This is a genomic window from Escherichia sp. 20412-1 (genome assembly GCF_003027595.1).
Classification (GTDB): Bacteria; Pseudomonadota; Gammaproteobacteria; order Enterobacterales; family Enterobacteriaceae; genus Escherichia; species Escherichia marmotae.
The window spans coordinates 1-57,671 of sequence record NZ_PYQM01000011.1 but is presented as its reverse complement, the minus strand read 5'-3'; the positions used below and the strand labels follow the sequence as shown (position 1 = coordinate 57,671).

Below are 57,671 nucleotides of genomic sequence, written 5' to 3'. Positions count from 1 at the left end.
TTAAAATTAATGAGGATATGTCAGGGATATTCAGATATAACGAACCCGCATCGCGAAATAAATTTCGCAATGAAATAAGGGGATTAATATCCCCCGCTATCGGTTAATTCTGTTCTTATTTATTTATCAACATACTAATAATATCCTGATATATTTCCTGCAGACGTTGTGGATCGCTTTTTTGCGGTGTTAAACGACGATAAACCGTACCTTCCATCATAGTGGCGAGCACCTCAACGCAACAACGAATGTGCTCATCGCTAAGATGGGGATGCATTCTTTTCATATGCGCACAACCGTTAGCGAACATTCTGGCGTCAGCTTCCTCGAGCATTGCCATCACCCGCGGGTTGCGTGTTGCTTCTGCAGCCACTTCCAGCATCAACGCGTCGTCGTCTTCATTTAAGGATTTCCGCAAGGCAAGGACTTCCGGGAAGCGATCGGTACGCGCGTCAATGTCCATCTGAGCAATACGAAAGTCGATGATACGGCGAACCATCTCTTCAATAATGGCGTCTTTATTGGCGAAGTAACGGTAGATCTGCCCGACGCTAAGCTGAGCTTCGCTGGCAATTTGCGACATACTGGCGGCATGAAAACCGCAGCGATGAAAACACCGACGGGCGGCGTTGATGATTTCATCCTGGCGCTGTTTGTGACGTATCTCCAGCTTGCTAGTCATTTCTGTCTCCTGGCCTTCCACTTAGTGAGAATGATCATTCTCATTTTGGCTAATTATACGTTTCTCCAAAGTAATGGAAAGTATTTTTATCTTATTCATGATGCATATTCTGATAATGAAGAGATTGTGGAGATTCTGTGAAGATAGTTGAAATATTACGTTGATGTCAGTTCATCAGAGAAAGGCAGCGACGTGTTGTCGCCAGATTCTATGAGATATTCCCATAACCTGCCCCTGAAGATGTCAGGATCAGATAGAACAAAATGTTCTGTACTGTAGCTTCTCCCCCGTACAGAAAGCGCAACTATAGCCACCCACAGCCAGGTTGATTATAATAACCGTTTATCTGTTCGTACTGTTTACTAAAACGACGAATCGCCTGATTTTCAGGCACAACAAGCATCAACAATAAGGATTAAAGCTATGGGTTTTCTTTCCGGTAAGCGCATTCTGGTAACCGGTGTTGCCAGTAAACTGTCCATCGCCTACGGTATCGCTCAGGCGATGCACCGCGAAGGAGCTGAACTGGCATTCACCTACCAGAACGATAAACTGAAAGGCCGCGTAGAAGAATTTGCCGCTCAATTAGGTTCCAGCATCGTTCTGCAGTGCGATGTTGCCGAAGATGCCAGCATCGACACCATGTTCGCAGAACTGGGTAAAGTCTGGCCGAAATTTGACGGTTTCGTACACTCTATTGGTTTTGCACCTGGCGATCAGCTGGATGGCGACTATGTTAACGCCGTGACTCGTGAAGGCTTCAAAATTGCCCACGACATCAGCTCTTACAGCTTCGTTGCAATGGCAAAAGCTTGCCGTTCTATGCTGAATCCGGGTTCTGCCCTGCTGACTCTTTCCTATCTGGGCGCTGAGCGCGCTATCCCGAACTACAACGTTATGGGTCTGGCGAAAGCGTCTCTGGAAGCGAACGTGCGCTATATGGCTAACGCGATGGGTCCGGAAGGTGTGCGCGTTAACGCCATCTCTGCTGGCCCGATCCGCACTCTGGCCGCTTCTGGCATCAAAGACTTCCGTAAAATGCTGGCACACTGCGAAGCGGTTACTCCGATTCGTCGTACGGTTACCATTGAGGATGTGGGTAACTCCGCAGCGTTCCTGTGTTCCGATCTCTCTGCCGGTATCTCCGGTGAAGTGGTTCACGTTGACGGCGGTTTCAGCATCGCTGCAATGAACGAGCTGGAACTGAAATAATCGTTCTGTGGGTAATGATGGGCGGCGTTGCGCCGCCCATTTCTCTGTTATACCTTTCTGATATTTGTTATCACCGATCCGTCTTTCTCCCCTCTCCGCCTTGCGTCAGGATAACGATTTCCGTTATGACCAAGGAACGCCCATGGAACAACGCCACAGTTCAGGCAAAAGCCACTGGTATCACGAAACGCAATCCAGCACTGCAGAACATGACGTTCTGCCTCTGGTTCCGGAAGCTGCACAGGTTACCGATCCTTTTCTGCTCGACGTGATCCTTGACGAAGAAACACTTGATCCCTTTCATTCGTGGCTGATCCCGGCGCGTACTCTTGCTGTAGAGCTATTTCCCAATCAGCTTGCGGCGACCCGTTTACAGACATTCACCGCCTATGAACGCCTGTCGACCGCTCTGACCGTTGCTCAGGTCTGCGGCGTCCAGCGTTTATGCAACTACTATTCCGCGCGTCTGACACCGCTTCCCGGACCAGACTCCTCCAGGGAAAGTAATCATCGTCTGGCACAAATCACGCAATATGCCCGTCAACTGGCCGGCTCTCCATCGATTATCGACAACCGATCGCGCCAGCATCTTCACGATGTCGGGCTTACCGCCTGGGACTGTGTAATTATCAATCAAATTATTGGTTTTGTTGGTTTTCAGGCGCGAGCAATTGCGACTTTTCAGGCTTATCTTGGACAACCTGTACGCTGGTTACCCGGTCTGGACGTGCAAAGCTACGCTGACAGCTCACTTTTTGCTGAAGTATCAACCGGCTGGCGTGCCTGCTACGATGGGGAAAAATTCTCTGGAGAGCAAGAGACGAATGCTCTCCTGTTGCCAGGCTCTGAACTTCGCCAACTGGCAGCAATCCTGAATCTGCATCCTGCCTCGTTTTCACTCTTTGTGGCGTTGTTATCCAGCCCGTTGGTAACAACAAAATCCAGCCATCAACTTGCTGCTTTACTCAGCGCACGAATTAACGGCAGTGCTGCCTGTTTCACCTCTCTCATACATTCAACATTTGAATATAAAGAAGCAATATCCATTCTGCGTCAGGGCGAAAACGAAATAAACCAGTGGGCTGACTGCCATTTTGTTGAGCGTGCTACGGTTCAGGCGATACAATGGCTGACACGAGCACCCGATCGCTTTAGCGCCGCCCAGTTTAGCCCGTTACTCGAACATGAAACATCATCAGCGCAGGTTATCAATCTGCTGGTATGGAGCGGGTTTTGTGGTTGGATAAATCGCTTAAAAATCGCGTTGGGTGAGACACATTAACCTTGCTGCGTCAGGCAGAATCGCGTAAAACTGTCAGCCGCTCTAATGGCCACCAAAATAGACAATTATGTTTCAGGACAACCCGCTGCTAGCGCAGCTTAAACAGCAACTGCACTCCCAGACGCCCCGCGCTGAAGGGGTGGTAAAAGCCACTGAAAAAGGCTTTGGCTTCCTGGAAGTCGACGCACAGAAAAGTTATTTCATTCCGCCGCCGCAGATGAAAAAAGTCATGCATGGCGACCGAATTATCGCGGTGATCCACAGTGAAAAAGATCGTGAATCCGCAGAGCCAGAAGAACTGGTTGAACCGTTTCTGACTCGTTTCGTGGGTAAAGTTCAGGGCAAGAATGACCGTCTGGCCATCGTGCCTGATCATCCACTCTTAAAAGACGCTATTCCTTGCCGCGCTGCCCGCGGGCTGAATCATGAGTTTAAAGAAGGCGACTGGGCGGTTGCCGAAATGCGCCGCCATCCGCTGAAAGGCGATCGTTCTTTCTATGCTGACCTGACTCAATACATCACTTTTGGTGATGACCACTTCGTGCCCTGGTGGGTAACCCTGGCGCGCCATAACCTGGAAAAAGAAGCACCAGATGGCGTCGCCACCGAAATGCTCGATGAGGGTTTGGTTCGTGAAGATCTCACCGCGCTGGACTTTGTCACCATCGACAGTGCCAGCACGGAAGATATGGATGATGCCCTCTTCGCGAAGGCGTTACCGGATGACAAACTGCAGTTAATTGTCGCAATTGCCGATCCAACCGCGTGGATTGCCGAAGGCAGCAAGCTGGACAAAGCAGCGAAAATTCGCGCATTCACCAACTATCTGCCGGGCTTCAACATCCCGATGCTGCCGCGCGAGCTTTCTGACGATCTCTGCTCACTGCGTGCCAATGAAGTGCGCCCGGTACTGGCATGTCGGATGACGTTGTCTGCTGATGGCACCATTGAAGACAACATCGAATTTTTTGCCGCTACCATCGAATCCAAAGCCAAACTGGTTTATGACCAGGTTTCCGACTGGCTGGAAAACACCGGCGACTGGCAGCCAGAAAGTGATGCGATTGCCGGACAAATCCGCCTGTTAGCGCAAATTTGCCAGCGTCGCGGCGAATGGCGTAATAACCATGCGTTGGTGTTTAAAGATCGCCCGGATTACCGTTTTATTCTCGGTGAAAAAGGTGAAGTGTTGGATATCGTCGCTGAACCACGCCGTATTGCTAACCGTATTGTCGAAGAAGCGATGATCGCCGCTAACATTTGTGCGGCCCGCGTGCTGCGCGATAAGCTCGGTTTCGGTATCTATAACGTGCATATGGGCTTTGATCCGGCAAATGCCGAGGCGCTGGCAGCATTGCTGAAAACGCATGGCCTGCATGTTGATGCCGAAGAAGTGCTCACACTGGACGGTTTCTGCAAACTGCGTCGTGAGCTGGATGCGCAACCGACTGGCTTCCTCGACAGCCGCATTCGCCGTTTTCAGTCTTTTGCGGAAATCAGCACCGAACCGGGTCCTCACTTTGGCCTCGGTCTGGAAGCGTATGCCACCTGGACTTCACCAATTCGCAAGTATGGCGACATGATCAACCATCGTTTGCTGAAAGCGATCATCAAAGGCGAAACGGCGACGCGTCCGCAGGATGAGATCACCACCCAAATGGCAGAGCGTCGTCGTCTCAACCGGATGGCAGAACGTGATGTCGGGGACTGGTTGTACGCGCGTTTCCTGAAAGACAAAGCGGGCACTGACACCCGTTTTGCGGCAGAAATCGTCGATATCAGCCGGGGCGGTATGCGTGTGCGTCTGGTCGATAACGGCGCTATCGCCTTTATCCCTGCACCGTTCTTACACGCCGTGCGCGATGAGCTGGTTTGCAGTCAGGAAAACGGCACCGTACAAATTAAAGGTGAAACAGTTTACAAAGTAACCGACGTTATCGACGTCACCATTGCCGAAGTACGCATGGAAACCCGCAGCATTATTGCGCGCCCTGTCGCGTAATCTCTTTTTACGGCCCATTCATTACGGATGGGCCGTTTGCCTTTCCCTTCCCCCATATTCGTTTATCTCAGCAGATTTTTTTTAATGACATCCGTTTGAAAACTGGCGTTTTCCCAAAACTGGATTACAAATAAATATATAAAAAAAACAATACGTTTAACCGCCATTAATTTCATGTAAGCCATATGAACCGTTCATTTAACTGCGGGACTCCGCTGTTAACCGGAGGGTATGCATCATGAAAACCATTAGGGAGTCCACAACGTTGTACAACTTTCTCGGATCGCACAACCCATACTGGCGGTTGTCGGAAAACAGTGATGTTTTGCGTTTTTCCGCCACCGAAACAACGGAACCTGAACGTACTCTGCAGTTATCTGCCGAACAGGCTGCTCGTATCCGGGAAATGACGGTTATCACCTCCAGCCTGATGATGAGCCTGACAGTCGATGAGAGTGATCTTTCTGTTCATCTGGTGGGACGAAAAATCAATAAGCGTGAATGGGGTGGAAACGCGTCAGCATGGCATGACACACCGGCGGTAGCTCGTGATTTATCACACGGACTGTCCTTTGCAGAACAAGTGGTTTCTGAAGCCCACTCTGCAATAGTGATTCTGGACAGTCGGGGAAATATCCAGCGTTTTAACCGGTTATGTGAAGAGTACACGGGGCTGAAAGAACACGATGTCATCGGGCAAAGTGTGTTTAAACTGTTTATGAGTCGTCGTGAAGCTGCGGCATCCATGCGCAATAACCGTGGATTTTTTCGAAACGGCAATGCATATGAGGTAGAAATCTGGATACCCACGCGTAAAGGCCAGCGGCTGTTTCTGTTTCGCAACAAATTCGTGCATAGCGGCAGCGGCAAAAATGAGATCTATTTAATCTGCTCCGGCACCGATATCACCGAAGAACGCCACGCCCAGGAGCGCTTGCGAATTCTGGCTAACACCGACAGCATTACAGGGCTGCCGAATCGTAACGCTATGCAGGAATTAATCGATCACGCCATTAATCAGGTGGATGAAAGTAAAGTCGGCGTGGTTTATCTCGATTTAGACAATTTTAAAAAAGTGAACGATGCCTACGGGCATTTGTTTGGCGACCAGTTGTTACGCGAGGTTTCACTGGCCATTTTAAGCTGTCTTGAGCCGGATCAGGTACTGGCGCGCTCTGGCGGCGATGAATTTCTGGTACTCGCACCAAACACCTCACAAAGTGCCCTGGAAGCAATGGCATCGCGGATTTTGACCCGCCTGCGTCAGCCTTTTCGCATTGGTTTAATCGAAGTTTATACTGGCTGTTCGATCGGTATTTCACTTTCACCGCAACATGGCCCAGACAGTGCGGCAATTATTCGCCACGCCGATACGGCAATGTACAGTGCCAAAGAAGGCGGTCGAGGGCAATTTTGCGTTTTTTCACCGGAAATGAATCAACGGGTATTTGAATATCTGTGGTTGGATACCAACCTGCGTAAAGCACTGGAAAACGATCAGTTAGTTATTCACTATCAACCGAAAATCACCTGGCGCGGTGAAGTGCGCAGTCTGGAAGCTCTGGTGCGCTGGCAGTCGCCCGAACGCGGACTAATTCCCCCACTGGACTTTATTTCCTATGCGGAAGAGTCCGGTCTGATTGTGCCTCTGGGTCGTTGGGTTATTCTTGACGTCGTTCGCCAGGTGGCAAAATGGCGAGATAAAGGCATCAATCTTCGGGTGGCAGTCAATGTCTCAGCACGCCAACTCGCTGATCAAACTATTTTCACTGACCTGAAACAGGTACTCCAGGAACTTAAATTTGAGTATTGCCCTATTGATGTCGAGCTGACTGAAAGCTGCCTGATTGAAAACGACGAGCTGGCGCTTTCCGTTATTCAGCAATTCAGTCAATTAGGCGCACAGGTTCACCTGGATGATTTCGGCACTGGCTACTCTTCCCTTTCTCAACTGGCACGATTTCCTATCGATGCCATTAAACTCGACCAGGTTTTTGTCCGTGATATTCACAAACAACCTGTCTCACAGTCGCTGGTACGGGCAATTGTCGCCGTAGCTCAGGCCTTGAACCTGCAGGTTATTGCCGAAGGCGTAGAAAGCGCAAAAGAAGATGCTTTTTTAACCAAAAACGGCATCAATGAGAGACAAGGATTCTTGTTTGCCAAACCGATGCCCGCCGTAGCGTTTGAACGCTGGTATAAACGTTATCTGAAACGCGCATAAAGAGACGAATATATATATTTAACGGTATATAATTCCATTACATATCGTATTCGTAAATGATAATTAACCTTTGCCGTTAAGCACTTCTCTTTTAGCGGCAATTTTTGCATTATTTATTTTCACCTTTTTTGCCTTAAGGATACCCTTGATGTCTGAATTTGATGCCCAGCGCGTTGCCGAACGTATTGATATTGTGTTAGATATCCTTGTGGCAGGCGATTACCACTCTGCGATCCATAATCTTGAGATACTTAAAGCAGAACTCTTGCGCCAGGTTGCTGCATCTACGCCAGACATCCCGAAGGCACCATGGGAGATTTAACAATCGTGCTTTCAGTTTTCCCTATTTAAGGATGCCCGGCGCGTCAGCATTTTTTATTGAGTATTATAACGTTATAAGAATTACAGCGATGAATTCCCGACAACAAACTATTCTACAGATGGTCATTGACCAGGGTCAGGTTAGCGTAACCGATCTGGCGAAAGCCACTGGAGTTTCCGAAGTTACTATCCGCCAGGATCTCAACACCCTCGAAAAACTTAGCTATCTACGCCGTGCACATGGTTTTGCTGTTTCGCTTGATAGCGATGATGTCGAAACCCGTATGATGAATAATTATACGCTGAAACGTGAACTTGCTGAGTTTGCCGCCTCACTGGTTCAAGCGGGAGAAACCATCTTTATCGAGAATGGCAGCAGTAATGCCCTTCTGACCCGCACATTGGGTGAGCAAAAGAAAAATGTCACCATCATTACGGTCAGCAGCTATATAGCGCATTTATTGAAAGACGCCCCTTGTGAAGTCATTTTACTTGGCGGTGTGTACCAGAAAAAAAGCGAAAGTATGGTTGGTCCTCTGACACGTCAGTGTATCCAACAGGTGCATTTCAGTAAGGCATTTATTGGTATCGATGGCTGGCAACCTGAAACCGGGTTTACAGGTCGCGACATGATGCGTACCGATGTGGTCAATGCTGTACTGGAAAAAGAGTGCGAAACCATTGTCCTGACTGACAGTTCAAAGTTTGGTGCCGTACATTCTTACCCCATCGGCCCTGTTGAGAGAATCAAACGCGTTATAACCGATTCAAAGATTAGCGCCAGCGATCTGATGTCTTTGGAACACAGTAAATTAATCGTTCACGTCGTTGACATATAATCACTTTCCTTCCTTACGGATGATTTGCTCTAACGCAAATCATCCGCACTAAGATGATTCCTGGTTGATAATTAAGACTATTTACCTGTTATTAACACCCTAACGTTATAAACTTATTATCAGCGATATAACAGGAAGTCACTATCACCTGCGTGATATAACCCTGCGCGCGAGAGGATTTCACGGAATAATTTTACATGGCCTATTCTGAACTATTATAGTTATAGAGAGCTTACTTCCGTGAATCATAAATTCAGGAGAGAGTATTATGTTTGTAACGAGCAAAAAAATGACCGCGGCTGTTCTGGCAATTACACTGGCAATGTCTCTAAGTGCCTGTTCTAACTGGTCTAAACGGGACCGAAACACCGCAATCGGTGCAGGTGCAGGGGCTTTAGGCGGTGCAGTACTGACTGATGGCAGCACGCTGGGTACATTAGGTGGTGCAGCAGTTGGTGGTATTATCGGTCACCAGGTCGGTAAATAATCGTAAATAAATGTCGATTAGCAACTCGCTATTATAATACGCTTGACTCGGTTCAGTACGAAATAACTGAATAATACACACAGTGAAATAAACGAAAGCCACGAAAATATTTCCGTGGCTTTTTTTGTTAACCGCCTGCGAGTTTTACCTTCATCCCTTTCGCTTCAAGCAGTGATTTTAATAAATCACGCTTATCCCCCTGGATTTCGATAATTCCATCTTTTACTGCCCCGCCGCAGCCGCATTTTTTCTTCAGTTCAGCCGCCAGCTTTGTCAGTTCGGCATCATCGAGATCGACGCCGGTAATCAGGCATACGCCCTTACCTTTACGCCCACTGGTTTGCCGTTGGATGCGCACCACTCCGTCGCCTTTTGGTCGTACAGGGGTCGCTTTGGGTTCATCAATACGTCCAGTTTCCGTTGAGTAGACCAGACGGCTGTTAGAATCACTCATCATGCACTCCGTTGTAACGAGGTGTTGATCGCTTTCAGCGTTTGCGCCGGGGCCGCCGATTGCGTTACCGGGCGACCAATCACCATATAATCAACGCCTGCCGCCAGCGCCTGTTCCGGGGTCATGATGCGGCGCTGATCGCCAGCGTCGCTCCCCTGCGGGCGAATACCCGGCGTCACCAGTTTGAAATCCTGACCAAATGCTTGTTTAAACCGCACGGCTTCCTGGGCTGAACACACAACACCGTCAAGGCCGCATTTTTGCGTCAGCGCCGCCAGACGCTCTGCATAATCTGCCGGTGACAGTGTCACACCAAGATCGGCCAGATCGCTGGCTTCCATACTAGTGAGTACAGTCACAGCGATTAATAGCGGCGCATCTTTGCCAAACGGAACCAACGCCTCACGTGCTGCGGTCATCATACGTGCGCCGCCAGAGGCATGAACGTTTACCATCCACACGCCTAAGTCAGCCGCCGCTGCCACGGCGTGCGCTGCGGTATTGGGAATATCGTGGAATTTCAGGTCGAGGAAGATATCAAAACCACGTTGTTGCAGTTCACGAACAAACTGCGGCCCAAACAGGGTAAACATCTCCTTGCCTACTTTCAGACGGCAATCGCGTGGGTCGATCTTGTCGACAAACGCCAGCGCAGCGTCACGATTATTATAATCAAGGGCAACAACAACAGGAGAATGAGTAACAGCGCGGGAAGGAGATGAAGCAGTTAACGTCATGACCAGACCTTCTTGATGATGGGCACCGGAAGTGGCGCAAAACAGGTAAACGGCGTGCATTCTACCCGTGGAAATAAAAAATTAACAGTTACGATTTTCCCCCTGCCAGTCTTTTTCTGCTCAGGCGTTACCGAAGCTATTTGTAAAAATAACCATTAGTATGTTGTAACTAAAGATAGTTTTTTTTATAAATTACAGTCCATCCAGGCCACGAATCGGTTTAATGGTTGACCAGGCACGGCAGGACGGACAATGCCAGTAAAGCGTGTATGCAGTAAAACCACACTTCTGGCAGCGGTAACGCGGCTTACTACGCACCTTCTCGCCCACCATGTCACGCAACACCATCAGGCTCTCTTTGGCGCGCCCTTCTTCCGCTTCGTTAAGGTGGTAATCCATCAACTTGTGGAACACGCGCATCGTCGGATGGCGTTGTAGCTGGCGCGTAATATAGACCTGTGCGGCTTCGCTGCCATCGCGCGCTTCAATGATGTCGGCAAGCATCAGTTCAGCATCTGCCCCCGTATTCTCCTCCACCGCACGCTGGAGAAACTCTGCCCATTCGGCAGTTTTATCCAGTTGCTGATAGCAGGTTTGCAGCATTTCCAGCGTTTCGCTGACCAGCTCTCTGTCCTGGGAGATAACGCGTTGCAGGCTCTCGACCGCTTTTGCGTACTCCCCTTTTGCCATGAAAACACGTCCCATCATAATGGACACGCGGGCGCTGTTTTTGTCGGCTGCCGCCCCTTTTTTCAACAAGGCCATAGCGCGATCGAGATCGTCACTGGCCATGTGCTGAAGGGCTAATTCACAGTAGAAATGGGCGATTTCGACTCGCTGTTTATCTTTACCAAGCTTCACCAGGCGTTCTGCAACATCAATTGCTTTCTGCCATTCACTGGTGGACTGATAGATTTGCAACAGTTGTTGCAATGCGCCAACTCGGAAGTCGGTTTCATCAGTCAGTTGATTAAACATATCTTCCGCGCGATCGTATAAACCCGCCGCCATGTAATCACGCCCCAGTTGCTGAATTGCCAGCAGACGCTGCTCATAGGTCAACGAGGCACTTTCCATTAAGGTTTGATGAATACGAATAGCGCGATCGACTTCGCCACGCGAACGGAATAAGTTTCCGAGCGTAAGGTGGGCTTCAACGGTGCCTGTATCCTCTTTCAGCATATCGAGGAACAGATCCACCGCTTTGTCCTGTTGATTACTAAGCAGGAAGTTAACCCCTGCTACGTAATCACGTGACAGGCGGTTGGCTTCATCTTGCTTGTTTTGTTGCGCACTTCTGCGGCCCATATACCAGCCATAGGCAGCGGCTACAGGCAAGAGCAGAAACAACAACTCCAGCATAGAAAGTTATTCCTTCGCTACTGACGAATCAGGCGCTACCGCCACGCCAGTCGCAGGTGAAAGCTGGTTTTCCAGTCGCTTTATTTTACGTTCAGCGCGTGCCAGAGAAACACGAATTCGCAGCCAGAACAGGCCACAAATCAACCAACCGATAGCAAACCCCGCAGCAAACAATACCGCCAGCAAAGTAGAGATACGATACTCCCCTTGCGCTAACAGATAATTAAACGTTACCTGCTGATCATTCTGCGCACCTAACGTGATAGAAATCACAAAAATCGCTAACACCAGTAAGAAAATGAGTAAATATTTCACATTACTTCCCGTTATGTGGTTAGAGCGAATAAATTATGGTCAACTTACCGCAATAGCCCTTTAAAGTACCATTTTCACGACGTCTGCGAAATGGTAGCCACAATCATTGTTGATGATTTGAGGGTTAAATTCGGAAATTCAACCAGTTTTAACTTTCTTGTTCTCGCTGCGCTATCTCACGATTTTCTTCCGGCGGTGGTGTTAATGGCCCACAAATACGTTGCGCGAGCCAGGTTGCCACCGCCACCAGCGCCCACGAAATCAACGTAGCCACCACCAGATCGCGCGGCCAATGCATCCCCAGCAGCAAGCGGCTTCCCATTACTCCCGTTGCCCAGACCAGCAAGAGCGCAATGGTTAAAGTTCGCCTACGTGGCCACAACAGCCCAACGGCGAGCAAGGCCCAACTGGCGGCAAACATCGTGTGGCCGGAAGGAAAGGCAAACCCCGTCTCTTTCTGCCAATGAGAACGTAAATATTGCGGGATATTTTTTTCTTCAGCCAACTGTTCTTTCACTAAATTACCGCGCTCTGCTCGCTTTAAAGTGTAGAACTCATCAACCGGAATATGATGTGTTTTTTCCAGCCAGATAACAAAAGGGCGTGGCTCCTGAACTTTACCTTTGATCCAGGATTTAACTCCCTGTCCGACAAGAATTGCCGCTGCCAGAATAGCAAATAACATAACTGCGGCTTTGAGGCGAAAACGCAGACACCAGAGAAACCAGCCGAATAAAATAAGATGCGTAATGACGCCCCAGGGCTGAGTGACGGTTTCAGTGACCCAAAAGGCCGCTTTTAACAGCCAACTTTGATCTCCAAGTTGCCAACGCCAGCCAGAAATCCACACCGCTACCGGCATGATAAGTAATAGTGCTGCTCCAACTGCGGTACGTCTGGCAATCGAACGCATGGTCTCTCCTTCCTTATAAGTCTCACAATCATAACTGAAAATGCTCTGACCTGGAAAAATTGGCAGATTTGTGCCATTCAGTGAACGATTGACGCGTCGTGATTAGGTGAACACCTTCGCGTTATGGCAAAATAAGCCGATACAGAACCAGCATTATCTGGAGAATTTCATGCAGCTTAAACGTGTGGCAGAAGCTAAACTGCCAACCCCCTGGGGCGATTTCCTGATGGTGGGATTTGAAGAACTGGCAACCGGACACGATCATGTCGCGCTAGTCTATGGCGATATTTCCGGGCATACCCCGGTACTTGCGCGCGTCCATTCCGAATGTCTGACCGGTGACGCCCTGTTCAGCTTGCGCTGCGATTGTGGCTTCCAGCTTGAAGCGGCACTGACACAAATAGCCGAAGAAGGCCGTGGTATTTTGCTGTATCACCGTCAGGAAGGACGTAACATTGGTCTGCTGAATAAAATTCGCGCTTACGCGTTGCAGGATCAAGGCTACGATACCGTAGAGGCTAATCACCAGTTAGGCTTCGCCGCTGATGAACGCGATTTCACTCTTTGCGCCGATATGTTCAAGTTACTTGGTGTCAACGAAGTCCGTCTGTTAACCAACAACCCGAAAAAAGTCGAAATTCTGACCGAAGCAGGGATTAACATTGTTGAACGCGTGCCGTTGATTGTCGGTCGTAACCCAAATAACGAGCATTATCTCGATACCAAAGCGGAAAAAATGGGCCATTTGCTGAACAAATAATCCTCGTTTAATGCAAATTCGGCCTGCTTGCCGGATGCCCCTCATCCGGCAAGTAAAGCACAGTTACTTCAACATATTACGAATGACATAATGCAAAATACCGTCGTTCTGGTAATAGGTTAATTCCGTCGCGGTGTCGATACGACAACGGCACAGCACAACTTCCTGACTCCCCTCCGCTCGCATTAGCGTCACCGGAACCGTCGCGCCCGGTTGTAGACTTTGTAGATCGGTAATATCAATCTTTTCTTCCCCGCTCAGCCCTAACGTTTTACGCGTCACGCCTGGAGGGAACTCCAGCGGCAGAATACCCATACCAATTAGATTCGAACGGTGAATACGTTCAAACGATTCGGCAATAACCACACGAATACCGAGCAGACGCGGACCTTTTGCTGCCCAGTCACGGCTGGAACCAGATCCATACTCTTTCCCGGCAATCACCGCCAGCGGTGTTTTCTCCTGCTTATAGCGCATCGCTGCATCGTAAATAGAGACAACCTCGCTGGCAGGCAAATGGCGCGTCATCCCTCCTTCAACGCCAGGCACCATTTCGTTACGAATGCGAATATTGGCAAACGTGCCGCGCATCATCACTTCATGGTTACCACGCCGCGAACCGTAGGAGTTAAAGTCTTTACGCTCAACGCCACGACCCTGCAAATATCGCCCTGCCGGGCTGTCGGGCTTAATACTGCCTGCCGGAGAAATATGGTCAGTGGTAACCGAATCCCCCAACATTGCCAGGATTCGCGCACCGTGAATGTCTTCCACTGGCGCTGGCGTCACCTGCATCTCATCAAAGAAAGGCGATAACCGAATATAGGTCGAATCATCCTGCCATCCGTAGGTATCTGATCGCGCAACGTTAATCTCTTTCCACTCCGCCGTGCCTTCAAAAACTTCCGCATATTCTTTACGGAACATTTCTGTTGAGACTTGCTCAACCGCGCGAGCAATTTCTTGTGCTGATGGCCAGAGATCTTTCAGATATACCGGATCGCCTTTGCGATCATGTCCAAGTGGATCGGAAGCGAGGTTGATGTTCATATTGCCCGCCAGCGCATAAGCAACAACCAGCGGCGGCGAGGCCAGCCAGTTGGTTTTAACCAGTGGATGAATACGCCCTTCAAAGTTACGGTTACCAGACAGCACCGCTCCAACGGTTAAATCACCTTTTTTGATCGCCGTTTCGATAGGATCGGGTAATGGGCCAGAGTTACCGATACAGGTTGTACAGCCATAACCTACAAGATTAAAGCCAAGTTCATCGAGATACGGTGTCAGTTTGGCTTTTGCCAGATAGTCAGAAACCACTTTCGAGCCGGGAGCCAGCGACGCTTTAACCCACGGTTGTCGTTTCAGCCCCAGAGTTACGGCTTTTTTCGCCAGCAACCCGGCAGCCATCAACACGCTGGGGTTAGACGTGTTGGTACACGATGTTATTGCGGCAATAACCACTGCGCCATCAGGCAACTGATACTGATGCCCGTTCATAACATAATCGACGGGCTGGCGATCTTTATGCGTGGCATTCACTTCCAGTTCGTTACTGGCGGCAAAAGCTTTTGGTACATCTGCCAGCGCAACGCGATCCTGCGGCCGTTTTGGTCCGGCAAGACTGGCTTCAACGTCATTCATATCCAGTTCTAATGTACTGGTAAAAATCGGTTCATCGCCCGGGTTACGCCACATTCCTTGCGCTTTGGCGTATTTTTCGACCAGTTCGACCTGATCTTCACTGCGTCCACTTAAACGCATGTAATCGAGGGTAACCGAATCTATTGGGAAGAAGCCGCAGGTCGCGCCGTACTCCGGTGACATGTTGGCAATCGTCGCGCGATCTGCCAGCGGCAGCGAATCCAGTCCATCGCCGTAAAATTCGACGAATTTACCCACTACGCCATGTTTACGCAGCATCTGAGTGACGGTAAGAACCAGGTCTGTGGCGGTGATACCTTCACGTAATTTTCCGCTGAGTTTAAAGCCCACAACATCCGGGATAAGCATGGAAACCGGCTGACCTAACATTGCTGCTTCCGCTTCGATCCCACCAACACCCCACCCCAACACGCCAAGACCGTTGATCATCGTGGTGTGCGAGTCGGTGCCGACAAGCGTATCCGGGTAAGCAATCCACTCACCGCCCTGCAATTCGCTCCACACCGCTTTACCGAGATACTCGAGGTTAACCTGATGGCAAATCCCAGTGCCTGGCGGCACCACCCTAAAACGACTGAATGCCTGCTGTCCCCATTTCAGGAATACATAACGTTCGTGATTGCGCTCCATTTCCAGGCGCACGTTTTCCTCGAAGGCCTCATCATCACCAAACCGATCGACGGTCACCGAGTGGTCAATCACCAGATCGACGGGTGAGAGCGGGTTCACCTTCGCGGTATCGCCGCCGAGACGTTTTACCGCTTCACGCATCGCCGCAAGGTCAACGACAGCAGGCACGCCGGTAAAGTCTTGCATCAGCACTCTTGCCGGACGGTAAGCGATTTCACGGTCAGCATGGGCATTTTTCAGCCATCCTGCCAGCGCATGTATATCTTCTTCGGTAACAGAGTTGCCATCCTGCCAGCGCAGCAGGTTTTCGAGCAAAACTTTGAGTGACTTAGGCAGACGGGTAATATCGCCCAGTGATTTGGCAGCAAGCGGCAGACTGTAGTAATGGTAGGTTTTATCTTTAGCCTGCAACGTGTCCTTAGTGGCTTCTCGTAGGGTTGACGACATAGCTCCTCCTTAATGACAGGGTTGCGATACCCTGATTCTCCTCAGGGTGAATATTAAAGATAACACAAACACTGCGTAACGATTTGATAACAACCCAAATTGATAAAAGAGGAGAGGCCTTACAGGGATAAATCGGGATAGGAGCTGATCTCACGATCAGCTTCCTCCCACACCACCGTACGTACGGGGCCGTATACGGCGGTTCGGTTATGTTGATCGTCGCCTGCCTATACTTCTGGCAGGCCCAGTCTGGAGAACAGCTTATTGGGGAGTGCTATATTCAGTGCCGGACTACAGCTTATCCGCCACTCTTTATGGCAGCTTCCTGCTGTTTGCGCCGCAAGGTCCTTGATTACGCCTCGACTGCGCAACTCCCTGAAGCGGTTGCGGCCCGTTTTCCACTGTTTCCAGAGTATGCTTCGCAGCCTGCGCCTTATCCATCCGTTCAGCTCTCGCATCAGCGATGGCCTCTGGTTCAGCCCGTAGTAACTTTTCCAGCCCGTCAGATATCGTCTTAGCGGCTGAGTTAGCTGTTCAAGGCTTCTCCCTGTGTTGCGTCCGGTCAGTGCTCTTATCCGCATTTTGAACCGTTTTATCGACTCCGGCGATACCACGCACCATACCTTCCGCCCCCTTATGAAGCTGTATCCAAGGAACTTGCGCGTTTCAGGGCGTGCTACAGCACTCTTCTTCGCGTTGACCTTCAGCTTCAGTTTATGGCTCAGCCAGTGCGTCAACCCCGCCATGATCCGGTTGCCTGCCCGTTCGCTTTTCACGTAGACATTACAGTCGTCTGCGTACCGCACGAACTTCAGACCACGTTTCTCCAGTTCCTTGTCGAGGTCGTCAAGCAGCAGGTTCGATAGCAGCGGCGACAGTGGGCCGCCCTGCGGCATTCCTTCTGTCACCGGCCTTACCAGACCTGCGTCCATCACCCCTGCATTCAGGAACCTGCGGATAAGTGACAACACCCGTTTATCCGATACTCGTTTCTCTATCCGGCTCATCAGCACATCGTGATTTACCCGGTCGAAGAACTTCTCCAGATCGAGGTCGACCACCCAGTGATACCCGGCCCCGATATGTTCCCGGGCTTGTATCACTGCCTGGTGGGCCGAACGACCGGAACGGAACCCGTAGCTGTTGTCGCTGAACGAGCTATCCCACTGTGCCTGCAATACCTGCATCATCGCCTGCTGGATGAAGCGATCCACCACCGTCGGGATGTCCAGCAGACGTCCGCCGCCGCTGGGCTTCGGTATGGACACTCTTCTCACAGGAGATGGGCGGTATCTGCCGGACAGCAGTTGCGCTTTCAGCTCTGGCCAGTGGTGCCTCAGGTAGTCCGGCAGTTCGCTTACGCGCATACCATCGACTCCCGCTGCACCTTTGTTGGCTTTAACTCTTTTCAGGGCTTGCCTGAGATTGACTGGTTCACAAATGGCTTCCATCAGCCACACTGTTGACGACGGACTTTCTCTGTTCGTCGGTGCCTGCACGGTTTCAGCCCCCGGAAGGGCGGCGTTCGGGGCTTCACCCCGTTCCCCGGCCTCAGGGTCGCGATGCGTTTTCTGCTGCATGACCGTTCAGAACCTCCGTTGATACTCGTCACTCATTACCGTTCGGGCCTTCGGGTGTCATGCCCTACTATGCCCTCTGCTGACTCCTGTCCGCCGGTCAGCGCCCCTTACGGTACGCTCAGTTCTGGATACAGAACGACGGACAGGCCTCCCGGGGTAAGTTCAGCCGCCTTCACCACACACCTGTCCGATTTACCACCCCGGTTCTTGATGGTTATGGCCTTCGCAATTCTTTGCTTGCTCCGCCAACCGGGTAGGCCTCGTATCGGATTTCTGTTCGTCAGGTCATGGATTTGCTTCACGCTTCCTTCAGACCCCGCCTCACGACGACGCCCTTGCGCTTCGCTAGTCCTTCGCCACCATCAGGCTGGACAGGGGACTTTCACCCCCGAGCTGCTGAACATGCCCGGCACACAAAGAAAAAACTCGCCGCAGCGAGGTCAGAGATTAGTGAGCAACTATCCAGATGAGTTCGGACCAGAAGAGTATCGACAGAGAAAATGCGCCCATCCAGGACCAGTATTTCGTATTTGTGATGATCATAGGCTACACCCTTTATTTGTTATTACTTTATGTTGAAATTACTCAACCTTTTATTGCAGTGGTGTATTAAAAAGCGTTTAATTCACGAATATATCGGATAATAAGAATGATGATAATTATTGTTTCTGCTGATCATCTTCAGCAAACATCTCTATAAAGGCTTGCTGCTGCGACGTTAGTTTCCAGTCATCTGGAATAACGACGGAACATTCTCGTTTCGTTTCCATTTCGTTGTCACTATGCTGACATAATGGTGACGATTCCTGATGCTGCTCCTGAACAACCATCGTTATCCCCACACTTTCCATATCAGTAGTGCGACAACCACCCAGAAGAGTGCAGAACCAAGAAATACTGCACGCCAGGCTTTGCGTTTTAATTCAGGGTCCCGGCGGGGTTCCTGATTTCTAGAAGGCATTGCTAACCTCATATGATTGCCATCACTTATCAGTAAGACGTTAACCAATTGGTAAAATTAATCAAACGATGAGACAAATCCTAATGAAACTTTAGCCAAAAATCCAGCTAATTTACGAATCGTATCCAGTGAATAATTCAATCTTTTGACCTGATATAGATATTTGAAGATTGAAGTTTGCGAGGCGGGTAATTAGGCACTACTTTATGATCGATTTACCATAAAGATTTCAGGGGTAATTATATTGTGGGTGCATACGAATAAGAAGGAGCAGAGAATATATTCCGGCCCCCAGGTAACATAAAGGTGCCGGAAATAACGCAGGTAATTATTTTTCAGGCAACTTGATATCTTTAAACATGACCTCAATTTCTTCATTAGAACGCAGTGCCACAGCGGCATCAACGACGTCTCGCGTTAAATGCGGGGCAAAACGCTGAATGAAATCATACATATAACTGCGTAAAAACGTACTGCGACGAAAACCAATTTTGGTTGTGCTATGGCTGAAAATGTCGTGTGCATCGACACGAACCAGGTCAGGGTCAGCAACCGGGTCGACCGCCATGCTGGCAATCACCCCTACCCCCAGTCCCAACCGGACGTAGGTTTTAATGACATCAGCATCCGTTGCCGTGAAGACGATACGCGGCGTCAACCCTGCGCGGTTAAAAGCGGTATCCAGTTCAGAGCGTCCGGTAAAACCGAAGGTATACGTCACCAACGGATACTGCGCCAGTTCTTCAATGGTGATTGCATTTTTGCCTGCCAGTGGGTGGTCCGGGGTCACCACAATAGCCCGGTTCCAGTGATAGCATGGCAGCATCACCAAATCTTCATACAAATGAAGTGCTTCCGTGGCAATAGCGAAATCGGCATTACCTTTAGAGACTGCATCGGCAATTTGTGTCGGTGATCCCTGGTGCATATGCAAAGAAACGCGAGGATAACGCTCAATAAAACCTTTGATGACGTTTGGTAACGCATAGCGTGCCTGAGTGTGAGTAGTGGCAATATATAATGAGCCTTTATCTGGCCAGGTGTGCTCTCCGGCAACCGATTTAATGGCATCTACTTTCGACAGGACTTCACGAGCAATACGAATTATTTCCTGCCCGGCTGGAGTAACCTGCGTCAAATGCTTGCCGCTGCGGGAAAAAATTTGAATGCCCAACTCATCTTCCAGCATTCTGACTTGCTTACTGATCCCTGGTTGTGATGTGTAAAGTCCTTCAGCCGTTGATGAGACATTCAGGTTATGATTGACCACCTCAACAATATAGCGAAGTTGTTGTAATTTCATGTTAAACCATCCACTTAGACGCCATCTGAACATCGTTTTTTCGTCACACCTGGCGGGTGACTAATACGATTTAATAATAAAAAAAGCGATAACTATAACCACTATATCATTTATAGCTTTAGTGTATAGGTGTGCAGAAAAAATAATATGTAATAAAAAAGGGCCGTTTTCGCGACCCTTTGTTTATAAAAACCGGAAAAAGTTAAAGGTTATTTTTTCCCTTCAACCCATTTGCCATCTACATAAAATGCTGACCAGCCAGTTGCCTTTCCATCTTTTTCCGAAGAGACATATTGCTGTTTGGTTTTACGGCTAAAGCGAACCATTGTCTTATTACCTTCCGGATCCTGCTGCGGCGCATCGGCCAGATAACGCAATTTTTCCGGTAAACGGTCGCGGAAGCGATAAAGCTCTTCCACCAGCGGTGCACGCGTTTCACGTGATTTAGGGAAGGTATTGGCAGCCAGGAACACACCGGCAGCACCATCACGCAGCACGAAATAAGCATCCGATTTTTCGCACGGTAATTCTGGCAGCGGAACCGGATCTTCTTTCGGCGGCGCGACTTCACCGTTACGTAAAATCTTACGCGTGTTTTTACACTCTTCGTTAGTGCAGGCCATGTATTTACCGAAACGCCCCATTTTCAGATGCATTTCAGAACCACATTTTTCACACTCAACGATCGGGCCGTCATAACCTTTAATGCGGAATTCGCCCTCTTCGATCTCGTAACCGTCGCAGGTTGGGTTATTACCACAGACATGCAATTTACGTTTCGGATCGATGAGATAGCTATCCATCGCCGTGCCACACTTCTGGCAACGACGTTTGGCGCGCAGCGCGTTGGTTTCAGCATCTTCGCCTTCCAGCACGTTAAGCACTTCGTTTTCCGGCACCAGGTTGATGGTGGTTTTGCAACGCTCTTTCGGCGGTAGCGCATAGCCGGAACAGCCGAGGAATACCCCGGTACTGGCAGTACGAATACCCATTTTGCGGCCACAGGTCGGGCAATCGATACTGGTCAGAACCATCTGGTTCGGCCGCATACCGCCCTCTTCCGGATCTTTTTCCGCTTTATCGAGCTGCTGGGTGAAATCCGAGAAGAAGTGATCCAGTACGGCTTTCCACTCTGCTTCGTGATTCGCCACCTGGTCGAGGCTGTTTTCCATCTGCGCGGTAAAGTCGTAGTTCATTAACTCACGGAAATTTTCTTCCAGGCGATCAGTTACGATCTCACCCATTTTTTCCGCATAGAAACGACGGTTTTCTACGCGCACATAACCACGATCCTGAATGGTCGAAATGATCGACGCATAGGTGGAAGGGCGACCAATACCGCGTTTTTCCAGTTCTTTAACCAGCGAAGCTTCACTGAAACGGGCTGGCGGTTTGGTAAAGTGCTGAGCAGGTGTCAGCTCAACAAGCGACAGTGAGTCACCTTTATCGACAGCCGGTAAAATACGATCTTCATCGCCTTTACGCAGCGCGGGCATCACTTTCGTCCAACCATCGAAACGCAAAATACGTCCGCGCGCTTTCAGGCGGAAATCACCTGCGCCAACGGTCAGCGTGGTGGAGTCATATTTCGCCGGGGTCATCTGACATGCAACGAACTGACGCCAGATTAACTGGTACAGTTTCTGCGCATCCGCTTCCATATCTTTCAGCGATTCTGCCATTACATTGACGTCAGAAGGACGAATCGCTTCGTGCGCTTCTTGAGAGTTTTCTTTGCTGGCGTATTGGTTCGGGCTTTCCGGCAGATATTTCTTACCGAAATTATCGCTGATATATCCACGAACCATATTTACCGCGTCCTGACTCAGGTTAGTGGAGTCGGTACGCATGTAAGTGATATAGCCAGCTTCATACAGACGCTGCGCCATCATCATGGTTTTTTTCACGCCAAAACCAAGACGGGTACTGGCAGCCTGTTGCAATGTGGAAGTAATAAAAGGCGCGCCAGGTTTACTGGTTGTCGGTTTGTCTTCACGTTCCAGCACGCTATAGCGCGCTTTTTCCAGCAGACTTACCGCTGCCTGAGTTTGTTCTTTAGTCGCCGGGCGGAACGGTTTGTCGTTCTGATGGGTCACCTGCAAGGCCAACGCTTCGCCTGATGGTGTGGTCGTGCTGGCATCCACCTCCCAGAACTCTTCCGGTACGAACGCTTTAATTTCTCGTTCACGCTCGACCACCAGGCGAACCGCCACTGATTGCACACGCCCGGCAGAAAGACCGCGAGCAATCTTTTTCCACAGCAGCGGAGAAACCATATAACCCACCACACGGTCCATAAAGCGACGCGCCTGCTGGGCATTAACACGATCAATATTCAGCTCACCAGGTTTGTTGAAAGCCTGGCGGATCGCGTTTTTAGTAATTTCGTTAAACACCACCCGGCTATAGCGCGCATCATCACCACCAATCACTTCCCGCAGGTGCCATGCAATGGCTTCCCCTTCGCGGTCAAGGTCGGTTGCGAGATAGATGTGGTCGGCTTTTTCAGCCAGTTGTTTCAGTTCAGAGACGACCTTCTCTTTACCAGGCAACACTTCATAGTGCGCCTCCCAATTGTGCCACGGGTCAACCCCCATACGGTTGACGAGAGCGCCACGTTCATCCTTTTTAGGCTTTTTAGCCGTCTTGGTGGAGGTAGAGTCGGCACTCTTTTTAGTAGTTGAGCCACTGGTCGGCAAATCGCGGATGTGACCGACGCTGGATTTCACCACGTAGTCACTACCCAGATACTTGTTGATCGTTTTGGCTTTTGCCGGGGACTCAACGATGACAAGAGCTTTACCCATATTCACCTTACCTAATTTGATTCTTCCAGGAATGCGTCGCACATTGATAAACCTTCCACTGGCAACGAGTTACCGATATGGACTCGCTCTCTGCGGATATCAACCCCTTGTCGTGACTCTGTTCACGAAAATTCAGGTGACTGAGTTAGCAGGTCTTTGCCTACAGGCGCTATAGCACGACGGAATTTTGGTCGAATGTCAAGCAAATCTATTGCCAGATTGACGAAAGCGTCACACTGTACCTGATAAAATCCGTTACGCAACTTTATTAGCATGCAAAATCCAAAGTTGCCAGTAAGGCGCACCTGACGCCAGCGTGGTATATTTGTCTGCAAGCCATGCCTGGCGTAGACTAATGTCCTTGTTTAAGGAGTAAATAATGAACAAAGAGACACAACCCATCGACCGCGAAACGCTGTTGAAAGAGGCCAACAAAATCATTCGTGAGCATGAGGATACGCTCGCAGGAATTGAAGCCACCGGCGTTACGCAGCGTAATGGCGTACTGGTGTTTACCGGCGATTACTTTTTAGATGAACAAGGATTGCCGACTGCGAAAAGCACCGCGGTGTTTAATATGTTTAAACACCTGGCTCACGTGCTCTCGGAAAAATATCATCTGGTAGATTAAAGCAAAACGCGAGGCCTGAACCTCGCGTTTGTCTTTTACATCAAAGGCTTTTGCCCGCGCTGCCACCAGCGTAACAACAATCGGTCGACGCTCTCTGCCGCACTGCCGGTAAATCGGTCTATTAACCGTTTACGCTGCATATAACGCACGTTAACCACTTCACGGCCTTCCATCAGACTCAGAATCACTTCATCACTGGTGTTTATTTCGTCAACCAGACCTTTCTCTACCGCCTGTTGCCCGTACCAGTGTTCGCCAGTAGCCACCTCTTCAATATCCAGAGACGGACGCATACGTTTTACAAAAGCTTTAAATAGCTGATGTGTTTCGTTCAGTTCTTCACGGAATTTCTCACGCCCTTCTTCGGTGTTTTCACCCAGCAATGTCAACGTCCGCTTATATTGCCCGGCAGTATGCAGTTCGATATCAATATCTTTACTTTTCAGGAAGCGGTTAAAGTTGGGCATTTGCGCCACCACACCGATGGAGCCAACAATGGCAAACGGTGCGGAAACAATTTTATCCGCAACACAGGCCATCATGTAGCCGCCGCTGGCAGCCACTTTGTCTACCGTAACGGTTAAAGGAATGTTTTTATCGCGCAGACGCTGCAACTGCGAGGCTGCCAGACCGTAACCATGAACCATACCGCCGGGGCTTTCCAGACGCAAAACCACCTGGTCACGCGGCTTAAATGCCGCGAGTACCGCAGTGACCTCTTCACGCAGCGAGTTCACTTCATGCGCGTCCATGCTGCCTTTGAAATCCAGCACCCAGACACGGGGCTTACTGTCAGTCACCACCTCGCCCAGTTTGGCTCTCGCTTTCGCTGCTTTCGCTTCTTGCTTGTGCTTTTTCTTCTGCGCTTTATGCCACTGTTTTTGCTGATGTGTATCCATCAGCGCTGCGGCCAGTTCTTCTTTCATCTCCTTATATTGTTCGCTGAGATTATTAACCCGTAACTCGCCACGCTGGCGCTTATTACGTTGGGCAACATTGACAATAATGGCGGCAATAGCCGCAATCGCCACCACAACAGTGACAATTTTCGCCAAAAACAAACCATATTCAGACAACAATTCCACGAGTCCCACCTTGGTTAAACAACGCTTTGCTTCACAGTTTACAACAGGCATGTTAAGCCGTCTCGCAGAGATATTCTTGACGAGAAAGTATGACAAAGTATTCATTTTACGGCGTTATCGCTCCTGGCTGATTGAAATGCGCCTCTGTTTAAGGCATAACCCCTCAAAGTCATAAGTACACTGGCAACGCGACGGATAATGTCGTTGAGGAGTAGCCATGCATTACCAACCAAAACAAGATTTACTCAATGATCGTATTATCCTGGTGACCGGTGCCAGCGACGGAATTGGTCGTGAAGCCGCTCAGACTTATGCGCGTTATGGCGCGACGGTGATTTTACTGGGTCGTAACGAAGAAAAATTACGTCAGGTCGCCCGGCGTATGTTCGAAGAGACCGGACACCAGCCACAGTGGTTTATTCTCGATTTGCTGACCTGCACATCCGAAGATTGCCATCAACTGGCACAGCGCATTGCCGTTAATTATCCGCGTCTGGACGGCGTTCTGCATAATGCCGGATTGCTTGGCGAAGTTTGCCCGATGAGCGAACAAAATCCGCAGGTCTGGCAGGATGTCATGCAGGTCAACGTAAATGCTACCTTTATGCTGACCCAGGCACTTCTTCCTTTATTACTCAAATCGGACGCCGGTTCGCTGGTCTTTACCTCATCAAGCGTTGGACGTCAGGGGCGTGCCAACTGGGGCGCATATGCTGCCTCTAAATTTGCCACCGAAGGGATGATGCAAGTACTGGCCGATGAATATCAGCAGCGTCTGCGTGTGAACTGCATTAACCCGGGCGGTACGCGCACTGCCATGCGTGCCAGTGCCTTCCCTACGGAAGATCCGCTGAAGCTCAAAACACCCGCCGATATCATGCCGCTATACCTCTGGCTGATGGGCGATGACAGCCGCCGTAAAACCGGTATGACCTTTGACGCCCAACCGGGCCGTAAACCAGGAATTTCCCAATGAGTGACGAACGCTACCAACAGCGTCAGCAACGTGTTAAAGAAAAAGTGGATGCCCGCGTGGCGCAGGCCCAGGATGAGCGCGGCATTATTATTGTTTTTACTGGCAATGGAAAAGGCAAAACCACTGCGGCATTTGGTACGGCAACACGCGCGGTAGGTCACGGAAAAAAAGTGGGCATCGTGCAGTTTATTAAAGGCACCTGGCCTAACGGCGAGCGCAATCTACTGGAACCACACGGCGTCGAGTTTCAGGTGATGGCAACAGGTTTTACCTGGGATACGCAAAACCGCGAAGCTGATACCGCTGCCTGCCGTGAAGTCTGGCAACATGCAAAGCGAATGCTGGCTGATTCCTCGCTGGATATGGTTTTGCTCGATGAGCTGACGTATATGGTGGCGTATGACTATTTGCCACTGGAAGAAGTGGTGCAAGCCTTAAATGAGCGTCCACATCAGCAAACGGTGATTATCACGGGTCGTGGCTGTCATCGGGATATACTTGAACTGGCAGATACCGTCAGTGAATTACGCCCCGTCAAACATGCGTTTGATGCAGGAGTTAAAGCACAAATCGGGATTGATTATTAAGTGAAAGCACCTCAAAAGATTGCCTCTTGAGGTGCTTTAATCATAATTATATTCAAGCGGCAATAGCGAAATTCAGAATGCGTTTAATCTCATTCAAATGTCCCGGATATGCTTCATGATTCTCAGCGTCAACATCTTCAATAAATAATATCAGTTCAGTAATTAACGCATTCGCATCTTCATAACTAATTCCGCTTAACTCTGGTGAGGTTTCAGAACCATAGTTAATCGTCAGGTTGTTCATAATCGAGAGGATAAGGATAAAATATTTATGACAAACCTTACATGTGGTTTTATTGCCCAGGGTATTATACAGCATGTCGAGTAATGCCAGTATTCTACGATTTTGTACATCGTTCATAAAAAGCCTCCTATAACATTATTCCGCTAGCAATAAGTAGTTTTGCCAGCCCCTCAGACGCCTTTAACCCACTAATTACTTGTGCACGTAATATTTCATTTAGCCTTTTTTGTTCAGCCGCTGTGCGTGTTTTATTAGTGTATAAATCCTTAAGGTGATTCCCCTCGTCAAGAAATGAGTTCAGTGCTTGTATTGCTGGAATTGCTGGATCTGCTGCACGAAGACGTGTTTCATTAATGCTGATAATCGCAGCCAGGAATTCTTGTCTGCTCTTCAATGTCTTAAATTCATTACCTCCTCCTTTTTTTAAGGAGGCATTGTAATAAACGAGATTATTATGTACCGTCGCAAAGGTATTTCTTCCGGTTTGTTTACCTTTTGTCGCGATATCGTTTCGTATATCAGTTAGATCATTTTTTATTCTTTGCCAATGATTATTTACCGTACTACCTATATTCCCTGCGCTTACCCTGGTATTATACAACCCATTGAAATAAACCACTAAATCTTTAACCGCTGCTGCAGATTTTGTTAATGTTCCACCATCATTGATGCCCAGAAGTGCCCCCGCATTATTCGCGTGATCCAGAGCTTGTTTAAGCAATATGAACTGTTTGCTGTCTTTTACATCTAAATCCTCATTCAAAAGTTCGACATAAGAACTCATACTGCTAATGATTTCCATAGAAGCCAGCAATCTTTCTTTTTCAGTAGTGACTATCTTTGTAGTAAAAAGATCTTCTTGAGATTTTTTGTGCTTATCTCCAGGTTGCTGACACAATGACTCATTACTGGTACTGTTTTCAATAACTACCTCATAATCTGGTCGGGGTGCACACTCCGGATTAGTCGCATAAAAATTAACAAGAAAGTTTTCACGAGAAGCATAGTATTGTTTAAAGAAACTTGCATTCGCCGCCACCGCCTTGTTACCCGCAGTAATAACAGTTTCAGCTTGTTCATTTTTCAAAGCATCGGTTGCACAACCTGAAATCATTAACAGCGATAGAAATACTCCACTATATCTAATCATAACCCACCTCTTGACGTTGAGTTTATCTCAGATAATTAAATAGTAATGTGGCTATTTCCGGGCATTATTCATAAGCAAGTATGAAATTAAATTAAAATGCTGCGACTATTTATCATGCTTCAAATGAAGAAAAGGCCCCGCAGGGCCTTTATTTTATACTTAACTTAAATTAAATTAACCGTTATTATTACGTCCGCCAGAACGACGACCGCCGCTCACCTGACTGTGACGTTTCACCGCACGTCGAATTTGATTCGCCTTCATACGACGACGATCTTTTTCTACGGCAACTTTAGAACTGGTTTCTGGCGGCAGTTCCACCAGCTCACGCAGATAGTTAGTCTGGGCGAGATCCAGCTCCGTCCAGCCACCACGTGGCAGACCTTTCGGCAGTGGGATATCACCGTAGCGCACACGAATCAGGCGGCTAACCTGCACGCCAACCGCTTCCCAAAGACGACGAACCTCACGGTTACGGCCCTCGGTAAGAGTGACGTTATACCACTGGTTGATCCCTTCACCGCCACTAAACTTGATGGTTTTAAAGGCTGCCGGACCATCTTCCAGTTGCACGCCGCGACTCAAATCACGCAGTTTTGCATCGTCAACCTGACCAAATACACGCACGGCATATTCACGTTCAACTTCACGACTTGGGTGCATTAAGCGGTTTGCCAGTTCACCATCGGTGGTGAACAGCAACAGACCACAGGTGTTAACGTCGAGACGGCCAACGGCAATCCAGCGCGCCCCACGCAGCTTCGGCAGACGATCAAACACGGTCGGACGCTCTTCCGGGTCATTACGAGTACACAACTCGCCTTCTGGCTTGTAATAGGCCAGAACGCGACAAATTTGTTCAGCGGACTCGCGTACCGAAATCAGGTGACCATCGATACGGATTTTCAGCCCAGGGGTAACTTCAACGCGATCGCCGAGTTTAGCAATTTTGCCATCAACACTCACACGACCGGCTTCAATAATAGATTCAATTTCACGGCGAGAACCGTGGCCGGCACGCGCCAGCACTTTCTGTAGCTTTTCGCTCATAGAGCTTCCTTTTGGTGTCGCCTTCCCAGGCGTCTGATATGCTTTTGTGCAACAATGAGTCAGAACTTACATCTGACTCACTGATAGTAAAGTCTGTTTGAACTCTTCAGGCCTTAAGTAAACGACTCGACGTTTTAACTGGCCTGGCTTTGAGGCGCAACATACTACACTATCTTTATGGTTAAAGCTTGTTTCGATTAACATCGGTTTGGTTACCAACCACCACCGCCTCCACCTCCCGCACCGCCACCAGCGCCAGAACCACCACCGGAATAGCTCCGCCCCAACAAACTGGTATAGGCCCCGCAACTCAGGTGCGTCTGTAATGAGAATAAAACGCCGTTACGGGCAATCTCTGGAGCGCGAATAGCCGAAGAGAGCGAAGGGGCGATGCGTAACGCCCATTCCCTCCCCAAATTTGCTGATATAGCCCAACCTAACAAAGCGTAATCCAGTTTCCGTGTTTCCCCTTTCCGCCGCCGCCCACTGTGCGTTGCCGCCTCTTTACGCGCAAGATAGTTAACGATAGCTTCACCGTGGGCATAACGTTGCTGCCCAGTTTGGGTAAACTTTGGCAGAAAAATATACCCCATGCCAGTGAGATAACCGGTCAGGAAAACAGCGCTAAAATAACCCGCTGGCATATACCAGTAAAAGAATACATCTCCGACATTGATGTAGAGAGAATAGAAGGCCACGCCTGAACAAATCAGTGGTAAAAACAAAGTGATTATTACACGATTAACGCAAGGCTTGTCATCATCGCGGGCCAACAAAAGCTCAAGGGAACAAAATAAAAAAGGAAGAAGCCAGCAGATCATAATAAACATATCGCCCACCAGACTCATTCCAGCCCAACCTATGGGACTCAGGTTACCGTAGAGAATGACCGCCAATATCGCCATTCCCCCCCATTGCAAAAACGCATCAGGTCGGTAAAAGGAAGACTTTTTACGCGGCAGATAAAATTTCTGCATCCGTAAAAATGCTCTGCGTAAGACGCTGTTGCGCCTCCCCGTGAGAACGACCTTATCGCCTTTACGAAATAACGCTTCCAGTAATAACTGCTCTGCGGGCAGTAATACCGCATTATTTCTGGTGGCGCCTTCATTAACATGGATCAGGGTTTGCTGATTTTTGTCATACTGATCTTCCAGATGAATTTTTCCTTTCACAATCAGATTTACGATATCGGCACAAAAACCTTTATCGTCGTAAACCAGCTTCGCATCGAGACGTAACATTCCGGGCGTGTAATCTGGCGGAATGACATCGGTTTCAATCACATCTACCGGCGTAAATTGCGGCCTGCGCTTCCAGAGATATAACCATCCACACGCCAGGAGCAAACACGGTAACCAAATGATAAGAGACGATGTTGAGGGTCCAAAAAGATGGCTAAAAATATTCGTCGTGTGTTGTGCTGGGGCATTATCCAGCAAGGCATGAGGCCAACGGTAGAGAACCGTGAAGTCTTCTCGATAAAACGGATCGCGAGATTCAATTCTTCCGTCCTCAAGGATGCGGCCATTTCGATATGTGTCGCCCTCATCTCCGGTAAAGATATCGATTTCACTAAATGGATTACCCGCAATATTAGAGAACTTGAGTGAAAATCGGGTCTTATAGATTTCAAACGGCCAGTTGCTACCGGTCACGTTCCAGATTAGCAGGTCAGAATCTCCCTCACGCAGGAAAGCATTTTTAACCTGATAATGAATTTGATAATGATAGTCGCCTTGAGGCAAGAAACGTTGTTTATCGCCCACGACAATACTCATTAACCCAATATGCCAGTCAAGATGCCAGGGTTCAGGAACGCCGTCACGGGTAACGCCAACAATACGATAGTTCAGCAGTGCAGCGTCCCCATTAGACTGCATCCATAGTCGTGGTAAATCACGAGAAAATCCGTGCTTAATCTGCTGATTTCGCGCCTGAAAATAAATATTCTCTTTGATGTCGAGCACCCCATCCGGTTGCAGAGTGGCTTCAACATCAAAGAGCGAGATCCCTTCTTCATATGAAGGGATCTCCGTGTTTTTCGCATAACTCAACGAAGAGAAAAAAAGCCCAACTATCAACAGCAAAATGCAGCGATATATCCCTGCCATAATCTTCCATCCGTGGAACGCAATTTCTTATAAGAAAGGTTTCACATCACCTACGCCTTCACGCACCACGACTGGTGTGTCATCGGTGAGATCGATAACCGTTGTCGGTTTCTGTCCGAGGTAGCCGCCGTGAATAATCAAATCTACCTGTTTTTCCAGACGATCTTTAATTTCTTCCGGATCGGATTCGGTAAATTCACTGCCAGGTAGCATCAGCGAGGTAGAAAGCATCGGTTCACCCAGCACCTCAAGTAATGCCTGGGCGATGGGGTTAGATGGCACGCGCATACCAATGGTTTTACGTTTTTCCTGCAACAGTCGGCGCGGCACCTCTTTCGTTCCCTTCAGGATGAAGGTGTAGTTACCTGGCGTGTTGTTTTTCATCAGGCGAAACGCGACGTTATCAACAAAGGAATAGGTCGAGAGTTCGGAAAGATCACGACACATCAGGGTAAAGTTGTGACCGTCCGGCAACTGGCGAATGCGACAAATACGCTCCATCGCGTTTTTATCTTCAATTTTACAGCCCAGTGCGTAGCCTGAATCGGTAGGATAAACAATCACCCCACCTTTACGCACAATCTCCACCGCCTGGTTGATCAGACGCTGTTGCGGATTATCTGGATGGATATAAAAAAACTGACTCATACTTCCCTCTCTGTCTTGTTCTGTGGCTGTTCCCAAAGCTGCCAGACGCCTTCAACGCCTGCGGGCAGCCAGAGTTTACGCCCCAGTTCAATCCACGGGCACGGCTGATGAAAATCAGAGCCTTGTGATGCCCATAAATGGTGCTGGCGTACAAGTGTCGCCAGTTGGGTGCGTTCATTGGGCGATTGCTGGCATTGCGCGACTTCCATCGCGTCGCCGTGATGTTCGGCAAAATGCGCAACCAATCTTTTCAGCCATTTAGCACTAAGATTGTACCGCCCTGGATGAGCCAGCACCGCCTTACCGCCAGAATGATGAATGACATCAATAGCTTGTTCTATTGTACACCACTGTGGCGGAACGTATCCGGTTTTCCCGCGCGCCAGATATTTTTTAAAGACGTCCGCCATTGAACTGGCTTTGCCACACTCGACCAGAAAACGAGCAAAATGTCCGCGAGTTACCGCGCCGCCCTGCGCTAGTCTTCGCGCCCCTTCCAGCGCGCCCGGTATTTGCGCTTTTTCCAGCCTTTCTGCGATTAACTGCGCCCGCTGATTACGCCGTTCAGTTTGCTGTGCCAGGAATTCACACATTGCCGGATGAGAAATATCAATATTCAACCCGACAATATGAATTTCATGATTTTCCCATACGGTGGAAATTTCCACGCCAGGAATAAGATTCAGTGCCAGTCCCGAACGTGAAATTTCTTCTCTTGCTGGCGAGATCCCTGCCGTGGTGTCATGGTCGGTGATCGCCAGGGTGCCGACGCGCATTTCTGCGGCACGGTGTACCAGCGCTTCCGGTGTCAGGCAGCCATCGGAAGCCGTAGTATGGCTGTGCAGGTCATAAATGACTGCGTAATTCGTGTCGCTCAAGGCGCACTCCCATTTTGGATAATGTTTTTTGCGTCGTCATCATAACGGTTCTGGCAAATATTCTGAAATGAGCTGTTGACAATTAACCATCGAACTAGTTAACTAGTACGAAAGTTCACGTAAAAAGGGTATCGACAATGAAAGCGATTTTCGTACTGAAAGGTTGGTGGCGCACTTCCTGAAACGGGCAGTGTATTCACCATGCGTAAAGCAACCAGATACCCAGCCCGCCTAATGAGCGGGCTTTTTTTTGAACAAAATTAGAGAATAACAATGCAAACACAAAAACCGACTCTCGAACTGTTAACCTGCGCAGGTGCTTATCGCGATAATCCGACCGCGCTTTTTCACCAGTTGTGCGGAGCACGCTCTGCTACGCTGCTGCTGGAATCGGCAGATATTGACAGCAAAGATGATCTGAAAAGTCTGCTGTTAGTGGATAGTGCGCTGCGTATTACCGCATTAGGTGACACTGTCACAATTAAAGCGCTAACTGACAATGGGACATCTCTGCTTGCATTGCTGGATAGCACTCTGCCTGCTGGCGTAGAAAATGAACAATCGCCAGATTGTCGCGTGCTGCGTTTTCCGCCCGTCAGCACTCTTTTGGATGAAGATGCCCGTTTATGCTCCCTTTCGGTTTTTGACACTTTTCGTTTGTTGCAGGATCTGGTGAATGTGCCGAAGGAAGAACGAGAAGCGATGTTCTTTGGCGGCCTGTTCTCTTACGACCTGGTCGCAGGATTTGAAGATTTACCGCAACTGGCGGCTGAAAATAACTGCCCTGATTTCTGTTTTTATCTTGCTGAAACGCTGATGGTGATTGACCATCAGAAGAAAAGCACACGCATCCAGGCCAGCCTTTTTGGTCAGAATGAAGAAGAAAAACAGCGCCTCACTGCTCGCCTGAACGAACTTCGCCAGCAACTCACCGAAATCGCGCCGCCACTGCCAGTGGTTTCCGTGCCGCATATGCGTTGTGAATGTAATCAGAGCGATGAAGAGTTCGGCGGTGTCGTGCGTTCGTTGCAAAAAGCGATTCGCGCCGGAGAGATTTTCCAGGTCGTGCCATCTCGCCGTTTCTCACTGCCCTGCCCGTCACCGCTGGCAGCTTATTACGTGCTGAAAAAGAGTAACCCCAGCCCGTACATGTTTTTTATGCAGGATGATGATTTCACTCTGTTCGGCGCGTCGCCGGAAAGTTCACTCAAATACGACGCCACCAGTCGTCAGATTGAAATCTACCCGATTGCCGGAACACGCCCACGCGGTCGTCGCGCCGATGGTTCACTGGACAGAGACCTCGACAGCCGGATTGAACTATCGATGCGTACCGACCATAAAGAGCTTTCCGAGCATCTGATGCTGGTGGATCTCGCCCGTAACGACCTCGCGCGCATTTGCACCCCCGGCAGCCGCTACGTAGCCGACCTCACCAAAGTTGACCGTTATTCCTACGTGATGCACCTCGTCTCCCGCGTGGTCGGTGAACTGCGCCACGACCTTGACGCCCTGCACGCTTACCGCGCCTGTATGAATATGGGCACGTTAAGCGGTGCGCCGAAAGTGCGCGCCATGCAGTTAATTGCCGAAGCAGAAGGTCGTCGACGCGGCAGCTACGGCGGCGCGGTAGGTTATTTCACCGCGCACGGCGATCTCGATACCTGCATTGTCATCCGTTCGGCGCTGGTGGAAAACGGCGTCGCTACCGTGCAAGCCGGTGCTGGCGTGGTGCTTGATTCTGTTCCGCAGTCGGAAGCCGACGAAACCCGTAATAAAGCCCGCGCTGTACTGCGCGCTATCGCCACCGCGCATCATGCACAGGAGATTTTCTGATGGCTGACATTCTGCTGCTCGATAATATCGACTCTTTTACTTATAACCTGGCAGATCAGTTGCGCAGCAATGGTCATAACGTGGTGATTTACCGCAACCATATTCCGGCGCAAACCTTAATTGAACGTCTGGCGACGATGAGCAATCCGGTGCTGATGCTTTCACCCGGCCCCGGTGTGCCGAGTGAAGCCGGGTGTATGCCGGAGCTACTCACCCGTCTGCGTGGCAAGCTGCCGATTATCGGTATTTGCCTCGGTCATCAGGCGATTGTCGAGGCTTACGGCGGTTATGTCGGCCAGGCGGGGGAAATACTCCACGGCAAAGCTTCCAGTATTGAACATGATGGTCAGGCGATGTTTGCCGGGTTAAGCAACCCGCTGCCGGTGGCGCGTTATCACTCGCTAGTTGGCAGTAACATTCCGGCCGGTTTAACCATCAACGCCCATTTTAATGGCATGGTGATGGCGGTGCGTCATGATGCAGATCGCGTTTGCGGTTTCCAGTTCCATCCGGAATCGATTCTCACCACCCAGGGCGCACAACTGCTGGAGCAAACGCTGGCGTGGGCGCAACAGAAGCTGGAACCGGCCAACACGCTGCAACCGATTCTGGAAAAGCTGTATCAGGCACAGACGCTTAGCCAGCAGGAGAGCCACCTGTTGTTTTCAGCCGTAGTTCGCGGCGAACTGAAGTCCGAACAACTGGCGGCGGCGCTGGTGAGCATGAAAATTCGCGGCGAGCACCCGAATGAAATCGCCGGGGCGGCAACTGCCCTGCTGGAAAATGCTGCGCCGTTCCCGCGACCTGATTATCTGTTTGCCGATATCGTCGGCACCGGCGGTGACGGCAGCAACAGCATCAACATATCTACCGCCAGTGCTTTTGTCGCCGCTGCTTGTGGACTGAAAGTTGCGAAACACGGCAACCGCAGCGTTTCCAGTAAATCCGGTTCGTCCGATCTGCTGGCAGCATTTGGTATTAACCTGGATATGAATGCCGATAAATCGCGCCAGGCGCTGGACGAGTTAGGTGTCTGTTTCCTCTTCGCGCCGAAGTACCACAGCGGTTTTCGCCACGCGATGCCAGTTCGCCAGCAACTGAAAACCCGCACCCTGTTTAACGTGCTGGGGCCATTGATTAACCCGGCGCATCCGCCGCTGGCGTTAATAGGTGTTTATAGCCCGGAACTGGTACTGCCTATTGCCGAAACCCTGCGCGTACTGGGGTATCAACGTGCAGCAGTGGTGCATAGCGGCGGAATGGATGAAGTTTCTTTGCACGCGCCAACGATTGTTGCGGAATTGCACGATGGAGAAATCAAAAGTTATCAACTGACTGCTGAAGATTTTGGCCTGACGCCCTACCACCAGGAGCAACTGGCTGGTGGGACTCCGGAAGAAAACCGTGACATTTTAACACGCTTGTTACAAGGTAAAGGTGACGCCGCTCATGAAGCAGCCGTCGCGGCGAATGTCGCCATGTTAATGCGCCTGCATGGCCATGAAGATCTGCAAGCCAATGCGCAAACCGTTCTTGCGGTACTGCGCAGTGGTTCCGCTTACGACAGAGTCACCGCACTGGCGGCACGAGGGTAAATGATGCAAACCGTTTTAGCGAAAATTGTCGCAGACAAGGCGATTTGGGTAGAAGCCCGCAAACAGCAACAACCGCTGGCCAGTTTCCAGAATGAAATTCAGCCGAGCACGCGACATTTTTATGATGCGCTGCAGGGCGCACGCACCGCGTTTATTCTGGAGTGCAAAAAAGCATCGCCGTCAAAAGGTGTGATCCGTGATGATTTCGATCCTGCACGTATTGCCTCCATTTATAAACATTACGCTTCAGCAATTTCGGTGCTGACTGATGAAAAATATTTCGAGGGGAGTTTTGATTTCCTCCCTATTGTCAGCCAAATCGCACCACAGCCAATTTTATGTAAAGACTTTATTATCGACCCTTACCAGATCTATCTGGCTCGCTATTATCAGGCTGATGCCTGCTTATTAATGCTTTCAGTGCTGGACGATGAACAGTATCGCCAGCTCTCCGCCGTCGCCCATAGTCTGGGTATGGGCGTGCTGACCGAAGTCAGTAATGAAGAGGAACTGGAACGCGCCATTGTGCTGGGAGCAAAAGTCGTTGGCATCAACAACCGCGATCTGCGTGATTTGTCGATTGATCTCAACCGTACCCGTGAGCTTGCGCCGAAACTGGGGCACAACGTGACGGTGATCAGCGAATCCGGAATCAATACTTATGCTCAGGTGCGCGAGTTGAGCCACTTTGCTAACGGCTTTCTGATTGGTTCGGCGCTGATGGCCCATGACGATTTGAACGCCGCCGTGCGTCGGGTGTTACTGGGTGAGAATAAAGTGTGTGGCCTGACTCGTGGGCAAGATGCCAGAGCGGCTTATGACGCTGGTGCTATTTACGGCGGATTGATTTTTGTTGCCACATCACCGCGCTATATCAGCGTTGAACAGGCGTTGGAAGTGATAGCTGCAGCACCATTGCAATATGTCGGCGTGTTCCGCAATCACGATATTAATGAGGTCGTTGATAAAGCGAATACCCTGGCATTGGCGGCAGTACAACTGCATGGCAGTGAAGATCAGGAGTATATCGACGCCCTACGTGACGCTCTGCCTGAAAATGTTGCCATCTGGAAAGCATTAAGCGTCGGTGAAGTCCTGCCTGCACGCGATCTTCAGTTCGTCGATAAATATATTTTCGACAACGGCCAGGGCGGCAGCGGACAACGTTTCGACTGGTCACTGTTACATGGTCAATCGCTAAGCAACGTTCTGCTGGCGGGTGGTTTAGGCGCAGATAACTGCGTGGAAGCGGCACAAACCGGCTGCGCCGGGCTTGATTTTAATTCTGCTGTAGAGTCTCAACCGGGCATTAAAGATGCACGCGTTTTGGCCTCGGTTTTCCAGACACTGCGCGCATATTAAGGAAAGGAACAATGACAACATTACTTAACCCCTATTTTGGTGAATTTGGCGGCATGTACGTGCCACAAATCCTGATGCCTGCTCTGCGCCAACTGGAAGAAGCCTTCGTCAGCGCGCAAAAAGATCCTGAGTTTCAGGCGCAGTTTAACGACCTGCTGAAAAATTATGCCGGGCGTCCGACCGCACTCACCAAATGCCAGAACATAACGGCGGGAACTAACACCACGCTGTACCTGAAACGTGAAGATTTACTCCACGGCGGCGCGCATAAAACCAACCAGGTGTTGGGGCAGGCATTGTTGGCAAAGCGGATGGGTAAAACCGAAATCATCGCGGAAACCGGGGCCGGTCAGCATGGTGTGGCTTCTGCGCTTGCCAGCGCCCTGCTCGGTCTGAAATGTCGCATCTATATGGGTGCCAAAGATGTCGAACGCCAGTCGCCAAACGTTTTTCGGATGCGCTTAATGGGTGCAGAAGTGATTCCTGTACATAGCGGTTCCGCAACACTGAAAGATGCCTGTAACGAGGCGTTACGCGACTGGTCTGGTAGCTACGAAACTGCTCACTATATGCTGGGTACTGCTGCCGGCCCGCACCCTTACCCAACCATTGTGCGAGAGTTCCAGCGGATGATTGGCGAAGAAACGAAAGCGCAAATTCTGGAAAGAGAAGGTCGCCTGCCGGATGCCGTCATTGCCTGCGTTGGCGGCGGCTCGAATGCTATCGGTATGTTTGCTGATTTCATTAATGAAACTGACGTCGGTCTGATAGGTGTTGAGCCAGGTGGTCATGGCATCGAAACCGGCGAGCACGGTGCACCGTTGAAACATGGTCGCGTGGGCATCTATTTCGGTATGAAATCACCGATGATGCAGACCGAAGACGGGCAGATTGAAGAGTCTTACTCCATTTCTGCCGGTCTGGATTTCCCGTCCGTCGGCCCACAACATGCGTATCTCAACAGCATTGGGCGCGCAGATTACGTTTCAATTACCGATGATGAAGCACTGGAAGCGTTCAAAACACTGTGCCTGCATGAAGGGATCATCCCGGCGCTGGAATCCTCCCACGCCCTTGCCCATGCACTAAAAATGATGCGCGAAGCCCCAGAGAAAGAGCAACTGCTGGTGGTTAACCTTTCTGGCCGCGGCGATAAAGACATCTTCACCGTTCACGATATTTTGAAAGCACGAGGGGAAATCTGATGGAACGCTATGAAACTCTGTTTGCCCAATTGAAGGAGCGCAACGAAGGCGCATTTGTTCCTTTTGTTACCCTCGGTGACCCCGGCATTGAACAGTCGCTGAAAATTATCGATGCCTTGATTGAAGCAGGTGCCGACGCGCTGGAGTTGGGCATTCCTTTCTCCGACCCGCTGGCTGATGGGCCAACTATTCAAAACGCGACCCTGCGGGCTTTTGCCGCAGGCGTAACTCCGGCTCAGTGTTTTGAAATGCTGGCGCTGATTCGCCAGAAGCACCCAACCATTCCCATTGGCCTGCTGATGTATGCCAATCTGGTATTTAACAAAGGCATTGATGAGTTTTATGCGCAGTGCGAGAAAGTCGGCGTCGATTCAGTGCTGGTTGCTGATGTACCTGTAGAAGAGTCCGCGCCTTTCCGCCAGGCCGCGTTGCGCCATAACGTCGCACCTATCTTCATCTGTCCGCCGAATGCCGACGATGATTTGCTGCGCCAGATTGCCTCTTATGGTCGTGGCTATACCTATTTGTTGTCGCGTGCGGGTGTGACGGGTGCGGAAAACCGCGCGGCATTACCGCTTAATCATCTGGTCACGAAGCTGAAAGAGTATAACGCTGCGCCTCCATTACAAGGGTTCGGTATCTCCGCGCCGGAACAGGTAAAAGCGGCGATTGAGGCAGGCGCTGCGGGGGCTATTTCTGGATCAGCAATTGTGAAAATCATTGAGCAACATATTAATCAGCCAGAGAAAATGCTGGCAGAGCTGAAAACGTTTGTTCGCCCGATGAAAGACGCCACGCGTCTTTGAGACTGATGACAAATGCAAAACTACCTGATGCGCTACGCTTATCTGGCCTACACACACCATACAATACATTGATTTTTCAATATTTTGTAAGCCAAACAAGACGTTCGCACCGCATCCGGCATCAACAAACCGCCAGAAAGTATCTGGCGGTTTGTTGATAGCAAAGAATTAAAAACGATAACCCGCAGAGAACATAAACACCCACGGGTCAAGGCGCACATGGTCAGAATAATGTCCTGCCGGCAGTACTGCGCCGTTGGATTTATATTTCACGTCGGTATCGATATCCATGTACCAGACCGACATATTAAGCAACCAGTCACGGTTGATGAGATAATCCAGACCAACTTGCCCCGCCACTCCCCATGAATCCTTCAGACTAAGATCGGATAATCCAAGACCTTCACCGGTATCATTGAAGTCATTATTAAAGAAGGTGGTGTAGTTAATACCAGCACCGACGTAAGGACGGAATTTACTGCTGGCATCACCAAAATACCACTGCGCCATCAATGTTGGCGGTAAATGGTGGACTGTCGCAATATCTCCGGTCGTGGCTGTGCCAACTTTATGGCGGAACGGTGATGCTGCCAGCAGTTCAACGCCAATGTTATCGGTCGCCATATAGGTAAAGGTCAGCCCCAGTTGGGTGTTATTGGTCACACTAAATCCACCCAGGCTTCCCAGAGTCCCACCCGCGCCTTCAGTTGGACGTACAGTCGCTGAACCTGCTCGAATGAAGAACTCACCTGCTTCATGCGCATAAACGCTGCCAGAGAGAAGTGTACTTACTGCCAATGCCGCCACTGTTAATTTTTTCATGCTCGCTCCGTCGTTATGGTTATAAAAACGTGACGAATATACCCACATTGGAGTAACAAGTGATCCTACACAGATCACACTACATTTTCTAAATCACCATTTATTGATCTGGATTAATTTAGAAGTTGCATTGCAAATCCTGGTTAATGTGATGTAAATCAATTCCACCGTATTTCACTCCAAATACATCCTTTTGCTACCTTATTGCCTCTTGAATCTGGTTCCTTTTTGCTCTGCCACCCCAAAAAACCGTCAGTGTGTCGCTCTGAAAAGCACCTCTGGAAAACGGTAAACTGCGGTATTTATGCAAACAGACCGTCCATATGGCAGAAATTTGCCATATCAGGAGAAGTCTGGGAAATCAACGAAACCTGTAATCGCGCCCACGCCCTCGGCGGATTACCAGTGCTTTACAAAGATATGCTTTTCCATACATGTCCTGATGCTGCCACTGAGAGGCTAACCAGGGTACAATTGCCCGCTAATTAACACCTGCATAAAACTCAAGGAGAGTGCATGTCTATCACGGCGCAGTCCGTATACCGTGACACCGGAAATTTCTTCCGTAATCAATTTATGACCATTCTGCTGGTATCACTGCTATGTGCATTTATCACAGTGGTGTTAGGACATGTTTTCTCACCCAGTGACGCACAACTTGCGCAGCTCAATGACGGTGTTCCCGTTAGTGGCAGCGGTGGGTTGTTCGATCTGGTACAAAATATGTCCCCGGAACAGCAGCAAATTTTGCTGCGTGCGTCTGCCGCGTCCACCTTTTCAGGATTAATCGGTAACGCCATTCTCGCGGGCGGCGTATTATTAATTATCCAGCTAGTGTCCGCAGGTCAGCGGGTCAGCGCATTACGGGCAATTGGCGCGAGCGCTCCGGTATTACCGAAGTTATTCTTGCTAATCCTTCTGACGACGTTAATTGTGCAAATAGGCATCATGCTGGTGGTCGTTCCTGGTATCATCATGGCCATCCTGTTAGCACTGGCCCCCGTGATGCTGGTCCAGGATAAAATGGGCGTTTTCGCCTCCATGCGCAGCAGTATGCGACTGACATGGGCGAATATGCGTCTGGTGGCACCTGCGGTATTGAGCTGGTTACTGGCAAAAACATTGTTGTTGCTGTTTGCCTCTTCGTTTGCCGCATTAACCCCAGAAATTGGCGCTGTACTGGCGAACACCTTGAGCAATCTGATTTCAGCCGTATTGCTCATCTATCTGTTCCGCCTGTACATGTTAATTCGCCAATAATCCTGAAGCATTTGATTACGGAATCGTAAAATGAAGCAGTTTCTTGATTTTTTACCGTTGGTTGTCTTCTTCGCGTTCTACAAGATTTATGACATCTATGCGGCAACTGCGGCGCTGATCGTCGCCACGGCGATTGTGCTTATTTATAGCTGGGTTCGCTTTCGTAAAGTTGAGAAGATGGCCCTGATCACCTTTGTTCTGGTGGCCGTCTTCGGTGGTCTGACGCTGTTCTTCCACAATGATGAGTTTATTAAATGGAAGGTCACCGTCATTTACGCTCTGTTTGCCGGTGCCCTGTTGGTTAGCCAATGGGTAATGAAGAAACCGCTGATTCAACGTATGTTGGGTAAAGAGCTTACTCTGCCACAACCGGTGTGGTCGAAGCTGAATCTGGCCTGGGCAATCTTTTTTATCCTTTGTGGGCTGGCGAACATCTACATCGCATTCTGGCTGCCACAAAATATTTGGGTCAACTTCAAAGTGTTTGGTCTGACCGCCCTCACCTTAATCTTCACACTGTTAAGCGGTATCTATATCTATCGCCACATGCCACAGGAAGATAAATCATAATCTGCCAGCCAGTCCTGCGGGACTGGCGCTGCATCTCCTCTGTTCTCATCAGGAAAATCATAGTAGCATCGCGCCTGTGATTTTCCTTTTTAGTCGGTTTTACCATGTCAACAACACATAACGTCCCCCAGGGCGATCTGGTTTTACGAACTTTAGCCATGCCTGCCGATACCAATGCTAATGGCGATATTTTTGGTGGTTGGTTGATGTCGCAGATGGATATTGGCGGTGCCATTCTGGCAAAAGAAATTGCACACGGTCGCGTCGTGACCGTTCGCGTGGAAGGCATGACCTTTCTGCGACCTGTAGCAGTCGGTGATGTGGTGTGCTGCTATGCACGCTGTGTCCAAAAAGGGACAACATCGGTCAGTATCAATATTGAAGTGTGGGTGAAAAAAGTGGCGTCCGAACCGATTGGGCAACGCTATAAAGCGACAGAAGCGTTATTTAAGTATGTCGCTGTTGATCCTGAAGGAAAGCCTCGCACTTTACCCGTTGAGTAATAGTCAAAAGCCTCCTGTTGGAGGCTTTTGAGTTTTTGCTTACTGAATTTCGGTGGTGCCATTAATTTTAAACAGAATGTTTACCACAATTCCACTCCCTGGTTTACCCGGCTCGTAACGCCATCTGCGCATCGCGTTTTTCACTTCACGCTCAAACATATTCGCAGGTTTGGCAGAAAGAATTTGTACGTTATCCACCCGGCCATCCGGTGTAACGTCAAATTTAACCTTGACCTGCCCTTCAATGCGCAATGCCTGCGCGCGCGCTGGATACTGCGGCTGATTACGGCTTAGTGCGCGCGGACCTGACGCCACACTGGTAACTGGCTTGCTGCTTGCAGCCGTTGCCGTACTGGATGTCGGGCGAGTCGGTGCCGTATTTTCAAACGGTGACGCCGGGCGCGATTCTACCGGTTTAACATCGCGTTTTGGCTGTTCCTGCACCTTTTTCACCGGCTTCGGTTTTGGCTTAGGTTTCGGCTTCGGCTTTTCAATGACCACCGGCGCTTCTTTTGGCGGCTCTGGTATCGGCTCAGGTTCCGGCTCTGGCTCCACCACCGGCTCTGGCTCCACCACCGGCTCTGGCGGCGGTTGAACAGCTTGTGGCGGTTCAAGATCCGCTGGTGCAACCATGGTGACAGAAATCGGCTGCGCAGGCGCAGGTAGTTCAATAACCTGATGTACCGAGGTATAGAGTAGACCCGCCACAACAGCACCATGAATGCAGACCGAAAGTAACGTCGGCCAGGGGAAGCGGCGAGGTAAATCAAGGGTCATTGAAGTCATAATCGTTTCAGTAGAAAAACCAGGCCTCGATTTTAAATGCAAATAGCAATCATATTCAATAAGGCAAGGCGATCAGGATCAGTGAAAATGCATTTTTTGGCTCAATTGACCTTACTTTAAGTACAGCCTTAACAAAGACATCATCTTTCCGTTGCAGATCTTTGTCCTTTCAAATAACGTACTTTACAACTTTTCCGAACAAGGAGTTGCGCCCGTGTTGTATGTTATTTACGCTCAAGACAAAGCCGATAGCCTCGAAAAACGTCTTTCCGTTCGTCCGGCACATTTAGCACGTTTACAATTACTGCATGATGAAGGCCGTTTACTGACGGCAGGACCAATGCCTGCGGTTGATAGCAATGATCCGGGTGCCGCGGGTTTTACCGGATCGACGGTGATTGCTGAATTTGAATCTCTGGAAGCAGCGCAAGCCTGGGCCGATGCCGATCCTTACGTAGCGGCCGGTGTATATGAACAAGTATCAGTGAAACCCTTCAAAAAAGTATTCTGAACATTTTCTCTTCTTCTAAGGGGCACGATGGTGAAAATCGTGCCCTTATTTATTGTTTCCTGGCTTAGGTACACCACACAATGATTGCTCCAGCAGCAACAAACAGTTAATAACTTTATCTGTATATCCTGATATATCATCAGCATATTCAGGGGAAAAATACATAATATCCTCCCCTTATGCGACAGAGCGCCTTAAAACCTTTGATTGCGACGGATAAAGTCATCTACTATTGATTAACACATTCATGAGTCGTATGTATGTTCACATTATGTACGCGTAAAGATAATTAAACAAAATTGTGGTTACAGAGGTATCAGTGAGTCACTGGGCTACATTCCGGCAAACAGCGGTAAATTTATGGGTGACACTACGGCACGATATTATCGCGTTGGCCGTCTTTCTAAATGGATTGCTTATTTTCAAAACAATCTATGGCATGTCGGTCAATCTGCTCGATATTTTCCATATCCAGGCATTTTCAGAACTTGACCTCTCCCTTCTGGCGAATGCACCTCTGTTTATGCTGGGTGTCTTTCTTGTACTGAACTCAATCGGCTTGCTGTTTCGGGCAAAACTGGCGTGGGCGATCAGTATCATTTTATTGCTGATTACACTTATCTACACCCTACACTTCTATCCCTGGCTGAAATTCAGCATTGGGTTTTGCATCTTTACACTGGTGATTTTGCTGGTGCTGCGCAAAGACTTCTCCCACAGTAGTGCCGCAGCCGGAACAATTTTCGCTTTTATTAGTTTTACGACGTTACTATTTTATTCCACCTATGGCGCGCTTTATTTAAGCGAAGGTTTTAATCCGAGAATAGAGAGTCTGATGACGGCCTTCTATTTTTCGATAGAAACGATGTCAACGGTGGGCTATGGCGATATCGTCCCTGTTTCTGAATCGGCACGTCTGTTTACTATTTCGGTCATTATTTCCGGCATTACTGTTTTCGCCACCTCCATGACGTCTATTTTTGGTCCGCTTATCCGCGGAGGATTCAATAAACTTGTGAAAGGAAACAAGCATACGATGAATCGTAAAGATCACTTTATTGTTTGCGGGCACTCCATTCTGGCAATCAACACGATTCTGCAACTGAATCAACGCGGACAAAATGTGACTGTTATCAGTAATCTGCCAGAAGATGACATCAAACAACTCGAACAGCGATTAGGTGACAATGCTGATGTTATTTCCGGGGACAGCAATGACAGTTCGGTATTAAAGAAAGCGGGAATCGATCACTGCCGGGCTATTCTGGCGCTCAGTGATAACGATGCAGATAACGCTTTTGTCGTCCTGTCGGCTAAAGATATGAGCAAAGATGTCAAAACAGTGCTTGCCGTCAGTGATAGCAAAAATCTCAACAAAATTAAAATGGTACATCCGGACATCATTCTCTCGCCGCAACTGTTCGGCAGTGAAATCCTGGCGCGTATTCTCAATGGTGAAGAAGTTAATAATGATATGCTCGTCTCAATGTTGCTGAACTCCGGGCATGGTATTTTCAGCGATAAGAACGACGATGATGGCAACGAAACTGTGAAAAAATAAAACCGGATGGGCACCGTGATGGTGCCCGGCTCATTCAGATATTGTAGATCGCAAACAATAACGAGTTACGCTGTTTGTTTAGAAGGCACTTCCTGATGCTGTGGATACGCATATTTCGGCGCGACTGCCCCTCAAGCCAACGCGATTTCCGTCGGCTAGCCTGACGCTGCATGCGCCAGCGCCCCACTTCCGTTCTACTCCGCTTCATGTTAACTACTCTATGCAATAACAGAGTGGTCATTATACCTCCGCCCCCGACGCTGACCAGTGCTTTTCCGGCGTTTTTATTTGCCAGATGAATCCATATGCGTAAACTCATAACAATGCGCTTTCAAAAGGATTTCTAATCTATGACAACCGTTTATACGTTGGTGAGTTGGTTGGCCATTCTGGGATACTGGTTGCTCATTGCAGGCGTAACATTACGCATTCTAATGAAACGACGCGCCGTTCCCTCCGCTATGGCCTGGCTGTTGGTCATTTACATTCTGCCTCTGGTCGGAATTATTGCCTATCTGGCAGTCGGTGAACTGCATTTAGGCAAGCGCCGCGCCGAACGTGCAAGAGCGATGTGGCCTTCTACGGCTAAATGGCTTAACGATCTTAAAGCCTGTAAACACATTTTCGCGGAAGAAAATAGCAGTGTCGCCGGGCCGTTATTTAAGCTCTGCGAGCGCCGTCAGGGTATCGCGGGCGTTAAAGGTAACCAACTGCAACTGATGACCGAGTCTGATGATGTGATGCAGGCGTTGATCCGTGACATCCAACTGGCTCGCCATAATATTGAGATGGTGTTTTACATCTGGCAGCCCGGCGGCATGGCAGATCAGGTGGCTGAGTCGTTGATGGCCGCAGCCCGCCGCGGTATTCATTGCCGACTGATGCTCGACTCTGCCGGGAGTGTGGCTTTCTTTCGCAGCCCGTGGCCGGAGCTGATGCGTAATGCTGGTATCGAAGTGGTCGAATCCTTAAAGGTTAACCTGATGCGCGTATTTTTACGCCGCATGGATCTGCGCCAGCACCGCAAGATGATCATGATCGATAATTACATTGCCTATACCGGTAGCATGAATATGGTCGATCCACGTTTCTTCAAACAGGATGCGGGAGTAGGACAATGGATTGACCTGATGGCCCGCATGGAAGGTCCTATTGCTACCGCCATGGGGATTATTTATTCCTGCGACTGGGAGATTGAAACCGGAAAACGCATTCTGCCACCGCCGCCTGATGTCAATATTATGCCGTTTGAACAGTCCAGCGGTCATACGATCCATACCATAGCTTCTGGCCCCGGCTTCCCGGAAGACCTGATTCACCAGGCGTTACTCACCGCTGCATATTCAGCACGCGAATATTTAATCATGACGACGCCCTACTTCGTGCCCAGCGATGACTTACTTCACGCGATTTGCACAGCAGCACAGCGCGGAGTTGATGTCAGTATTATTCTGCCGCGTAAAAATGACTCAATGCTGGTAGGCTGGGCCAGCCGCGCATTCTTTACTGAACTGTTGGCCGCTGGGGTTAAAATTTATCAGTTTGAAGGCGGGTTATTACATACCAAGAGCGTGCTGGTCGATGGCGAACTAAGTCTGGTGGGGACTGTGAACCTTGATATGCGCAGCCTGTGGTTAAATTTTGAGATCACGCTGGCGATCGACGATAAAGGTTTTGGTGCTGACCTGGCTGCTGTTCAGGACGATTATATCTCGCGCTCACGTCTGCTTGATGCGCGGCTGTGGGCAAAACGACCGCTCTGGCAGCGCGTTGCCGAGCGACTGTTTTACTTCTTCAGTCCGTTGCTGTAAAACGTCGCCAACAGATGTTAAACGGGTAGTGACTATGGATATGGATTTAAACAATCGCCTGACTGAAGATGAAACGCTTGAGCAGGCTTATGATATTTTTCTCGAACTGGCCGCAGATAATCTCGATCCGGCGGATGTTCTGCTGTTCAATCTTCAGTTTGAAGAACGTGGCGGTGCGGAGTTATTCGATCCGGCAGAAGACTGGCAGGAACATGTTGATTACGATTTGAACCCGGACTTTTTTGCAGAAGTGGTGATTGGTCTGGCGGACAGTGAAGATGGTGAAATTAACGATGTTTTCGCCCGTATCCTGTTATGTCGCGAAAAAGATCACAAACTTTGCCATATCATCTGGCGTGAATAAATATCGCTTTTGGTGTGAAAAAGGGCTGACGGTTGTCAGCCCTTTTGTTTTTAAAGCGGATCGACTTTCAGGCAAGAGACCGCATGTCTGAAACTGCCCTCCAGCACCGGACGCGTTTTGGCACATTCCGGGCCGGCGATCGGGCAACGTGTGCGGAACACACAACCAGACGGAGGATTGATGGGCGAAGGCAATTCCCCTTCCAGTAACTGGATGGATTTGTTCTTCTCCAGATCCGGATCAGGAATTGGCACCGCCGACATCAAGGCTTTGGTATAAGGATGCAGCGGATTGTGGTAGACCTCATCATACGTCCCCAGCTCCACCGCGTGTCCGAGATACATCACCAGCACGCGATCGGAAATGTGTTTTACCACTGCCAGATCGTGAGCAATAAAAATTAATGACAATCCCATCTCACGTTGCAACTGCTGGAGCAGGTTCACCACCTGTGCCTGAATTGACACGTCCAGCGCCGAAACAGGCTCATCGCAGATAATCAGTTTCGGTTCAAGAATGAGTGCACGTGCAATTCCGATACGCTGGCACTGCCCCCCGGAGAACTCATGCGGATAGCGGTTAATCAGGTTAGGTAGCAAGCCGACTTTCATCATCATCGCCTTCACGCGCTCACGGACTTCCTGGCGTGACATTTTCGGATGATAGGTACGCAGCGGTTCAGCGATGATCTCGCCAATCGTCATACGTGGGTTAAGAGACGCCAGCGGGTCCTGAAAAATCATCTGGATATCACTGCGAACGGCACGCCATTCATCAAGCTTCATCCCTAACAACTCTTTTCCTAACCACGCGACGCGCCCATCAGTCGCTTTAACCAGGCCGATAATAGCGCGGGCAAAGGTGGATTTACCGCAACCGGATTCCCCTACTACGCCTAATGTCTCCCCTTCATAAAGTCGAAGTGTGACTCCATCAACGGCTTTCAGGGTTTTCGCCGGTTGCCAGAACCACTGTTTGCCATCTTTAATCTCAAAGTGAACTTTCAGATCGGCAATTTCCAGGAGAACTTTTCTTTCTTCCGTAACAGCATTCATAACAGTTCCCCCACTGGTTTAAAACAGGCGCGCAGGCGACCTGGCGTGAACTCTTCCAGAGGCGGCGCACTGCTACAAATTTCCATCGCATGTGGACAGCGCGGCTGGAACGGGCAACCTTTTGGTAAACGTAGCAGGTTTGGTGGATTTCCCGGTATGGTCAACATAGCTTCACCTTCCGCATCAAGACGCGGCACCGCATTGAGTAAACCGATAGAGTAAGGATGAACGGGCTGATAAAAGACATCGCGCGCGTTGCCGTATTCCATGGTGCGCCCGGCGTACATCACCAATACTTTGTCACAGATCCCCGCCACCACACCCAGATCGTGGGTGATCATAATGATGGCAGTATTGAATTCCCGTTTCAGGTCATTCAATAGCGTCATGATTTGCGCCTGCACAGTCACGTCCAGCGCAGTGGTAGGTTCGTCAGCAATCAGCAATTTAGGCCGACACAACAATGCCATCGCAATCATTACACGCTGACGCATACCGCCAGAAAATTCATGCGGGAACATCTTCATGCGCTTACGCGCTTCCGGCATTTTTACGGCATCAAGCATCCGCACCGACTCTTCAAACGCTTCAGCCTTGCTCATACTCTTATGCAGCATCAGCACTTCCATCAACTGCTCACCGACGCGCATATACGGGTTCAACGAAGTCATCGGGTCCTGAAAAATCATCGAGATTTGTTCAGCGCGCAGTTTATTGAGTTCGCGTTCTGGCAGGTTGAGGATCTCACGGCCATTAAAAGTGGCCGATCCACCAATGTGTCCGTTCGCGGCCAGCAGCCCCATTAAAGCAAACGCGGTTTGCGACTTACCGGAACCAGACTCACCTACGATACCCAACGTTTCTCCGGCACGCAGAGAAAAATTCAAATCATTGACCGCTGTGACGTCGCCGTCCGGGGTACTAAATGTCACTCGCAAATCCTTCACGTTCAGCAGTGCGTTAGCCTGTTGCTGTGCAAGCGGTACGGTTGCAGTTTCAATTACGCTCATGGCTGCACTCCTTAACGATCTTTCGGGTCGAGGGCATCACGTAAGCCATCCCCGATAAAGTTGAAACAAAACAGCGTCACCACAAGGAAACCGGCCGGAAACAGCAGCAACCAGGGCGAGACTTCCATCGAGTTCGCACCATCACTTAGCAATGCGCCCCAACTACTTAACGGCTCTTGCGTACCCAGCCCCAGGAAGCTAAGGAAAGACTCAAAGAGGATCATGCTTGGCACCAGTAGCGATGCGTACACCACCACTACGCCGAGCACGTTCGGCACAATGTGGCGAATCACGATACCGGGCGTAGAGACTCCACCAACTTGTGCTGCCTCAATAAACTCTTTGCGCTTCAGACTAAGGGTTTGCCCACGTACGATACGCGCCATATCCAGCCAGGAAACCATGCCAATCGCCACGAAAATCAGCAGAATGTTTTGGCCAAAGAAGGTCACCAGCAAAATGACGAAGAACATGAATGGGAAGGAATTGAGGATTTCCAGCAAACGCATCATTACCGAGTCCACCTTGCCGCCAAGATAACCGGAAAGCGAACCGTAAAGCGTACCTACGACTACAGCCACCAGCGCCGCAGCAACCCCGACCATGAGTGAGATACGCCCACCAATTGCAACACGTACCAGCAGATCGCGTCCGGATGAGTCAGTACCAAAGTAGTGACCGGACTCCATATCTGGAGCGCTGGACATCATCGCCCAATCGGTATCGTCATAGGCAAATTGCGAAAGCATCGGTGCCAGGATAACAAACAGAGCAATCAGCACCAGTACAATGAGACTGGCGACCGCCGCACGGTTATGCATAAAACGACGGCGTGCGTCCTGCCATAAACTGCGCCCTTCGACCTCCAGCTTTTCACTGAAATTTTCCAGCGTCTCGCTGTTTTTCTTACTTAACATCATCGCGAGCTCCAGTATCAGTAACGGATTTTCGGGTCGATAACCGCATATAGCACATCGACAATGGCATTGAACAAAATGGTTAATGCACCAACCAGAATGGTCAGGCTTAAAACCAATGAATAGTCACGGTTCAACGCGCCATTAACAAACAATTGCCCGATCCCAGGTAAACCATAAATGGTTTCGATGACCATAGAACCGGTAATAATGCCGACAAATGCGGGTCCCATATATGAAAGTACGGGTAACAGCGCAGGTTTTAATGCGTGGCGAAGGATAATTCTGCGCATAGGTAAACCTTTCGCGCGGGCAGTGCGAATAAAGTTGGAGTGTAAAACTTCAATCATTGAACCACGGGTAATACGCGCGATACTGGCGATATAGGCGAGTGACAACGCTACCATCGGTAATATCATGAATTTCAGCGCCCCGCCATTCCATCCGCCGCCGGGTAGCCAATGCAAAATGATCGCGAATATCATGACTAATAATGGCGCAACCACAAAACTGGGGATAACCACCCCGGTCATTGCCAGCCCCATCACGGTATAGTCCCATTTGGTGTTTTGTTTTAATGCGGCAATAACGCCAGCACTCACACCCAGCACCACCGCGAGGAAAAATGCAGCGGCACCCAATTTTGCAGAAACAGGAAAACTGGATGCTACCAGGTCATTGACCGAATAATCTTTATATTTAAAAGACGGACCGAAATCGCCATGCGCCAGTTGTTTCAGGTAGCTGAAATACTGTGTCATGATCGGATCATTAAGATGATATTTCGCTTCGATATTGGCCATCACTTCTGGCGGTAACGTGCGTTCACCAGTAAAAGGACTTCCCGGGGCGAGGCGCATCATAAAGAACGAAATAGTAATAAGAATAAATAGCGTCGGAATCGCTTCCAGACAGCGACGTAGAATAAATTTTAACATTGCCGTACCTTCTGGCCTGTGCCTTCTGTAATGCGATAAAAACCAGACACCGTGGAGCAGGACTCGCCTACCCCACGTATTGCCATTAGTGCTTCACAATGTACATATTTCTGGTGTAGGTGTTATCCAGCGGATCTTTACCGGTATAACCTCCAACCCACGGTTTTACCAGACGCGCGTTCACGTAGTAATAAACCGGAACAATGGCCGAATCTTTATCCAACTGTTGCTCTGCTTTGGTGTACAACGCCGTGCGCTGCGCCTCGTCAGTGGCTTTCAGCGTTTCCGCCATAATACTGTCAAACGCCGGGCTCTTATAATGCGCGGTGTTCATCGAGCTGTTCGACAGCATGGTGTTCAGGAAGGAGGTCGGTTCGTTGTAGTCGGCACACCAACCTGCACGAGCCACATCAAAAGTTCCCTGGTGACGGGTGTCAAGGAAGGTTTTCCATTCCTGGTTAACCAGTTTGACGTTAACACCTATGTTTTTCTTCCACAGCGAAGAGGCGGCAATGGCCAGCTTTTTATGCAGATCGGACGTGTTATATAGCAGGTTAATCGTTAACGGTTTGTCTGCAGTATAACCCGCTTCGGCCAGCAGTTTTTTAGCTTCTTCGTTACGTTTTTCCTGGCTCCAGCCAAACCATTCCGGCTGAGTTAATTTTGCACCATCAGTATAAGGAGGTGTGTAACCATAGGCTGGCATATCGCCCTGTGCTTTAACTTTATTAACAATGATATCGCGGTCCATACCCAGTTTCAGCGCTGTACGCACGCGCACGTCGTTGAATGGCGCTTTCTGGTTATTAATTTCGTAATAGTAGGTACACAGATATGGGTCGACGTGAACTTCGTCCGGGATCTCTTTTTTCAGTTTCTGGAACAGCTCGATCGGCATGTTGTTATAAGTCATATCGATTTCACCGCTGCGATAGCGGTTTACATCGGTAACTTCAGAAGCGATCGGCAAATAAGTCACCTGATTAATAACCGTTTTCGCGTTGTTCCAGTAAGTCGGGCTGCGCTCAAGAACGATACGTTCGTTAACGACCCAATCTTTTAATGTATAGGCACCGTTGGTGACGATATTACCCGGCTGAGTCCATTTTTCGCCAAATTTCTCAATGGCGGCTTTTGGCACCGGAGAAGTAGACGGGTGAACCAACAATTTATAGAAGTACGGAACAGGCTCACTTAATGTAACTTCTAACGTGTGATCATCGATGGCTTTCACGCCGAGATCGGTAATCGGTTTTTTCCCTTCGAGAATTTCATCAATACCGGCAATATGCCCATATTGCAGATAACTTGCATAGGGAGACGCCGTGTTCGGATCAACAGAACGTTGCCAACTATATACAAAGTCTTGCGCAGTGACTGGCGTGCCATCAGACCATTTCGCATCTTTACGCAGATGGAATGTCCAGACTTTAGCGTCTTTATTATCCCAGGATTCAGCAACGCCCGGAGCCGGATGGCCGTCGAGATCGCTGACCAATAAGCCTTCAAACAAGTCACGGCTGATATTAGACTCCGGAACCCCTTCAATTTTGTGCGGATCTAATGATTGAACTTCAGAACCATTATTGCGCACCAGCGTTTGTTTTTCTGCGAGCTGAACACCCGCGGGCACATCAGCCGCCAACGCGACATTCCCTGCCATAAGCGCAGCCAGAACGCCTGCTGCGACTAAACTTCTCTTGGTGATGTTGGTCATTGTTTTTTGGACTCCCTCATTATAATTACTGGTTTGAACCAGCATGTGTAATCCCGGATTGGGACCCTGGACAGATTCGGAGACTTTCTGCTGCCAGGTTACTTTATCGTTACGCTTTACTATCACCGACTTTGTTTATTCTGGTGATTCGGACGACCACCTTACGTCGATTCTTACTGTGCCTCCCCTGTCGAGACACATTTATTTACTGCAGCAATTTTTATTGTTAATAATTCCCATTACCAATAAAATTGCCTGATGGTTGGCCGGAAAGTATCAAATGCGCTTCTTGCTCGCCAATACATTTTGCAAAATTGTTAAGCAATTCTCTTTTATTGACCATGACAGTACCTAAACCCCCCATCAAGCTGCCAATAAAATCATTTAAAAACATAAAGATAGAAAATCAGGAAGCAAGACTGTCTTTTCTGGTAACCATTATGATAGAGAAATGCACAATAATTTAACAACAGCTCATTATTTAGCACATTCCTCTACCAAATCCAGTGGAATTACTAATATCATTTCAATTATTCTTCAGCAAGACCCTGAATTATGATGTCGCGAAAATAACATGATGAGGAGGAGCGCGAGGTAAGGATATTCTTATAACCGGCTGTAATATGAGAAAAAATATTTATCTATTTCGTTTGCTTCTGATAACTGCGTTGGGCCAAAGTAAAAATAATGACGAAAAAACGGAGCACTATGACTCCGTTTCGGATGAAAGGAATTAATTGAGCAGGCCAGGGAAAATCCCTTTGATTCCATTAACAATAAATTCAATCCCTAATGCCATCAGTAACAACCCCATAATACGGGTAATCACGTTGATGCCGGTCTGGCGCAGAACCCTTACCAGCCAGGGAGCCATACGGAATAAGCCCCAACAACATAAAGCAAACAACGCGATTGCCACAAAAAAACCGAACAAGTAACCAATGCTGTGATAACGCGTTCCCCAAACGATAGTTGAGCTGATCGCTCCCGGCCCTGCCATCAAAGGCAATGCGAGCGGTACAACGCCGATGCTTTCACGAATTGCGGTTTCTGATTTTTCTTGTTTGTTCTGTTTATCCTCGCCAAGTTTGCCACTGATCATCGACATCGCAATTGTGACCACCAGAATGCCGCCCGCGATACGGAACGAATCAATCGAGATGCCAAAAAGTTGCAGAATCGTGTCGCCAAGAAAAAGCGCAATCCACAAGATGATCGCTACCGACAGGTTGGCGGTCAGATTTGTTTTGTTTCTCGCTGCCGCGGTCTGATAGCTGGTCATACTGATGAACACAGGGATGATCCCAACAGGGTTAACCAGCGCAAATAACCCGATAAAAAACTTAAAATAAACGGGAAAATCAAAGAGTGTCTGAATCACAGTTAGCTCCGAAGCAAAGGCCGGATAATGTTAGTCATAACCAAGGGTAAAAAATACGCGCTGACAATACGCCTTTTGGCAGCATTTTTCACCTCCTAACTGCTTAAAATCACTATCATTCATTATTGTTATCTAGACGTACAAAACATGCTAATGTAGCCAACAATAAATACTACAATTTATTAACTATTAGCTTTTGTAGCTAAAAGCGGAGCTGAAAGGTGTCAGCTTTGCTGAATTTTGATCTAGATCACGCAATCAGTACCCAGAAGTGAGTAATCTTGCTTACGCCACCTGGAAGTGACGCATTAGAGTTCAATGACTCTAATGTTTAAACTCTTTTAGTAAATCACAGTGAGTGTGAGCACGAGTAAGATTTTGATTTTCAAAGGTTAAGCAAATCATCATCGCACTGACTATACTCTCGTATTCGAGCAGATGATTTACTAAAAAAGTTTAACATTATCAGGAGAGCATTATGGCTGTTACTAATGTCGCTGAACTTAACGCACTCGTAGAGCGTGTAAAAAAAGCCCAGCGTGAATATGCCAGTTTCACTCAAGAGCAAGTTGACAAAATCTTCCGCGCCGCCGCTCTGGCTGCCGCAGATGCTCGAATCCCACTCGCGAAAATGGCCGTTGCTGAATCCGGCATGGGTATTGTTGAAGACAAAGTGATTAAAAACCACTTCGCTTCAGAATATATCTACAACGCGTATAAAGATGAAAAAACCTGCGGTATTCTGTCCGAAGACGACACTTTCGGTACTATCACTATCGCTGAACCAATCGGTATTATTTGCGGTATCGTTCCGACCACTAACCCGACTTCAACCGCTATCTTCAAATCGCTGATCAGCCTGAAGACCCGTAACGCCATCATTTTCTCTCCACACCCGCGTGCAAAAGATGCAACTAACAAAGCTGCTGACATCGTTCTGCAGGCTGCTATCGCTGCTGGTGCGCCGAAAGATCTGATCGGCTGGATCGATCAACCTTCTGTTGAACTCTCCAACGCGTTGATGCACCACCCTGACATTAACCTGATCCTTGCAACCGGTGGTCCAGGTATGGTTAAAGCGGCATACAGCTCCGGTAAACCAGCTATCGGCGTAGGTGCAGGTAACACCCCAGTTGTTATTGATGAAACTGCTGATATCAAACGTGCTGTTGCATCTGTACTGATGTCCAAAACCTTCGACAACGGCGTAATCTGTGCTTCTGAACAATCTGTTGTTGTTGTTGATTCTGTTTATGATGCTGTGCGTGAACGTTTCGCGACCCACGGCGGCTACATGCTGCAGGGCAAAGAACTGAAGGCAGTTCAGGACGTTATCCTGAAAAATGGCGCGCTGAACGCAGCTATCGTTGGTCAACCGGCGTATAAAATTGCTGAACTGGCAGGCTTCTCTGTTCCAGAAAATACTAAGATTCTGATCGGTGAAGTGACTGTTGTTGATGAAAGTGAGCCGTTCGCTCATGAAAAACTGTCCCCGACTCTGGCAATGTACCGTGCGAAAGATTTCGAAGACGCGGTAGATAAGGCAGAGAAACTGGTTGCTATGGGCGGTATCGGACATACCTCTTGCCTGTACACCGACCAGGATAACCAACCGGCACGCGTTTCTTACTTCGGTCAGAAAATGAAAACTGCCCGTATCCTGATCAACACCCCGGCGTCTCAGGGTGGTATCGGTGACCTGTATAACTTCAAACTCGCACCTTCCCTGACTCTGGGTTGTGGTTCCTGGGGTGGTAACTCCATCTCTGAAAACGTTGGTCCGAAACACCTGATCAACAAGAAAACCGTTGCTAAGCGAGCTGAAAACATGTTGTGGCACAAACTTCCGAAATCTATCTACTTCCGCCGTGGCTCCCTGCCAATCGCGCTGGATGAAGTGATTACTGATGGCCACAAACGTGCGCTCATCGTGACTGACCGCTTCCTGTTCAACAACGGCTATGCTGACCAGATCACTTCCGTATTGAAAGCGGCTGGCGTAGAAACTGAAGTCTTCTTCGAAGTTGAAGCAGACCCGACTCTGAGCATCGTACGTAAAGGCGCAGAACTGGCGAACTCCTTCAAACCGGACGTCATTATCGCGCTGGGTGGTGGTTCCCCGATGGACGCTGCGAAGATCATGTGGGTTATGTACGAACACCCGGAAACTCACTTCGAAGAACTGGCGCTGCGTTTTATGGACATCCGTAAACGTATCTACAAGTTCCCGAAAATGGGCGTGAAAGCGAAAATGATCGCAGTCACCACCACTTCCGGTACAGGTTCTGAAGTTACTCCGTTTGCGGTTGTAACTGACGACGCTACTGGTCAGAAATATCCGCTGGCAGACTATGCGCTGACCCCGGATATGGCGATTGTTGACGCCAACCTGGTTATGGATATGCCGAAGTCCCTGTGTGCTTTCGGCGGTCTGGATGCAGTCACTCACGCTATGGAAGCTTATGTTTCTGTACTGGCTTCTGAGTTCTCTGATGGTCAGGCTCTGCAAGCGCTGAAACTGCTGAAAGAATACCTGCCAGCGTCCTACCACGAAGGGGCTAAAAACCCGGTAGCACGCGAGCGTGTTCACAGTGCGGCAACTATCGCAGGTATCGCGTTTGCGAACGCCTTCCTGGGTGTATGTCACTCAATGGCGCACAAACTGGGTTCCCAGTTCCATATTCCGCACGGTCTGGCAAACGCCTTGCTGATTTGTAACGTTATTCGTTACAACGCAAACGACAACCCGACCAAGCAGACTGCATTCAGCCAGTATGACCGTCCGCAAGCACGCCGTCGTTATGCTGAAATTGCAGACCACCTGGGTCTGAGCGCACCGGGCGACCGTACTGCTGCTAAGATCGAGAAACTGCTGGCATGGCTGGAAACGCTGAAAGCAGAACTGGGTATTCCGAAATCTATCCGTGAGGCTGGCGTTCAGGAAGCTGACTTCCTCGCGAACGTAGATAAACTGTCTGAAGATGCATTCGATGACCAGTGCACCGGCGCTAACCCGCGTTATCCGCTGATCTCCGAGCTGAAACAGATTCTGCTGGATACCTACTATGGTCGTGATTATGTAGAAGGTGCACCAGCAGCAAAGGAAGCAGCTCCGGCTAAAGCAGAGAAAAAAGCGAAGAAATCCGCTTAATCAATAACTCTGTATAACAGTATAAACGGTCCCTTTTGGGGTAATGCCAGTCAGTTAAGCAACTGACTGGCTCTTTTTCGGGGCTGTGGGGTATTTCCAGGGCCTCTCCTTTACCACTCTCGGGAAGGCCCTTTCCCTTCTTGTCGGTAATTTCACAAGTTGTCCCA

At 49.3% G+C, this 57,671-nt stretch carries 57 protein-coding genes and 1 other annotated feature; of the genes, 25 read left to right on the top strand and 32 right to left on the bottom strand.

Annotated features, from left to right (window positions below):
• Positions 1-115: 115 nt before the first annotated feature.
• Positions 116-682, bottom strand: coding sequence for a TetR/AcrR family transcriptional regulator (locus C7B16_RS10175; protein ID WP_000202112.1), 567 nt, complete (start codon positions 680-682; stop codon positions 116-118).
• Between the two features lie 423 nt (positions 683-1,105).
• Here C7B16_RS10175 and fabI point away from each other — a divergent pair, with 423 nt between their 5' ends.
• From fabI to C7B16_RS10160, 3 genes are all read left to right on the top strand, one after another.
• Positions 1,106-1,894, top strand: a complete 789-nt coding sequence (gene fabI / locus C7B16_RS10170; RefSeq protein ID WP_000506507.1) for an enoyl-ACP reductase FabI — start codon at positions 1,106-1,108, stop codon at positions 1,892-1,894.
• Between the two features lie 142 nt (positions 1,895-2,036).
• Positions 2,037-3,176, top strand: coding sequence for a CMD domain-containing protein (locus C7B16_RS10165; RefSeq protein WP_105265993.1), 1,140 nt, complete (start codon positions 2,037-2,039; stop codon positions 3,174-3,176).
• Positions 3,177-3,243: 67 nt separating this feature from the next.
• On the top strand, positions 3,244-5,178 hold the full coding sequence (locus C7B16_RS10160; RefSeq protein WP_000484960.1) for an exoribonuclease II: 1,935 nt from the start codon (positions 3,244-3,246) through the stop codon (positions 5,176-5,178).
• Positions 5,179-5,240: 62 nt separating this feature from the next.
• Here the strand turns inward: C7B16_RS10160 and C7B16_RS10155 are convergent, their stop codons facing one another.
• Positions 5,241-5,363 carry a hypothetical protein gene (locus C7B16_RS10155; protein ID WP_000323866.1) on the bottom strand — a complete coding sequence of 41 codons (123 nt, stop codon included), beginning with the start codon at positions 5,361-5,363 and terminating at the stop codon, positions 5,241-5,243.
• Positions 5,364-5,416: 53 nt separating this feature from the next.
• On the opposite strand from C7B16_RS10155, the gene pdeR reads away from it, so the two are divergent.
• Positions 5,417-7,402: a cyclic di-GMP phosphodiesterase gene (gene pdeR, locus C7B16_RS10150; RefSeq protein WP_000849463.1), complete on the top strand. Its 1,986-nt coding sequence runs from the start codon at positions 5,417-5,419 to the stop codon at positions 7,400-7,402.
• Here the strand turns inward: pdeR and C7B16_RS25000 are convergent.
• Complete coding sequence (locus tag C7B16_RS25000) at positions 7,384-7,512, bottom strand: hypothetical protein (RefSeq protein ID WP_219906383.1); 129 nt, start codon at positions 7,510-7,512, stop codon at positions 7,384-7,386. The two genes, pdeR and C7B16_RS25000, sit on opposite strands and share 19 nt — an antisense overlap.
• A gap of 38 nt (positions 7,513-7,550) precedes the next feature.
• Between C7B16_RS25000 and yciZ the strand changes: the two genes are divergently transcribed.
• The 3 genes from yciZ to osmB all read left to right on the top strand — a co-directional run bounded on the left by yciZ (position 7,551) and on the right by osmB (position 9,049).
• Positions 7,551-7,724 (top strand): protein YciZ, encoded by a 174-nt coding sequence (gene yciZ, locus C7B16_RS10145; RefSeq protein ID WP_001288366.1) that lies wholly within the window; start codon positions 7,551-7,553, stop codon positions 7,722-7,724.
• 88 nt (positions 7,725-7,812) lie between these two features.
• The gene (locus C7B16_RS10140) at positions 7,813-8,562 is read left to right on the top strand and encodes a DNA-binding transcriptional regulator YciT (protein WP_107179622.1); all 750 of its coding nucleotides are present in this window, start codon (positions 7,813-7,815) and stop codon (positions 8,560-8,562) included.
• A 268-nt stretch (positions 8,563-8,830) separates the two neighbouring features.
• Positions 8,831-9,049, top strand: coding sequence for an osmotically-inducible lipoprotein OsmB (osmB, locus tag C7B16_RS10135; protein ID WP_000498252.1), 219 nt, complete (start codon positions 8,831-8,833; stop codon positions 9,047-9,049).
• 127 nt (positions 9,050-9,176) lie between these two features.
• On the opposite strand, the gene yciH is transcribed toward osmB, so the two are convergent.
• The 5 genes from yciH to pgpB all read right to left on the bottom strand — a co-directional run bounded on the left by yciH (position 9,177) and on the right by pgpB (position 12,830).
• A complete protein-coding gene (gene yciH, locus C7B16_RS10130) occupies positions 9,177-9,503 on the bottom strand; it encodes a stress response translation initiation inhibitor YciH (protein WP_010377698.1) in 327 nt (108 codons plus the stop codon).
• The gene (gene pyrF / locus C7B16_RS10125) at positions 9,503-10,240 is read right to left on the bottom strand and encodes an orotidine-5'-phosphate decarboxylase (RefSeq protein ID WP_000176253.1); all 738 of its coding nucleotides are present in this window, start codon (positions 10,238-10,240) and stop codon (positions 9,503-9,505) included. The genes yciH and pyrF overlap by 1 nt, the downstream gene beginning before the upstream one ends.
• 192 nt (positions 10,241-10,432) lie before the next feature.
• A complete protein-coding gene (lapB, locus tag C7B16_RS10120) occupies positions 10,433-11,602 on the bottom strand; it encodes a lipopolysaccharide assembly protein LapB (RefSeq protein ID WP_000891363.1) in 1,170 nt (389 codons plus the stop codon).
• Positions 11,603-11,608: 6 nt separating this feature from the next.
• A complete protein-coding gene (lapA, locus tag C7B16_RS10115; RefSeq protein ID WP_107179621.1) occupies positions 11,609-11,917 on the bottom strand; it encodes a lipopolysaccharide assembly protein LapA in 309 nt (102 codons plus the stop codon).
• Between the two features lie 148 nt (positions 11,918-12,065).
• Positions 12,066-12,830: a phosphatidylglycerophosphatase B gene (gene pgpB / locus C7B16_RS10110; RefSeq protein ID WP_107179620.1), complete on the bottom strand. Its 765-nt coding sequence runs from the start codon at positions 12,828-12,830 to the stop codon at positions 12,066-12,068.
• Between the two features lie 169 nt (positions 12,831-12,999).
• On the opposite strand from pgpB, the gene ribA reads away from it, so the two are divergent.
• Entirely contained in the window at positions 13,000-13,590 is a 591-nt protein-coding gene (ribA, locus tag C7B16_RS10105; protein WP_001176295.1) for a GTP cyclohydrolase II, read from the top strand.
• A gap of 63 nt (positions 13,591-13,653) precedes the next feature.
• On the opposite strand, the gene acnA is transcribed toward ribA, so the two are convergent.
• The 7 genes from acnA to topA all read right to left on the bottom strand — a co-directional run bounded on the left by acnA (position 13,654) and on the right by topA (position 22,980).
• A complete protein-coding gene (gene acnA / locus C7B16_RS10100; protein WP_107179619.1) occupies positions 13,654-16,329 on the bottom strand; it encodes an aconitate hydratase AcnA in 2,676 nt (891 codons plus the stop codon).
• 227 nt (positions 16,330-16,556) lie between these two features.
• Positions 16,557-17,909 (bottom strand): group II intron reverse transcriptase/maturase, encoded by a 1,353-nt coding sequence (ltrA, locus tag C7B16_RS10090; protein WP_107179618.1) that lies wholly within the window; start codon positions 17,907-17,909, stop codon positions 16,557-16,559.
• 447 nt (positions 17,910-18,356) lie between these two features.
• Positions 18,357-18,452 (bottom strand): small membrane protein YmiC, encoded by a 96-nt coding sequence (gene ymiC, locus C7B16_RS24525; protein WP_122983110.1) that lies wholly within the window; start codon positions 18,450-18,452, stop codon positions 18,357-18,359.
• A gap of 116 nt (positions 18,453-18,568) precedes the next feature.
• Positions 18,569-18,739 carry a protein YciX gene (gene yciX / locus C7B16_RS10085; RefSeq protein WP_000261428.1) on the bottom strand — a complete coding sequence of 57 codons (171 nt, stop codon included), beginning with the start codon at positions 18,737-18,739 and terminating at the stop codon, positions 18,569-18,571.
• Between the two features lie 2 nt (positions 18,740-18,741).
• Positions 18,742-18,882 carry a YmiA family putative membrane protein gene (locus C7B16_RS10080; protein ID WP_107179617.1) on the bottom strand — a complete coding sequence of 47 codons (141 nt, stop codon included), beginning with the start codon at positions 18,880-18,882 and terminating at the stop codon, positions 18,742-18,744.
• Between the two features lie 316 nt (positions 18,883-19,198).
• Complete coding sequence (cysB, locus tag C7B16_RS10075; RefSeq protein ID WP_000776256.1) at positions 19,199-20,173, bottom strand: HTH-type transcriptional regulator CysB; 975 nt, start codon at positions 20,171-20,173, stop codon at positions 19,199-19,201.
• A gap of 209 nt (positions 20,174-20,382) precedes the next feature.
• Positions 20,383-22,980, bottom strand: coding sequence for a type I DNA topoisomerase (topA, locus tag C7B16_RS10065; protein ID WP_001516492.1), 2,598 nt, complete (start codon positions 22,978-22,980; stop codon positions 20,383-20,385).
• A 379-nt stretch (positions 22,981-23,359) separates the two neighbouring features.
• Between topA and C7B16_RS10055 the strand changes: the two genes are divergently transcribed.
• Entirely contained in the window at positions 23,360-23,611 is a 252-nt protein-coding gene (locus C7B16_RS10055; RefSeq protein WP_001031530.1) for a YciN family protein, read from the top strand.
• A gap of 35 nt (positions 23,612-23,646) precedes the next feature.
• On the opposite strand, the gene sohB is transcribed toward C7B16_RS10055, so the two are convergent.
• Complete coding sequence (sohB, locus tag C7B16_RS10050; protein ID WP_000422073.1) at positions 23,647-24,696, bottom strand: protease SohB; 1,050 nt, start codon at positions 24,694-24,696, stop codon at positions 23,647-23,649.
• A 217-nt stretch (positions 24,697-24,913) separates the two neighbouring features.
• Between sohB and C7B16_RS10045 the strand changes: the two genes are divergently transcribed.
• Positions 24,914-25,672: a YciK family oxidoreductase gene (locus C7B16_RS10045; protein WP_000559299.1), complete on the top strand. Its 759-nt coding sequence runs from the start codon at positions 24,914-24,916 to the stop codon at positions 25,670-25,672.
• A complete protein-coding gene (cobO, locus tag C7B16_RS10040; protein ID WP_107179616.1) occupies positions 25,669-26,259 on the top strand; it encodes a cob(I)yrinic acid a,c-diamide adenosyltransferase in 591 nt (196 codons plus the stop codon). The genes C7B16_RS10045 and cobO overlap by 4 nt, the downstream gene beginning before the upstream one ends.
• A 52-nt stretch (positions 26,260-26,311) precedes the next feature.
• Here cobO and C7B16_RS10035 read toward each other — a convergent pair whose 3' ends face one another.
• The 6 genes from C7B16_RS10035 to rnm form a co-directional block, all read right to left on the bottom strand.
• Positions 26,312-26,620: a hypothetical protein gene (locus tag C7B16_RS10035; protein ID WP_001516496.1), complete on the bottom strand. Its 309-nt coding sequence runs from the start codon at positions 26,618-26,620 to the stop codon at positions 26,312-26,314.
• A 10-nt stretch (positions 26,621-26,630) separates the two neighbouring features.
• A complete protein-coding gene (locus C7B16_RS10030; RefSeq protein WP_001516497.1) occupies positions 26,631-27,653 on the bottom strand; it encodes a hypothetical protein in 1,023 nt (340 codons plus the stop codon).
• Between the two features lie 174 nt (positions 27,654-27,827).
• On the bottom strand, positions 27,828-28,703 hold the full coding sequence (rluB, locus tag C7B16_RS10025) for a 23S rRNA pseudouridine(2605) synthase RluB (RefSeq protein ID WP_107179615.1): 876 nt from the start codon (positions 28,701-28,703) through the stop codon (positions 27,828-27,830).
• A gap of 212 nt (positions 28,704-28,915) precedes the next feature.
• On the bottom strand, positions 28,916-30,817 hold the full coding sequence (locus C7B16_RS10020; RefSeq protein WP_010377673.1) for a DUF2207 domain-containing protein: 1,902 nt from the start codon (positions 30,815-30,817) through the stop codon (positions 28,916-28,918).
• Between the two features lie 27 nt (positions 30,818-30,844).
• A complete protein-coding gene (locus tag C7B16_RS10015) occupies positions 30,845-31,465 on the bottom strand; it encodes an L-threonylcarbamoyladenylate synthase (protein WP_001516499.1) in 621 nt (206 codons plus the stop codon).
• The gene (gene rnm, locus C7B16_RS10010; protein ID WP_001285652.1) at positions 31,462-32,343 is read right to left on the bottom strand and encodes an RNase RNM; all 882 of its coding nucleotides are present in this window, start codon (positions 32,341-32,343) and stop codon (positions 31,462-31,464) included. The genes C7B16_RS10015 and rnm overlap by 4 nt, the downstream gene beginning before the upstream one ends.
• Before the next feature lie 137 nt (positions 32,344-32,480).
• Here rnm and trpL point away from each other — a divergent pair, with 137 nt between their 5' ends.
• From trpL to trpA, 6 genes are all read left to right on the top strand, one after another.
• The gene (trpL, locus tag C7B16_RS10005) at positions 32,481-32,525 is read left to right on the top strand and encodes a trp operon leader peptide (protein ID WP_001700591.1); all 45 of its coding nucleotides are present in this window, start codon (positions 32,481-32,483) and stop codon (positions 32,523-32,525) included.
• Positions 32,502-32,595: a sequence feature (Trp leader region), on the top strand. Its footprint overlaps the gene before it by 24 nt.
• A 21-nt stretch (positions 32,596-32,616) precedes the next feature.
• Positions 32,617-34,179, top strand: coding sequence for an anthranilate synthase component I (gene trpE / locus C7B16_RS10000; RefSeq protein WP_001194558.1), 1,563 nt, complete (start codon positions 32,617-32,619; stop codon positions 34,177-34,179).
• Positions 34,179-35,774: a bifunctional anthranilate synthase glutamate amidotransferase component TrpG/anthranilate phosphoribosyltransferase TrpD gene (trpD, locus tag C7B16_RS09995; protein ID WP_000763504.1), complete on the top strand. Its 1,596-nt coding sequence runs from the start codon at positions 34,179-34,181 to the stop codon at positions 35,772-35,774. Before trpE ends, trpD begins: the two co-directional genes overlap by 1 nt.
• Positions 35,775-37,136, top strand: coding sequence for a bifunctional indole-3-glycerol-phosphate synthase TrpC/phosphoribosylanthranilate isomerase TrpF (gene trpCF, locus C7B16_RS09990; protein WP_077688154.1), 1,362 nt, complete (start codon positions 35,775-35,777; stop codon positions 37,134-37,136).
• A gap of 11 nt (positions 37,137-37,147) precedes the next feature.
• Positions 37,148-38,341, top strand: coding sequence for a tryptophan synthase subunit beta (gene trpB / locus C7B16_RS09985; RefSeq protein ID WP_000209515.1), 1,194 nt, complete (start codon positions 37,148-37,150; stop codon positions 38,339-38,341).
• Positions 38,341-39,147, top strand: a complete 807-nt coding sequence (trpA, locus tag C7B16_RS09980) for a tryptophan synthase subunit alpha (RefSeq protein ID WP_001516501.1) — start codon at positions 38,341-38,343, stop codon at positions 39,145-39,147. The genes trpB and trpA overlap by 1 nt, the downstream gene beginning before the upstream one ends.
• Before the next feature lie 168 nt (positions 39,148-39,315).
• On the opposite strand, the gene ompW is transcribed toward trpA, so the two are convergent.
• The gene (ompW, locus tag C7B16_RS09975; protein WP_000737210.1) at positions 39,316-39,969 is read right to left on the bottom strand and encodes an outer membrane protein OmpW; all 654 of its coding nucleotides are present in this window, start codon (positions 39,967-39,969) and stop codon (positions 39,316-39,318) included.
• A gap of 516 nt (positions 39,970-40,485) precedes the next feature.
• Here ompW and C7B16_RS09970 point away from each other — a divergent pair.
• From C7B16_RS09970 to yciA, 3 genes are all read left to right on the top strand, one after another.
• Positions 40,486-41,229, top strand: coding sequence for a YciC family protein (locus C7B16_RS09970; RefSeq protein WP_001516502.1), 744 nt, complete (start codon positions 40,486-40,488; stop codon positions 41,227-41,229).
• A 30-nt stretch (positions 41,230-41,259) separates the two neighbouring features.
• On the top strand, positions 41,260-41,799 hold the full coding sequence (locus C7B16_RS09965) for a septation protein A (RefSeq protein ID WP_000808656.1): 540 nt from the start codon (positions 41,260-41,262) through the stop codon (positions 41,797-41,799).
• Positions 41,800-41,903: 104 nt separating this feature from the next.
• A complete protein-coding gene (yciA, locus tag C7B16_RS09960; protein WP_000108161.1) occupies positions 41,904-42,302 on the top strand; it encodes an acyl-CoA thioester hydrolase YciA in 399 nt (132 codons plus the stop codon).
• Positions 42,303-42,341: 39 nt separating this feature from the next.
• On the opposite strand, the gene tonB is transcribed toward yciA, so the two are convergent.
• Entirely contained in the window at positions 42,342-43,079 is a 738-nt protein-coding gene (tonB, locus tag C7B16_RS09955; RefSeq protein ID WP_107179652.1) for a TonB system transport protein TonB, read from the bottom strand.
• 223 nt (positions 43,080-43,302) lie between these two features.
• On the opposite strand from tonB, the gene C7B16_RS09950 reads away from it, so the two are divergent.
• On the top strand, positions 43,303-43,599 hold the full coding sequence (locus C7B16_RS09950; protein WP_000967596.1) for a YciI family protein: 297 nt from the start codon (positions 43,303-43,305) through the stop codon (positions 43,597-43,599).
• 319 nt (positions 43,600-43,918) lie between these two features.
• Positions 43,919-45,160: a voltage-gated potassium channel protein gene (gene kch / locus C7B16_RS09945; RefSeq protein ID WP_000020081.1), complete on the top strand. Its 1,242-nt coding sequence runs from the start codon at positions 43,919-43,921 to the stop codon at positions 45,158-45,160.
• Between the two features lie 34 nt (positions 45,161-45,194).
• On the opposite strand, the gene C7B16_RS24520 is transcribed toward kch, so the two are convergent.
• The gene (locus C7B16_RS24520; protein ID WP_122983112.1) at positions 45,195-45,368 is read right to left on the bottom strand and encodes a YciY family protein; all 174 of its coding nucleotides are present in this window, start codon (positions 45,366-45,368) and stop codon (positions 45,195-45,197) included.
• Between the two features lie 142 nt (positions 45,369-45,510).
• On the opposite strand from C7B16_RS24520, the gene cls reads away from it, so the two are divergent.
• Both cls and C7B16_RS09930 read left to right on the top strand, forming a co-directional pair.
• Positions 45,511-46,971: a cardiolipin synthase gene (gene cls, locus C7B16_RS09935; protein ID WP_000214527.1), complete on the top strand. Its 1,461-nt coding sequence runs from the start codon at positions 45,511-45,513 to the stop codon at positions 46,969-46,971.
• A 34-nt stretch (positions 46,972-47,005) separates the two neighbouring features.
• On the top strand, positions 47,006-47,335 hold the full coding sequence (locus tag C7B16_RS09930; protein ID WP_000366964.1) for an HI1450 family dsDNA-mimic protein: 330 nt from the start codon (positions 47,006-47,008) through the stop codon (positions 47,333-47,335).
• A 50-nt stretch (positions 47,336-47,385) separates the two neighbouring features.
• Here the strand turns inward: C7B16_RS09930 and oppF are convergent, their stop codons facing one another.
• From oppF to ychE, 6 genes are all read right to left on the bottom strand, one after another.
• Entirely contained in the window at positions 47,386-48,390 is a 1,005-nt protein-coding gene (oppF, locus tag C7B16_RS09925) for a murein tripeptide/oligopeptide ABC transporter ATP-binding protein OppF (RefSeq protein ID WP_107179613.1), read from the bottom strand.
• The gene (gene oppD / locus C7B16_RS09920) at positions 48,387-49,400 is read right to left on the bottom strand and encodes a murein tripeptide/oligopeptide ABC transporter ATP-binding protein OppD (protein ID WP_000110968.1); all 1,014 of its coding nucleotides are present in this window, start codon (positions 49,398-49,400) and stop codon (positions 48,387-48,389) included. The genes oppF and oppD overlap by 4 nt, the downstream gene beginning before the upstream one ends.
• An 11-nt stretch (positions 49,401-49,411) precedes the next feature.
• Entirely contained in the window at positions 49,412-50,320 is a 909-nt protein-coding gene (gene oppC, locus C7B16_RS09915) for an oligopeptide ABC transporter permease OppC (protein WP_000979659.1), read from the bottom strand.
• A gap of 14 nt (positions 50,321-50,334) precedes the next feature.
• Positions 50,335-51,255, bottom strand: a complete 921-nt coding sequence (gene oppB / locus C7B16_RS09910) for an oligopeptide ABC transporter permease OppB (RefSeq protein ID WP_000911114.1) — start codon at positions 51,253-51,255, stop codon at positions 50,335-50,337.
• 85 nt (positions 51,256-51,340) lie between these two features.
• Positions 51,341-52,972, bottom strand: a complete 1,632-nt coding sequence (gene oppA, locus C7B16_RS09905; RefSeq protein WP_010377652.1) for an oligopeptide ABC transporter substrate-binding protein OppA — start codon at positions 52,970-52,972, stop codon at positions 51,341-51,343.
• A 733-nt stretch (positions 52,973-53,705) separates the two neighbouring features.
• Positions 53,706-54,353: an NAAT family transporter YchE gene (gene ychE, locus C7B16_RS09890; protein ID WP_000616766.1), complete on the bottom strand. Its 648-nt coding sequence runs from the start codon at positions 54,351-54,353 to the stop codon at positions 53,706-53,708.
• Between the two features lie 478 nt (positions 54,354-54,831).
• On the opposite strand from ychE, the gene adhE reads away from it, so the two are divergent.
• Positions 54,832-57,504, top strand: a complete 2,673-nt coding sequence (gene adhE, locus C7B16_RS09885; protein ID WP_000301631.1) for a bifunctional acetaldehyde-CoA/alcohol dehydrogenase — start codon at positions 54,832-54,834, stop codon at positions 57,502-57,504.
• A 54-nt stretch (positions 57,505-57,558) separates the two neighbouring features.
• Here adhE and C7B16_RS25280 read toward each other — a convergent pair.
• Positions 57,559-57,671 (bottom strand): hypothetical protein (locus tag C7B16_RS25280; protein ID WP_223363118.1); only part of this gene is annotated, 113 nt, incomplete at its 5' end.

Bases quoted from the DNA above. Each gene is read 5' to 3' on its own strand.
- yciA (WP_000108161.1), top strand. From the start codon at position 41,904: ATGTCAACAACACATAACGTCCCCCAGGGCGATCTGGTTTTACGAACT.
- osmB (WP_000498252.1), top strand. From the start codon at position 8,831: ATGTTTGTAACGAGCAAAAAAATGACCGCGGCTGTTCTGGCAATTACA.
- trpD (WP_000763504.1), top strand. From the start codon at position 34,179: ATGGCTGACATTCTGCTGCTCGATAATATCGACTCTTTTACTTATAAC.
- C7B16_RS25000 (WP_219906383.1), bottom strand. From the start codon at position 7,512: ATGCAAAAATTGCCGCTAAAAGAGAAGTGCTTAACGGCAAAGGTTAAT.
- C7B16_RS10030 (WP_001516497.1), bottom strand. From the start codon at position 27,653: ATGATTAGATATAGTGGAGTATTTCTATCGCTGTTAATGATTTCAGGT.
- pyrF (WP_000176253.1), bottom strand. From the start codon at position 10,240: ATGACGTTAACTGCTTCATCTCCTTCCCGCGCTGTTACTCATTCTCCT.
- C7B16_RS09930 (WP_000366964.1), top strand. From the start codon at position 47,006: ATGGATATGGATTTAAACAATCGCCTGACTGAAGATGAAACGCTTGAG.
- C7B16_RS09965 (WP_000808656.1), top strand. From the start codon at position 41,260: ATGAAGCAGTTTCTTGATTTTTTACCGTTGGTTGTCTTCTTCGCGTTC.
- oppC (WP_000979659.1), bottom strand. From the start codon at position 50,320: ATGATGTTAAGTAAGAAAAACAGCGAGACGCTGGAAAATTTCAGTGAA.
- C7B16_RS10035 (WP_001516496.1), bottom strand. From the start codon at position 26,620: ATGAACGATGTACAAAATCGTAGAATACTGGCATTACTCGACATGCTG.
- ltrA (WP_107179618.1), bottom strand. From the start codon at position 17,909: ATGCAGCAGAAAACGCATCGCGACCCTGAGGCCGGGGAACGGGGTGAA.
- lapB (WP_000891363.1), bottom strand. From the start codon at position 11,602: ATGCTGGAGTTGTTGTTTCTGCTCTTGCCTGTAGCCGCTGCCTATGGC.
- trpCF (WP_077688154.1), top strand. From the start codon at position 35,775: ATGATGCAAACCGTTTTAGCGAAAATTGTCGCAGACAAGGCGATTTGG.
- oppB (WP_000911114.1), bottom strand. From the start codon at position 51,255: ATGTTAAAATTTATTCTACGTCGCTGTCTGGAAGCGATTCCGACGCTA.
- pdeR (WP_000849463.1), top strand. From the start codon at position 5,417: ATGAAAACCATTAGGGAGTCCACAACGTTGTACAACTTTCTCGGATCG.
- cobO (WP_107179616.1), top strand. From the start codon at position 25,669: ATGAGTGACGAACGCTACCAACAGCGTCAGCAACGTGTTAAAGAAAAA.
- trpA (WP_001516501.1), top strand. From the start codon at position 38,341: ATGGAACGCTATGAAACTCTGTTTGCCCAATTGAAGGAGCGCAACGAA.
- C7B16_RS10015 (WP_001516499.1), bottom strand. From the start codon at position 31,465: ATGAGTCAGTTTTTTTATATCCATCCAGATAATCCGCAACAGCGTCTG.
- C7B16_RS10165 (WP_105265993.1), top strand. From the start codon at position 2,037: ATGGAACAACGCCACAGTTCAGGCAAAAGCCACTGGTATCACGAAACG.
- oppA (WP_010377652.1), bottom strand. From the start codon at position 52,972: ATGACCAACATCACCAAGAGAAGTTTAGTCGCAGCAGGCGTTCTGGCT.
- fabI (WP_000506507.1), top strand. From the start codon at position 1,106: ATGGGTTTTCTTTCCGGTAAGCGCATTCTGGTAACCGGTGTTGCCAGT.
- ompW (WP_000737210.1), bottom strand. From the start codon at position 39,969: ATGAAAAAATTAACAGTGGCGGCATTGGCAGTAAGTACACTTCTCTCT.
- C7B16_RS10055 (WP_001031530.1), top strand. From the start codon at position 23,360: ATGAACAAAGAGACACAACCCATCGACCGCGAAACGCTGTTGAAAGAG.
- C7B16_RS10140 (WP_107179622.1), top strand. From the start codon at position 7,813: ATGAATTCCCGACAACAAACTATTCTACAGATGGTCATTGACCAGGGT.
- ribA (WP_001176295.1), top strand. From the start codon at position 13,000: ATGCAGCTTAAACGTGTGGCAGAAGCTAAACTGCCAACCCCCTGGGGC.
- rluB (WP_107179615.1), bottom strand. From the start codon at position 28,703: ATGAGCGAAAAGCTACAGAAAGTGCTGGCGCGTGCCGGCCACGGTTCT.
- oppD (WP_000110968.1), bottom strand. From the start codon at position 49,400: ATGAGCGTAATTGAAACTGCAACCGTACCGCTTGCACAGCAACAGGCT.
- C7B16_RS10175 (WP_000202112.1), bottom strand. From the start codon at position 682: ATGACTAGCAAGCTGGAGATACGTCACAAACAGCGCCAGGATGAAATC.
- yciZ (WP_001288366.1), top strand. From the start codon at position 7,551: ATGTCTGAATTTGATGCCCAGCGCGTTGCCGAACGTATTGATATTGTG.
- C7B16_RS10160 (WP_000484960.1), top strand. From the start codon at position 3,244: ATGTTTCAGGACAACCCGCTGCTAGCGCAGCTTAAACAGCAACTGCAC.
- ymiC (WP_122983110.1), bottom strand. From the start codon at position 18,452: ATGATCATCACAAATACGAAATACTGGTCCTGGATGGGCGCATTTTCT.
- C7B16_RS10045 (WP_000559299.1), top strand. From the start codon at position 24,914: ATGCATTACCAACCAAAACAAGATTTACTCAATGATCGTATTATCCTG.
- yciX (WP_000261428.1), bottom strand. From the start codon at position 18,739: ATGGTTGTTCAGGAGCAGCATCAGGAATCGTCACCATTATGTCAGCAT.
- acnA (WP_107179619.1), bottom strand. From the start codon at position 16,329: ATGTCGTCAACCCTACGAGAAGCCACTAAGGACACGTTGCAGGCTAAA.
- adhE (WP_000301631.1), top strand. From the start codon at position 54,832: ATGGCTGTTACTAATGTCGCTGAACTTAACGCACTCGTAGAGCGTGTA.
- trpE (WP_001194558.1), top strand. From the start codon at position 32,617: ATGCAAACACAAAAACCGACTCTCGAACTGTTAACCTGCGCAGGTGCT.
- yciH (WP_010377698.1), bottom strand. From the start codon at position 9,503: ATGAGTGATTCTAACAGCCGTCTGGTCTACTCAACGGAAACTGGACGT.
- tonB (WP_107179652.1), bottom strand. From the start codon at position 43,079: ATGACCCTTGATTTACCTCGCCGCTTCCCCTGGCCGACGTTACTTTCG.
- C7B16_RS24520 (WP_122983112.1), bottom strand. From the start codon at position 45,368: ATGAAGCGGAGTAGAACGGAAGTGGGGCGCTGGCGCATGCAGCGTCAG.
- C7B16_RS09970 (WP_001516502.1), top strand. From the start codon at position 40,486: ATGTCTATCACGGCGCAGTCCGTATACCGTGACACCGGAAATTTCTTC.
- C7B16_RS10155 (WP_000323866.1), bottom strand. From the start codon at position 5,363: ATGGCTTACATGAAATTAATGGCGGTTAAACGTATTGTTTTTTTTATA.
- trpB (WP_000209515.1), top strand. From the start codon at position 37,148: ATGACAACATTACTTAACCCCTATTTTGGTGAATTTGGCGGCATGTAC.
- C7B16_RS10080 (WP_107179617.1), bottom strand. From the start codon at position 18,882: ATGAGGTTAGCAATGCCTTCTAGAAATCAGGAACCCCGCCGGGACCCT.
- pgpB (WP_107179620.1), bottom strand. From the start codon at position 12,830: ATGCGTTCGATTGCCAGACGTACCGCAGTTGGAGCAGCACTATTACTT.
- topA (WP_001516492.1), bottom strand. From the start codon at position 22,980: ATGGGTAAAGCTCTTGTCATCGTTGAGTCCCCGGCAAAAGCCAAAACG.
- oppF (WP_107179613.1), bottom strand. From the start codon at position 48,390: ATGAATGCTGTTACGGAAGAAAGAAAAGTTCTCCTGGAAATTGCCGAT.
- cysB (WP_000776256.1), bottom strand. From the start codon at position 20,173: ATGAAATTACAACAACTTCGCTATATTGTTGAGGTGGTCAATCATAAC.
- cls (WP_000214527.1), top strand. From the start codon at position 45,511: ATGACAACCGTTTATACGTTGGTGAGTTGGTTGGCCATTCTGGGATAC.
- C7B16_RS10020 (WP_010377673.1), bottom strand. From the start codon at position 30,817: ATGGCAGGGATATATCGCTGCATTTTGCTGTTGATAGTTGGGCTTTTT.